Annotated in this window: 56 protein-coding genes (2 of these 56 only partly in view); 23 read left to right on the top strand and 33 right to left on the bottom strand. The window is 37.7% G+C overall.

Annotated features, from left to right (window positions below; all coding sequences use genetic code 11):
* From JMN32_RS26435 to JMN32_RS26405, 7 genes are all read left to right on the top strand, one after another.
* A protein-coding gene (locus tag JMN32_RS26435; RefSeq protein ID WP_202859421.1) for a PP2C family protein-serine/threonine phosphatase crosses the window boundary here: on the top strand, positions 1-1,089 show its 3' portion. It extends 975 nt beyond the left edge of the window; the window shows 1,089 of its 2,064 coding nt (coding positions 976-2,064); its start codon lies beyond the left edge, outside the window; its stop codon occupies positions 1,087-1,089.
* Positions 1,090-1,132: 43 nt separating this feature from the next.
* Complete coding sequence (locus JMN32_RS26430) at positions 1,133-1,471, top strand: STAS domain-containing protein (protein WP_202859420.1); 339 nt, start codon at positions 1,133-1,135, stop codon at positions 1,469-1,471.
* A complete protein-coding gene (locus JMN32_RS26425; RefSeq protein WP_202859419.1) occupies positions 1,468-1,887 on the top strand; it encodes an ATP-binding protein in 420 nt (139 codons plus the stop codon). The genes JMN32_RS26430 and JMN32_RS26425 overlap by 4 nt, the downstream gene beginning before the upstream one ends.
* Positions 1,888-1,973: 86 nt before the next feature.
* The gene (locus JMN32_RS26420) at positions 1,974-3,962 is read left to right on the top strand and encodes a peptidylprolyl isomerase (RefSeq protein WP_202859418.1); all 1,989 of its coding nucleotides are present in this window, start codon (positions 1,974-1,976) and stop codon (positions 3,960-3,962) included.
* Entirely contained in the window at positions 3,943-4,830 is an 888-nt protein-coding gene (locus JMN32_RS26415; RefSeq protein WP_202859417.1) for a peptidylprolyl isomerase, read from the top strand. The genes JMN32_RS26420 and JMN32_RS26415 overlap by 20 nt, the downstream gene beginning before the upstream one ends.
* Positions 4,814-6,157 (top strand): peptidylprolyl isomerase, encoded by a 1,344-nt coding sequence (locus JMN32_RS26410; RefSeq protein WP_202859416.1) that lies wholly within the window; start codon positions 4,814-4,816, stop codon positions 6,155-6,157. The genes JMN32_RS26415 and JMN32_RS26410 overlap by 17 nt, the downstream gene beginning before the upstream one ends.
* A 45-nt stretch (positions 6,158-6,202) precedes the next feature.
* The gene (locus JMN32_RS26405) at positions 6,203-7,177 is read left to right on the top strand and encodes an AAA family ATPase (RefSeq protein WP_202859415.1); all 975 of its coding nucleotides are present in this window, start codon (positions 6,203-6,205) and stop codon (positions 7,175-7,177) included.
* On the opposite strand, the gene JMN32_RS26400 is transcribed toward JMN32_RS26405, so the two are convergent.
* The 6 genes from JMN32_RS26400 to cysC all read right to left on the bottom strand — a co-directional run bounded on the left by JMN32_RS26400 (position 7,170) and on the right by cysC (position 12,344).
* Positions 7,170-7,604, bottom strand: a complete 435-nt coding sequence (locus tag JMN32_RS26400) for a Rieske (2Fe-2S) protein (RefSeq protein ID WP_202859414.1) — start codon at positions 7,602-7,604, stop codon at positions 7,170-7,172. The two genes, JMN32_RS26405 and JMN32_RS26400, sit on opposite strands and share 8 nt — an antisense overlap.
* The gene (locus JMN32_RS26395) at positions 7,597-8,457 is read right to left on the bottom strand and encodes a 3-hydroxyacyl-CoA dehydrogenase NAD-binding domain-containing protein (protein WP_202859413.1); all 861 of its coding nucleotides are present in this window, start codon (positions 8,455-8,457) and stop codon (positions 7,597-7,599) included. Before JMN32_RS26395 ends, JMN32_RS26400 begins: the two co-directional genes overlap by 8 nt.
* 1 nt (position 8,458) lies before the next feature.
* On the bottom strand, positions 8,459-9,484 hold the full coding sequence (pheS, locus tag JMN32_RS26390; RefSeq protein WP_202859412.1) for a phenylalanine--tRNA ligase subunit alpha: 1,026 nt from the start codon (positions 9,482-9,484) through the stop codon (positions 8,459-8,461).
* 7 nt (positions 9,485-9,491) lie between these two features.
* The gene (gene cysN / locus JMN32_RS26385; RefSeq protein WP_202859411.1) at positions 9,492-10,772 is read right to left on the bottom strand and encodes a sulfate adenylyltransferase subunit CysN; all 1,281 of its coding nucleotides are present in this window, start codon (positions 10,770-10,772) and stop codon (positions 9,492-9,494) included.
* Positions 10,773-10,836: 64 nt separating this feature from the next.
* Positions 10,837-11,742 carry a sulfate adenylyltransferase subunit CysD gene (gene cysD, locus JMN32_RS26380; RefSeq protein ID WP_202859410.1) on the bottom strand — a complete coding sequence of 302 codons (906 nt, stop codon included), beginning with the start codon at positions 11,740-11,742 and terminating at the stop codon, positions 10,837-10,839.
* Positions 11,742-12,344, bottom strand: a complete 603-nt coding sequence (cysC, locus tag JMN32_RS26375; protein WP_202859409.1) for an adenylyl-sulfate kinase — start codon at positions 12,342-12,344, stop codon at positions 11,742-11,744. The genes cysD and cysC overlap by 1 nt, the downstream gene beginning before the upstream one ends.
* Positions 12,345-12,425: 81 nt before the next feature.
* Here cysC and cysQ point away from each other — a divergent pair, with 81 nt between their 5' ends.
* Entirely contained in the window at positions 12,426-13,193 is a 768-nt protein-coding gene (cysQ, locus tag JMN32_RS26370) for a 3'(2'),5'-bisphosphate nucleotidase CysQ (protein ID WP_202859408.1), read from the top strand.
* Here cysQ and JMN32_RS26365 read toward each other — a convergent pair.
* The 20 genes from JMN32_RS26365 to JMN32_RS26270 all read right to left on the bottom strand — a co-directional run bounded on the left by JMN32_RS26365 (position 13,190) and on the right by JMN32_RS26270 (position 34,117).
* A complete protein-coding gene (locus JMN32_RS26365) occupies positions 13,190-14,245 on the bottom strand; it encodes an MraY family glycosyltransferase (protein ID WP_202859407.1) in 1,056 nt (351 codons plus the stop codon). The two genes, cysQ and JMN32_RS26365, sit on opposite strands and share 4 nt — an antisense overlap.
* A gap of 102 nt (positions 14,246-14,347) precedes the next feature.
* Positions 14,348-15,433, bottom strand: a complete 1,086-nt coding sequence (locus JMN32_RS26360; protein ID WP_202859406.1) for a DUF1972 domain-containing protein — start codon at positions 15,431-15,433, stop codon at positions 14,348-14,350.
* Positions 15,420-16,721, bottom strand: coding sequence for an O-antigen ligase family protein (locus JMN32_RS26355; RefSeq protein ID WP_202859405.1), 1,302 nt, complete (start codon positions 16,719-16,721; stop codon positions 15,420-15,422). The genes JMN32_RS26360 and JMN32_RS26355 overlap by 14 nt, the downstream gene beginning before the upstream one ends.
* A 100-nt stretch (positions 16,722-16,821) precedes the next feature.
* Positions 16,822-17,928, bottom strand: a complete 1,107-nt coding sequence (locus JMN32_RS26350) for a glycosyltransferase family 4 protein (protein ID WP_202859404.1) — start codon at positions 17,926-17,928, stop codon at positions 16,822-16,824.
* Positions 17,925-19,034 carry a hypothetical protein gene (locus JMN32_RS26345; RefSeq protein ID WP_202859403.1) on the bottom strand — a complete coding sequence of 370 codons (1,110 nt, stop codon included), beginning with the start codon at positions 19,032-19,034 and terminating at the stop codon, positions 17,925-17,927. Before JMN32_RS26345 ends, JMN32_RS26350 begins: the two co-directional genes overlap by 4 nt.
* Positions 19,024-20,241, bottom strand: a complete 1,218-nt coding sequence (locus JMN32_RS26340; RefSeq protein WP_202859402.1) for an MATE family efflux transporter — start codon at positions 20,239-20,241, stop codon at positions 19,024-19,026. The genes JMN32_RS26345 and JMN32_RS26340 overlap by 11 nt, the downstream gene beginning before the upstream one ends.
* Positions 20,231-21,679, bottom strand: coding sequence for a capsular polysaccharide export protein, LipB/KpsS family (locus tag JMN32_RS26335; protein ID WP_202859401.1), 1,449 nt, complete (start codon positions 21,677-21,679; stop codon positions 20,231-20,233). The genes JMN32_RS26340 and JMN32_RS26335 overlap by 11 nt, the downstream gene beginning before the upstream one ends.
* A gap of 9 nt (positions 21,680-21,688) precedes the next feature.
* Entirely contained in the window at positions 21,689-22,495 is an 807-nt protein-coding gene (locus tag JMN32_RS26330; RefSeq protein WP_202859400.1) for a phytanoyl-CoA dioxygenase family protein, read from the bottom strand.
* An 88-nt stretch (positions 22,496-22,583) separates the two neighbouring features.
* Positions 22,584-23,063 carry an acyltransferase gene (locus JMN32_RS26325; protein ID WP_202859399.1) on the bottom strand — a complete coding sequence of 160 codons (480 nt, stop codon included), beginning with the start codon at positions 23,061-23,063 and terminating at the stop codon, positions 22,584-22,586.
* A 32-nt stretch (positions 23,064-23,095) separates the two neighbouring features.
* Positions 23,096-24,139 carry a pseudaminic acid synthase gene (pseI, locus tag JMN32_RS26320; RefSeq protein WP_202859398.1) on the bottom strand — a complete coding sequence of 348 codons (1,044 nt, stop codon included), beginning with the start codon at positions 24,137-24,139 and terminating at the stop codon, positions 23,096-23,098.
* Entirely contained in the window at positions 24,139-24,996 is an 858-nt protein-coding gene (locus JMN32_RS26315; RefSeq protein WP_202859397.1) for a methionyl-tRNA formyltransferase, read from the bottom strand. Before JMN32_RS26315 ends, pseI begins: the two co-directional genes overlap by 1 nt.
* The gene (pseG, locus tag JMN32_RS26310) at positions 24,993-25,973 is read right to left on the bottom strand and encodes a UDP-2,4-diacetamido-2,4,6-trideoxy-beta-L-altropyranose hydrolase (RefSeq protein ID WP_202859396.1); all 981 of its coding nucleotides are present in this window, start codon (positions 25,971-25,973) and stop codon (positions 24,993-24,995) included. Before pseG ends, JMN32_RS26315 begins: the two co-directional genes overlap by 4 nt.
* A complete protein-coding gene (pseF, locus tag JMN32_RS26305) occupies positions 25,966-26,655 on the bottom strand; it encodes a pseudaminic acid cytidylyltransferase (RefSeq protein ID WP_202859395.1) in 690 nt (229 codons plus the stop codon). The genes pseG and pseF overlap by 8 nt, the downstream gene beginning before the upstream one ends.
* A complete protein-coding gene (pseC, locus tag JMN32_RS26300; protein ID WP_202859484.1) occupies positions 26,648-27,841 on the bottom strand; it encodes a UDP-4-amino-4,6-dideoxy-N-acetyl-beta-L-altrosamine transaminase in 1,194 nt (397 codons plus the stop codon). Before pseC ends, pseF begins: the two co-directional genes overlap by 8 nt.
* The gene (gene pseB, locus JMN32_RS26295) at positions 27,841-28,854 is read right to left on the bottom strand and encodes a UDP-N-acetylglucosamine 4,6-dehydratase (inverting) (RefSeq protein ID WP_202859394.1); all 1,014 of its coding nucleotides are present in this window, start codon (positions 28,852-28,854) and stop codon (positions 27,841-27,843) included. The genes pseC and pseB overlap by 1 nt, the downstream gene beginning before the upstream one ends.
* A 53-nt stretch (positions 28,855-28,907) precedes the next feature.
* The gene (rfbB, locus tag JMN32_RS26290) at positions 28,908-29,927 is read right to left on the bottom strand and encodes a dTDP-glucose 4,6-dehydratase (protein ID WP_202859393.1); all 1,020 of its coding nucleotides are present in this window, start codon (positions 29,925-29,927) and stop codon (positions 28,908-28,910) included.
* Positions 29,924-30,796, bottom strand: a complete 873-nt coding sequence (rfbA, locus tag JMN32_RS26285) for a glucose-1-phosphate thymidylyltransferase RfbA (RefSeq protein WP_202859392.1) — start codon at positions 30,794-30,796, stop codon at positions 29,924-29,926. The genes rfbB and rfbA overlap by 4 nt, the downstream gene beginning before the upstream one ends.
* A 12-nt stretch (positions 30,797-30,808) precedes the next feature.
* Positions 30,809-31,846, bottom strand: a complete 1,038-nt coding sequence (gene galE, locus JMN32_RS26280) for a UDP-glucose 4-epimerase GalE (RefSeq protein WP_202859391.1) — start codon at positions 31,844-31,846, stop codon at positions 30,809-30,811.
* Positions 31,846-33,093, bottom strand: a complete 1,248-nt coding sequence (locus JMN32_RS26275; RefSeq protein WP_202859390.1) for a nucleotide sugar dehydrogenase — start codon at positions 33,091-33,093, stop codon at positions 31,846-31,848. Before JMN32_RS26275 ends, galE begins: the two co-directional genes overlap by 1 nt.
* A 4-nt stretch (positions 33,094-33,097) precedes the next feature.
* The gene (locus JMN32_RS26270) at positions 33,098-34,117 is read right to left on the bottom strand and encodes an NAD-dependent epimerase (RefSeq protein ID WP_202859389.1); all 1,020 of its coding nucleotides are present in this window, start codon (positions 34,115-34,117) and stop codon (positions 33,098-33,100) included.
* A gap of 142 nt (positions 34,118-34,259) precedes the next feature.
* Between JMN32_RS26270 and JMN32_RS26265 the strand changes: the two genes are divergently transcribed.
* Genes JMN32_RS26265 through JMN32_RS26235 form a run of 7 tightly spaced genes read left to right on the top strand, consistent with a single transcriptional unit; the run spans position 34,260 to position 40,518 of the window.
* Positions 34,260-35,102 carry a Wzz/FepE/Etk N-terminal domain-containing protein gene (locus JMN32_RS26265; protein WP_202859388.1) on the top strand — a complete coding sequence of 281 codons (843 nt, stop codon included), beginning with the start codon at positions 34,260-34,262 and terminating at the stop codon, positions 35,100-35,102.
* On the top strand, positions 35,099-35,761 hold the full coding sequence (locus JMN32_RS26260; protein ID WP_238354631.1) for a heme exporter protein CcmB: 663 nt from the start codon (positions 35,099-35,101) through the stop codon (positions 35,759-35,761). The genes JMN32_RS26265 and JMN32_RS26260 overlap by 4 nt, the downstream gene beginning before the upstream one ends.
* 13 nt (positions 35,762-35,774) lie before the next feature.
* Complete coding sequence (gene ccsA, locus JMN32_RS26255; RefSeq protein WP_202859387.1) at positions 35,775-36,431, top strand: cytochrome c biogenesis protein; 657 nt, start codon at positions 35,775-35,777, stop codon at positions 36,429-36,431.
* Positions 36,431-36,685, top strand: a complete 255-nt coding sequence (locus tag JMN32_RS26250; protein ID WP_202859386.1) for a CcmD family protein — start codon at positions 36,431-36,433, stop codon at positions 36,683-36,685. Before ccsA ends, JMN32_RS26250 begins: the two co-directional genes overlap by 1 nt.
* A gap of 51 nt (positions 36,686-36,736) precedes the next feature.
* A complete protein-coding gene (locus tag JMN32_RS26245) occupies positions 36,737-37,144 on the top strand; it encodes a cytochrome c maturation protein CcmE domain-containing protein (protein WP_202859385.1) in 408 nt (135 codons plus the stop codon).
* Positions 37,145-37,166: 22 nt separating this feature from the next.
* Positions 37,167-39,704, top strand: a complete 2,538-nt coding sequence (locus JMN32_RS26240) for a heme lyase CcmF/NrfE family subunit (protein WP_202859384.1) — start codon at positions 37,167-37,169, stop codon at positions 39,702-39,704.
* Positions 39,705-39,726: 22 nt separating this feature from the next.
* Positions 39,727-40,518, top strand: a complete 792-nt coding sequence (locus tag JMN32_RS26235; RefSeq protein ID WP_202859383.1) for a Rossmann-like and DUF2520 domain-containing protein — start codon at positions 39,727-39,729, stop codon at positions 40,516-40,518.
* Here JMN32_RS26235 and JMN32_RS26230 read toward each other — a convergent pair.
* Positions 40,515-42,809 (bottom strand): TonB-dependent receptor, encoded by a 2,295-nt coding sequence (locus JMN32_RS26230; RefSeq protein WP_202859382.1) that lies wholly within the window; start codon positions 42,807-42,809, stop codon positions 40,515-40,517. The two genes, JMN32_RS26235 and JMN32_RS26230, sit on opposite strands and share 4 nt — an antisense overlap.
* A 112-nt stretch (positions 42,810-42,921) precedes the next feature.
* Here JMN32_RS26230 and JMN32_RS26225 point away from each other — a divergent pair, with 112 nt between their 5' ends.
* On the top strand, positions 42,922-43,530 hold the full coding sequence (locus tag JMN32_RS26225; protein ID WP_202859381.1) for a hypothetical protein: 609 nt from the start codon (positions 42,922-42,924) through the stop codon (positions 43,528-43,530).
* On the opposite strand, the gene prmC is transcribed toward JMN32_RS26225, so the two are convergent.
* Positions 43,510-44,388 (bottom strand): peptide chain release factor N(5)-glutamine methyltransferase, encoded by an 879-nt coding sequence (gene prmC, locus JMN32_RS26220; protein ID WP_202859380.1) that lies wholly within the window; start codon positions 44,386-44,388, stop codon positions 43,510-43,512. The two genes, JMN32_RS26225 and prmC, sit on opposite strands and share 21 nt — an antisense overlap.
* Positions 44,389-44,533: 145 nt before the next feature.
* On the opposite strand from prmC, the gene ribD reads away from it, so the two are divergent.
* Together ribD and JMN32_RS26210 are read left to right on the top strand one after the other, a co-directional pair.
* On the top strand, positions 44,534-45,562 hold the full coding sequence (gene ribD / locus JMN32_RS26215; RefSeq protein WP_202859379.1) for a bifunctional diaminohydroxyphosphoribosylaminopyrimidine deaminase/5-amino-6-(5-phosphoribosylamino)uracil reductase RibD: 1,029 nt from the start codon (positions 44,534-44,536) through the stop codon (positions 45,560-45,562).
* Positions 45,555-46,037 carry a GAF domain-containing protein gene (locus JMN32_RS26210; RefSeq protein WP_202859378.1) on the top strand — a complete coding sequence of 161 codons (483 nt, stop codon included), beginning with the start codon at positions 45,555-45,557 and terminating at the stop codon, positions 46,035-46,037. The genes ribD and JMN32_RS26210 overlap by 8 nt, the downstream gene beginning before the upstream one ends.
* Here JMN32_RS26210 and JMN32_RS26205 read toward each other — a convergent pair.
* The 5 genes from JMN32_RS26205 to JMN32_RS26185 all read right to left on the bottom strand — a co-directional run bounded on the left by JMN32_RS26205 (position 46,034) and on the right by JMN32_RS26185 (position 50,013).
* Positions 46,034-46,693, bottom strand: a complete 660-nt coding sequence (locus tag JMN32_RS26205; protein WP_202859377.1) for a phosphatidylserine decarboxylase family protein — start codon at positions 46,691-46,693, stop codon at positions 46,034-46,036. The two genes, JMN32_RS26210 and JMN32_RS26205, sit on opposite strands and share 4 nt — an antisense overlap.
* 21 nt (positions 46,694-46,714) lie before the next feature.
* Complete coding sequence (locus tag JMN32_RS26200) at positions 46,715-47,989, bottom strand: Glu/Leu/Phe/Val family dehydrogenase (protein ID WP_202859376.1); 1,275 nt, start codon at positions 47,987-47,989, stop codon at positions 46,715-46,717.
* A 70-nt stretch (positions 47,990-48,059) separates the two neighbouring features.
* Entirely contained in the window at positions 48,060-48,890 is an 831-nt protein-coding gene (locus JMN32_RS26195; protein WP_202859375.1) for a phosphatidate cytidylyltransferase, read from the bottom strand.
* Positions 48,871-49,080, bottom strand: coding sequence for a putative signal transducing protein (locus tag JMN32_RS26190; protein ID WP_202859374.1), 210 nt, complete (start codon positions 49,078-49,080; stop codon positions 48,871-48,873). The genes JMN32_RS26195 and JMN32_RS26190 overlap by 20 nt, the downstream gene beginning before the upstream one ends.
* Positions 49,081-50,013, bottom strand: coding sequence for a CPBP family intramembrane glutamic endopeptidase (locus tag JMN32_RS26185; protein WP_202859373.1), 933 nt, complete (start codon positions 50,011-50,013; stop codon positions 49,081-49,083).
* 123 nt (positions 50,014-50,136) lie between these two features.
* Here JMN32_RS26185 and dusB point away from each other — a divergent pair, with 123 nt between their 5' ends.
* From dusB to JMN32_RS26160, 5 genes are all read left to right on the top strand, one after another.
* Positions 50,137-51,126: a tRNA dihydrouridine synthase DusB gene (gene dusB / locus JMN32_RS26180; protein WP_202859372.1), complete on the top strand. Its 990-nt coding sequence runs from the start codon at positions 50,137-50,139 to the stop codon at positions 51,124-51,126.
* A gap of 97 nt (positions 51,127-51,223) precedes the next feature.
* Complete coding sequence (locus JMN32_RS26175; RefSeq protein WP_202859371.1) at positions 51,224-52,132, top strand: DMT family transporter; 909 nt, start codon at positions 51,224-51,226, stop codon at positions 52,130-52,132.
* A 257-nt stretch (positions 52,133-52,389) separates the two neighbouring features.
* Positions 52,390-55,602, top strand: coding sequence for a SusC/RagA family TonB-linked outer membrane protein (locus JMN32_RS26170; RefSeq protein WP_202859370.1), 3,213 nt, complete (start codon positions 52,390-52,392; stop codon positions 55,600-55,602).
* A gap of 12 nt (positions 55,603-55,614) precedes the next feature.
* Positions 55,615-56,985, top strand: a complete 1,371-nt coding sequence (locus JMN32_RS26165) for a SusD/RagB family nutrient-binding outer membrane lipoprotein (RefSeq protein ID WP_202859369.1) — start codon at positions 55,615-55,617, stop codon at positions 56,983-56,985.
* 47 nt (positions 56,986-57,032) lie between these two features.
* Positions 57,033-57,671, top strand: partial view of a hypothetical protein gene (locus tag JMN32_RS26160; protein ID WP_202859368.1) — the beginning only. Its footprint extends 792 nt past the window's final position; the window shows 639 of its 1,431 coding nt (coding positions 1-639); its start codon is at positions 57,033-57,035; its stop codon lies off the right edge, out of view.

Below are 57,671 nucleotides of genomic sequence, written 5' to 3'. Positions count from 1 at the left end.
AGGCCTGGAGAGAGTAACCAATTTTATACACAGGGGATATCAGTAAAAGAGATACAGAATATAAAGCAACATATCAGCGATAATAATGTAAGAGGGATACTCGATCAGAGTAGTGATAAAACTATCAATCTGAATAAGTACCTTTCAACACTCAAGGGATCAAGGTTCAGATCTATCCTTGCTTTCCCTATTTATGTTAAGAATCAGCAATTGGGAACCTTAGCCCTTCTTAAAGATGTAACTGATGGGTTTAACAAGGAGATGACAAAGATCATTGATACTTTTACTAATCAGGCTGGTATATCAATAGAGAACTTCAGGCTGTTGTCAGAGGCTCTTGAGAACGAACGTTATAAAGAGGAGCTTAAAATTGCTAAGAGGGTGCAAAGTAGCCTTCTGCCGAAGGAGTTGGATCATGATGGGGATTATGATATGGTAGCTTTTTCTGAAGCCGCAGATGAAGTAGGAGGTGACTACTATGATACCTACCGAGTAAGCAGGAATAAAATAGCATTAATTATAAGCGATGTGTCTGGTAAGGGAACATCAGCTGCCTTTCATATGTCACAAATGAAAGGAATCTTCCATAGCTTCGCTCAACTTGATCTTTCACCTAAGGAGTTTTTGGAAAAGGCCAATCAGGCACTAAGTCAGTGCCTTGATAAAGCATCCTTTATCACAACGTCATATTTTGTGATTAACAGTACTACTAAAACAGTAGAATTCGCCAGGGCTGGCCATTGCCCTACATTATTTTATGATGCTCAGCTGAAGAAAGGCACCTACTTCCAAAATAAGGGGCTCGGACTAGGAATTTTAAGAAACGGTGAATTTGGAAATTATATCCAAACCAATGCATTTCAGTATAAAAGAGATGATATCGTAGTGCTTTATACCGATGGAGTTACGGAGGCGAAGAATGTTCAGGGAGATGAATTCGGATATGAACGCCTGCAAAAATTCATTGAAAAGGTAAGCGCTTTAAGCGTACAGGAAATACAGCAGAAATTAATAAATGAACTTTATGAGTTTACAGGTACAAAATCAATAGATGATGACTACACAACACTGATCATTAAATTTAATTGATTTGTACTGATGAACATAAGTCTAATAAATACGTAAAACAATTATGGTTGACATAAAACGGTTACAGGAAGAGGACCACGACGTTATAGTTATCATTGGAGAGGTTGATGCCAGTTCCTCCATTGAACTAGATAATGCTATTAGCGAGGCGGTAAAAAGTGGAAAGAAAAAGTTCCTGGTGGATTGTACTTCTCTTGATTATATATCCTCTGCTGGCTTAGGTGTATTTATGTCTTATATTGAAGAGTTCAAACGAAATGATATTAACCTCGTGATTTTTGGTTTGAATGATAAGGTTGCTAATGTTTTCGAAATTTTAGGTCTTGACCAATTGTTGAAAATAGAGGGAACAAAGGAAGAAGCAAAAGCTCTGCTAGGATGAAGTACTGTTATAAAGTGCCGTGTAAGAAGGAAATGCTCAAGGAGATCAGATGCTTTGTAAAGGAGGTGTTGGAAAAGCATGGACTTTCTGAAGTCGATGTAAGCACATTGGTGTTAGCAATTGACGAAGTTTGCGCAAATCTCATTATACATTCGCATTGTTGTAACCCAAAGGAATCTATAGAGGTTGAGATCAATGTGGATAAAGACAAAGGTTTGATTTTCAATATCATTGATAAAGCTGAGATTTTTAACATCAATGAATATCAGGAACCGACTCTGGAAGATATCATCAAGAAGCAGCGGAAAGGAGGGATTGGCCTAATACTGGTCAAGAAAATTATGGATGATATTCAAATTTATTCTGACAAAAAGAAACACATTTGCAGACTTGTTAAAAAGATTCCCATCAATTAGGTCCTCCTTCTTTACTTATTCCAACATATCCCCATTTTTTCCTATTAATTTATTAAAATTGCAAGGTTCCAAAATTATTCTACAAGATGAAGTTTCACGTTTGGTTTATCCTTATATTAATAGTTAGTTGTAAAGTATCATCCGATGTTTCAAGTGTAAAACAGGACGATAGCCCGGTTAAATCCACGAAACTATTTGATGTAGGTGGTGAATCGGTTTACACAGATGAGTTTGCCTACGTCTATAAAAAGAATAATGTAAACAATGATAGCGCCTTTACCCATGGCGATATTAAAGATTATCTCGATCTCTATATAAAGTTTAAGCTAAAGATCGCAGAAGCAAAAAGCCGTGGGATGGATACCACAGATGCTTTCATCCGTGAGTTTGATACTTATAAAGAACAACTTAAAAAACCTTACCTGTCTGAGAATCAAGTTACAGAGAAGTTGGTCGCAGAAGCTTATCAGAGGTATAAAGAGGAGGTAAATGCTTCACATATTCTTATTCAGGTAGATGCTCAGGCTGCACCCGAGGATACTTTGAAGGCATATAGCAAAATTTCGGAGATTCGAGAGAAGGCAATGAATGGTACCGATTTTGGAAAGTTGGCCAAAGAGTACTCAGATGACCCATCAGCTAAAATGAATAAGGGAAACCTAGGTTACTTCACATCTTTTCAAATGGTTTATCCCTTTGAGTCCGCTGCATATAATACAGAAGAAGGAAAAGTCTCCAAACCAATACGGACTAAATTTGGGTATCACATAGTTAAAGTCCTTGACAGGCGACCAAGCCAGGGTAGTGTAGAGGTTTCACACATTATGATCAGGATTAAGCCTAATAAAGCAGATTCCCTTGAGTCAAGAAATAAAATTTTTGAAATATACGATCAGGCTGTAGGGGGGGTAAGCTGGGAAGATCTTGCCAAGCAGTTTTCTGAGGATATAAATACTAAAAATTCTGGAGGGCTTTTAAAGCCGTTTAAAGTTGGGCAAATGCCTTATGCTTTTCAGGAATCGGCCTTTGCATTGGCTCAGCCTGGAGATATTTCAGATCCGGTAATGACCCCATACGGTTGGCATATTATAAGGCTGGAGAAAAAATATCCACTTGAAAGTTTCAAGGAGCTGGAGCCGTCTATAAAATCAAGAATCAACCGTGATTCAAGAGCTGAGTTGAATAAAAAAGTACTAATTGAGAGGCTTAGAAAAGAAAATGGTTTCGAAGAAGCAGATGCCGTGCAGAAAATATGGAGCCATGCGGATAGTACGTTGATCAAGGGGAGGTGGAGCTACCCTAAAGAGCATGAGATACTTGATGATGTGTTGTTTAAAATAGCTGATGAAAAATATACAGTTGAAGATTTCTTTAAGTATTTGGGACGAGAGCAAAGGCCTAACTCTCATTCTCCTGAAGTTTATATGAGGTTGCAGTACAATAATTTTACTGATGATCGCATTATATTTTATGAAGAGAATCATCTTGAGGAAAAGTATATCGATTACAGAATGCTGGTAAATGAGTATCGCGAAGGGATTCTGCTTTTTGAACTTATGGAACAGGAGGTGTGGAATAAAGCCGTAGAAGATACAACAGGTCTTAAGACATATTATAACGAGCATAAAAGTGAATATCAGTGGGGACAAAGAGTTGATGCCGTTATTTATAATTCTGACAAGAAGGATGTGCTTTCAGAAATTAAAGAGCTAATAAACAGCAATGATTCACTGGCGTTGGTTAAAAGCACGTTAGAGAAGCACTATAACAATAAAACTGCATTAACTTTGCAGGTTACAGAGGGTGCTTTTGAAAAAGGGGATAATGATACTGTTGATCAGGTAGAGTGGGTGCCGGGTGTTTATAATTTGGATGTATCTGGAAGGTCTAATCTGGTTTGGGTTAAGGAAGTTTTGGAGCCTGCTCCCAAAAAACTTGACGAGATTAAGGGACTTGTGATATCCGATTATCAAAACTATCTGGAAAAGCTTTGGGTGAAAGAGTTAAAAGAAAGATACCCTGTAAACATCAATGATAGCGGACTAAATTATATTTATGAGAAGTTGGAGAAATAATTATATCTCGTTTGCACTCATTTTTACTGGTATTGTTTCTGGGTGTGACTTAATTAAAATGAAGGACGGGGTGCAGGAATCCGGTATGACCAGTGATCCTGTGGCAAGAGTAGGAGAGCAATATCTTTACCCGGAAGACCTTGAAGGTATAGCCCCAGGAGGTATGAGTAAAGAAGACAGTACAGAACGTGCGCAAAGGTTCGTTAATAACTGGATTAGAAAACAACTTCTTATCCAAGAGGCTGCTACTAAAATAGAGTTTGATGAAGCAGAAATTGAAAGGAAAATGTTGGATTACCGGTATAGCCTTATGGGATACGAGTACCAGTCATACTACGTAAATCAAAACCTGAATGCAGAGGTGACAGATGAAGAGATTGAAAAGTACTACCAAGAGAATATCGATAACTTTATCCTTAAGCAGAACATTATTCGTGGTAAATTCATAAAGCTACCCAAGGGAGCCCCTAAAACCAAAAAGATAAAATCATTATTACTTTCAAACTTAGATGAGGATAAGGAGGAGCTGAACTCATATAGTCTAAGTTATGCGACGCAATATCAGCTTGATGATTCGGTATGGATGGTATTTGACGAAGTGATAAAAAATTCACCACTTGCGGAGATTCCTAATAAAGTACAGTTTTTAAAAAATCAGAAGTACATCGAGCAGTCGGATGATCAATACCTGTATTTCCTGAAAATTGTAGAATACAGGATTTCAGATAATGTGTCTCCGTTGGAGTTTGTTAAAGAAGGGATAAAGAATATCATTATAAATAAGAGAAAGGTAGAGCTGGCTAGGCAGCTTGAAGAGGATGTTTATGAAAGAGCAACTAAAAACCAGGAATTTGAAATCTATAATTAAATCAGTGTTATTATCAATAGGGTTGGTACTGTTCATGCCCTTGTTGTTGAGAGCCCAGAGTAGTGGAGTAGTCGTTGATAAAATTATTACAAAGGTTGATAACTACATTGTGTTGAAATCTGACTTGGAGACTACATACCTTAACTATCTAGCTAGTGGAAACCCTGCTACTCCTGATGCAAAATGTAGAATTCTAGCTCAGCTTATAAGTCAAAAGCTGATGGTGGCAAAAGCGGAAATAGACTCTGTAATTGTAACTGACCTGGAGGTTGACAATAACCTTGACCGGAGAATGCAGATGATCCTTTCCCAGTATGGAGGTTCAGCCGAGCAACTTGAAGAATATTATGGTAAAACCGTAGAAGAGTTTCAGGCTGATATTCGTGATCAAATTAAGGAACAGTTGGTAGTACAAAGAATGCAGGAAACCATAACATCAGGCATCAAAGTTACTCCTTCTGAGGTTAAGAAATTCTTCAACAGCATACCTCAAGATAGCCTTCCTTATTTTTCAACGGAGGTTGAAGTGGCACAAATTGTGAAAATACCTACTGTTGGAAAGGAGCAAATAGGCGCTGCCAAAAAGAAGCTCAACGATATTAGAGCTAGAGTAATAGCAGGTGAGAGCTTTGAAGCACTTGCAAAGGAATATTCTCAGGACCCAGGTAGTGCCAAGTACGGAGGAAATCTTGGTTTTGCAAGAAGAGGTATAATGGCCCCAGAGTTCGAGGCTGCCGCGTTAAAACTGAAGCCAAATGAAATTTCCAGTCCTTTTGAAACACAATTTGGTGTGCACATTGTGCAGCTGCTGGAGAGAAGAGGGAATGAATATAACAGTAGGCATATCTTATTGATGGCTGAGCCTTCTTCTGATGATATGCTGGATGCAGAAAACTTTCTGGATAGTTTGAAGACGAAAGTACAGGCCGATAGCATTACTTTTGAAAAGGCTGCAAAGGAATATTCAGATGATTCATATACTGCGGGTAACGGAGGCTTTTTTATGGATGATTTAGGAGGAACCAGGGTTTCTGTTGAGGATCTTGACCCTGTTGTTTTCTTTACTCTTGATAGCATGCAGGTAGGACAAATAAGTAAACCTATTAAGTTTAGAACTGATGGAGGAAAAGAGGCAGTTCGTATTTTATACTATAAATCTAAGATCAAGCCTCATCAGGCAAACCTGAATGATGACTGGCAGAAGATACAGGCTGCTGCATTGAATCAAAAGAAATCAAAAGCACTGAATGAGTGGTTTAACAAAGCTCGAGAAGATGTGTTTATAAGCATTGATGAGGCGTACGACTATTGCGGAATTATGAATTGACAAAATTTAATTACATAGTTCCGTAAAACAACCAAAAATGCATATATGAAAGAGTTTAGTACAGAAGTGGAAGCTGCCGATGCATTGCATCAGGCATATAAAAAGTTAACTGCAGAGATCGGAAAAGTGGTTATCGGGCAGGATGAAGTTGTTAGATTGCTGCTGACCTCTATATTTTGTCAGGGACACTGCTTATTAGTAGGTGTGCCTGGGTTGGCTAAAACTCTTTTGATACAAACTATTTCATCAGCTCTTGATCTTAAATTTAGCAGAATACAGTTTACTCCAGACTTAATGCCTTCTGATATTTTAGGGGCAGAAACCTTAGATAAAGATCGTAATTTTAAATTTATCAAAGGACCGGTTTTTGCAAACATCGTTCTTGCGGATGAGATTAACAGAACTCCTCCTAAAACTCAGGCAGCATTGCTTGAGTCTATGCAGGAATATGCGGTTACTATAGCAGGGCAAAAGTATGACTTGGAAAGGCCGTTTTTTGTACTAGCTACACAAAACCCTATTGAGCAGGAGGGTACTTATCCGCTTCCTGAAGCTCAGTTAGACAGGTTTATGTTTAATGTACTTCTAGACTACCCTGCTTATGAGAAGGAAGTTGATATAGTGAAGAGCACAACATCAGATGTAAAGGCAAAAGTCGAGCATGTGCTTACGGGTGATGAGATCGTTTATTTTCAGCATTTGGTTCGTAAGGTGCCTATTGCAGACAATGTGATAGAATATGCAGTGAAGCTTGTTCACAAGACCCGTCCTAATACTGATAAAGCAGCTCAGGTGGCCAATGATTATCTGGAGTGGGGAGCCGGTCCCAGAGCCTCTCAATACCTGGTAGTTGGAGCTAAATGTAATGCATTGTTAAACGGCAAGTACTCTCCCGATATTGAAGATGTTATGGCTGTGGCTAAGCCTACTCTTCGACATAGGATTGTTAGAAACTTTAAAGCCGAGGCGGAGGGCGTATCTATAGATGATATTATAGATAATCTGATAAAAATTAATTAATTGGCTCATCAGTGATAGTGAGTGTTCTTCGATTTAAGCTCACCTGGTATTCTCTTAAAGGAAACTGAGCCGGACCACCTGTTGGATAGCCATTGGTAAAGCTAAATGAAGACTTACATGAGGGGTCGGTCATATAAAGTTCAGAGGAGTGAACATTTACAGTAGAGCCAGCCTCGTATGGTCTGTAAGAACAATTTCTTTCATATGCATGGTATGTTGAGGTGTTTTCCCTGTATAGAATAATCCCTCTTACTCCTTCACTTAATAAAATATATCCGCCATCTACAGCTAGGTCATTATATTCAGGAAGGTCCAATTGAATATACACATCAGGGAATGAGGCAAATGGAATCTCTTCTCTATAGGGGGAATCATTGCATGCGGATATTAAAAGCAGAGCACTTAAAAAAAAAGTAAACTTATTCATAGTTATAGAAGCCTTTCCCTGATTTGCGGCCATGATGCCCTGCATCTACTTTTTGCTGTTGAATTCTGCTAGGTCTGAATTTAGCATCCTGATAAAAGGAGTTGTACATTGATGTAGTAACACTAAAATTGGTATCTACACCAATAAGGTCCATTAATTGAAATGGTCCCATTTTAAATCCAGATGATTGAATCAATTTATCAATTGTCTCCACGTCAGCTACTCCTTCTTCCAATACCTTTAACCCTTCTACATAAAAGTGTCTTGCCACTCTGTTAACAATGAAACCGGGAGAATCTTTTGCCATTACAGCCACTTTTCCAAGTTTTCCAGCAAACTCTTTAGTAAGCAACGCTACCTTATCATCTGTTGCCGCTCCTGAGATCACTTCTACTAACTTCATGATATGGGCTGGGTTGAAAAAATGCATGCCTATAAAGCGTTCAGGGTGCTTTAAACCAGCTCCAATTTGAGTAATTGGTATGGAAGAAGTGTTAGTGGCCAGAATGGTATTCTCAGAATTAATGCTTTCCAATTTTGAAAATACCTTTTGCTTAACTTCCAGCTTTTCAATAATGGCTTCAATAACGAAGTCAGCTTTAACTTCATTAAGTTCTACCACTGTTGAAATATTTTGTAGGGTGGTTGTTTTTTGTTCGTTAGTAACCTTCCCCTTTTCAATTCCTTTTTCAAGGTTTTTTTCTATTGACTGTAATGCTTTATCAAGCGCTGAATTTTCAATGTCAAAAAGTATGGTTTTGTATCCGACCATAGCGGCTATTTGAGCTATACCCTGGCCCATAGTGCCTGCACCAATAACGCCTACACTCTTGATATTGTCAATAGAGTTCATATTAATGAAGTGTTGAAAATTGCTTCAGGAATCGTACATCGTTCTCCGTATATAACCTGAGGTCATTTACTCTGAACTTTAACTGCGAAATACGTTCTATACCCATACCAAAGGCGAACCCGGTATACTCTTCATTATCAATTCCGCAATTGGCTAACACGTTGGGGTCTACCATGCCGGAACCGGCAATCTCAACCCATCCGGTGTATTTGCATAGTTGACAACCATCACCTTTGCAAATTTGGCATGAAATATCAATTTCAGCGCTGGGTTCTGTGAATGGGAAGTAAGATGGGCGGAACCTGACCTTTGTGTCTTTACCAAACATTTCTTTAGCAAAGTGATAGAGGGTTTGCTTAAGGTCTACGAAACTAACATTTTTATCTATATATAAACCCTCAACCTGATGGAATACACAATGAGCTCGAGCTGATATTGCCTCATTTCGATATACACGCCCGGGCATTATTGAGCGTATGGGAGGCTTTTGCTTTTGCATGAGCCTTACCTGAACGTTAGAAGTATGTGTTCGCAGCAAAATATCAGGATTCTTCTCTATAAAGAATGTGTCCTGCATTTCCCTGGCTGGATGATTTTCAGGAAAATTTAATGCCGTGAAGTTATGAAAGTCATCTTCTATCTCAGGGCCATCGGCAACATTAAAGCCAATCCTTTCAAAAATCTCGATGATTTGACTCCTGATATAATTAAGAGGATGCATGCTGCCTAAAGTATGCCCTGCCGATGGCAAAGTCAGATCCTCATGATCAGATGCTCCCCCTTGAATGGAAGTTTCTAAATTATCAATTAATGCTTTAAATTTTGCCTGTGCGGCTTGCTTTACCTCATTGACCTTCATGCCAAATGCCTTCTTTTGGTCATTAGGCACATTCTTTAATTCTGCAAAGAGGTCACCCACTACACTTTTCTTGCTTATAAACTTAAGCCTGAATTGTTCCAGTTCTTCTTGGGTATTGGCTTTAGCTTCTTCGACCTCTTTTAATATGACATCAACTTTTTCCTGCATATTTCTATTAAATGATCATTCCTGCTGCCACGGTTTCATTGGTGGCTTCATCTATAAGTATCACACTTCCTGTAATTCTATTTCTGCTGTATCTATCATAGAATAGAGGTTTTGTAGTGCGAAGAGTAACACGAGCAATATCATTCATGCCAATGTTTTTGTCATCCTCTAACCTATGTAGGCTATTGATATCCATTTTGTAGTGAATGTTTTTCACCATGCATCTAGCATCACTTGTGGTATGTTTGATGGCATATTTTCCATTCATGATCAATGGCTTAGCATTCATCCAGCATATCATGATATCTATATCCTGACTTACATTAGGCTTATTATTTTCTCTAACAATCATATCGCCACGGCTGATGTCAATATCATCTTCTAGCTGCATGGTGACAGACATCGGAGGAAATGCCTCTTCTAGCTTTTCATTAAATACTTCTATACTCTTTATTTTAGAAGAAAAACCCGAAGGTAAAACTGTTATAGAGTCACCTGGCTTAAAAATTCCTCCTGCAATTCTTCCTGCATAACCACGATAGTCATGGTACTGGTCAGAGTGAGGACGAATGACATGTTGTACAGGAAAGCGGCTGTCTATATGGTTGTGGTCGCTTCCTATATGAATGTTTTCCAACAAATAAAGAAGAGTTCCTCCTTTATACCAAGGTGTGTTTTCAGACTCATTTACCACGTTGTCACCTTTTAACGCACTAATAGGTATGAACCTGATATCTTTTACGTCAAGTTTTGAAGAAAACGACTCAATTTGGTCTTTTATATCATTATAAATTTTTTCATCATAATCAACAAGGTCCATTTTGTTTATACAGAACACGACGTGGGGTATTCCCAGAAGTGCTGCAATAAATGTATGACGATGGGTCTGCTCTACAACTCCATTTCGGGCATCTACCAAAATCAGGGCAAGGTTAGCCGTTGAAGCTCCTGTAACCATGTTTCTGGTGTACTGGATATGCCCCGGAGTGTCCGCAATAATAAACTTTCTTTTTGGAGTGGCAAAGTATCTGTAGGCCACATCAATAGTAATGCCTTGTTCTCTTTCGGCCCTGAGTCCGTCAGTAAGAAGAGCCAGGTTTACATTGGTATCCCCTTTTCGCTTACTGGATTCTTCAATGGCTTCGTATTGGTCTTCAAATATAGATTTGGAATCATATAGAAGTCTTCCTATCAATGTACTTTTACCATCGTCTACACTTCCAGCGGTTGTGAAGCGCAGCAATTCCATATCAAGGTATCCGTTTGAGTCTCCGTTATTCACACTCATTTGATTATTAATGTTTTTAGGTTGATAGCAATATTTGGTTAAGTCTGGGGGTATTAACCCTGAATTAGAAGTATCCTTGTTTTTTACGGTCTTCCATTGCTGCTTCTGATCTCTTGTCATCTGATCGGGTACCCCTTTCGGTTTGTCTTGTTGCTGCGACTTCAGTGATGATCGTTTCGAGTGTAGAAGCTTCAGATTCTACAGCTCCTGTACAAGTCATATCACCAATAGTTCTGAACCTGACAACTTTTCTGAAGGGTTTTTCTGTGTCTTTCTTTTGAATGAAGTCGCAGTCGGCCATAATGACATTGTCACGTACAAAAACTTCACGCTCATGGGCAAAGTACAATGAAGGTAATTCAATATTTTCTAATAGAATGTATTGCCATACGTCCATTTCAGTCCAGTTACTGATAGGAAATACTCTGAAATTTTCTCCAAAATGTTTTCTGCCGTTGAAGATGTTCCAAAGTTCAGGTCTTTGGTTTTTAGGGTCCCACTGGCCAAATTCGTCACGATGTGAGAAGAACCTTTCTTTTGCTCTAGCTTTTTCCTCATCACGTCTTGCCCCACCAATGCAAGCGTCAAACTTATATTTTTCGATGGTGTCAAGAAGGGTGACCGTTTGAAGCCCGTTTCTGCTGGCATTATATCCTTTTTCTTCTACAGCTTTGCCTTCATCTATAGATTGTTGAACAGAGCCTACTATTAACTCTACTCCAAGTTTTTCGACATACTTATCTCTGAACTCAATAGTTTCAGGGAAGTTATGCCCTGTGTCGATATGAACTAAAGGGAATGGAACTTTGGCAGGGAAAAAAGCCTTTCGGGCAAGGTGAGCCACGGTTATTGAGTCTTTTCCACCAGAAAAAAGGATGGCAGGATTTTCGAATTGAGCTGCTACCTCGCGAATAACATAAATTGCTTCCGCTTCCAGTTCTTTTAAGTGTGTTAGATTGTAAGCCCTCATTATGATTTGCTGTATTTTACTTTTGGAAGAATATATTTTAAAAGTTCGTTTAGGTTTTCTTCAGCCGAATTTTCTGCTGTATTTAATTCCACATTTGGGTTTCCCGGGTGCTCAAATGGAGAGTCGATTCCGGTAAAACTTTTTATTTCTCCCCTCCTGGCTTTTGCATATAACCCTTTTACGTCTCTCTGTTCACAGACCTCTAATGGACAGTTAATAAAAACCTCACAATACTTATCTCCTATTATTTCTTTTGCCATTGCCCTGATCTGCGCCGTAGGACTAATCAAAGAGCAAATCGTTATCACGCCATTGTTGGCCAGAAGCTTTGAGGCTTCGGCGGCTCTACGAATATTCTCTGTACGGTCTTCCTCGCTGAACCCCAGATTGTTATTAATCCCAGTTCTTAGATTATCCCCATCAAGCAGGGCAGTGAGGTAGCCTTCGCTATGCAAGCGGTTTTCAAGTGCACGTGCAATTGTGCTTTTACCTGATCCGGAAAGACCAACCATCCATATCACAAGGCCGTGCTGTTTAAGCAGCCCTTCTTTTTTGCTGGTACTCAGTATAGAATCAAATATCGGGTGTATGTTTTCAGCCATTTTCACGAAAATTTGAGTGACAAAAATACAATTAATTACTATAATTTATAAATGAGCCACACATTTGTGTAGTTTTGTTTTATGGAAATTAACATAAAGCAAGAAGAACTCATTAACCTTTCCCGTAAAGCGGGAAGTGCCATAATAAAGATATACAATGATCTTGAGTTGGCTGGCGATGTTGACTATAAAGATGATAACTCGCCTCTAACCTTGGCAGATAAAGCTTCTCACGAAGTGATCATGGAAGGGCTTAAAGAGCTTTACCCTGATATTCCAATCATCTCTGAAGAAGGTGATCAGCTAAGGTATGAAGACAGAAAAGATTTTGAGTATTTCTGGCTGGTGGATCCTTTGGATGGAACGAAGGAGTTTATTAACAGAAATGGACAGTTTACTGTAAATATTGCTTTGATGAATCACAATTCTCCCGTTGCAGGCTTCATTTATACGCCAGTGCATGATAGCTTGTACGTAGGTATCAAGGGGGAGTGTGCTTACAAGGTTGAAAAGGGAGAGAAAGCTGATCTGAAGGTTAATAATTCCACAGGTAATAGAATTGCTGTAAGAAGTAAATCGCATGCATCTCCTGAGGAGGAAGGAGTACTTGAGAAATATGATGTGGTTAATGATATCTCCGTAGGTAGCTCGTTGAAGTTTTGTATGGTGGCAGAAGGAAAAGCGGATATATATTATCGTCACGGACCTACAATGGAATGGGATACAGCAGCAGGTCAAGCAGTACTTGAGAGTGCAGGAGGCAAAGTGTTGAAAGGAACAGGACCTGAAGTTTTTAGCTACAACAAAGAAAACCTCCTTAACGGTAGCTTTCTGTGTCTGGGTTTTTAGGATCTATTCAGTTTCCTGATAATCAGAAAATCTAAGGTTAGGCTTAGGATTATCGAAAATACAAGAATGAGAGGCAGGAAGATTGCATCATCAAGCTTGTAGCAAACTATAGCCAAAACAATATAGCTTATATTAAGTGCTCCCAGTGCAATTGCAGTCTGGGAGTGCGTAAGACCCAACCTCATCAAAGCATGATGCATATGATTTTTATCCGGAGTAAAAGGCGATTGCTTTTTGGATAATCTAAGGATAAAAATTCGTAGAGTATCGAATAGAGGTATAATAATAATACAAATCGCTGTTGTGATTGACGCCTCAAATTTGTACGGACTTGTATCTGGAAGCTGGTAATTGAAATCTATAAAGTTAATAGCCAATACGGAAAACAAAAAACCAATTACCAGTGCACCTGTATCCCCCATGAAGATTTTTGAGGGTTCCCAGTTAAATGTTAAGAAGGCCACAACGGCTCCCACCATGCTAAGTGCCAATAGAGCTGTTAATGTTTCTCCAACTAAAAAGAACCAGATGCCGAATGTGGATAAGGCGATGGTAGCAATTGTGCCGGCTAATCCATCAAGTCCGTCGATGAGGTTAAAAGAGTTGGTGACAACAATAATGGTAAAAATGGTGAGTAGGTAACTCACAAGTTCAGGTAACTCATATACCCCAAAAAGTCCATAAAAAGAGTTTAAACCAATACTGGTTAGTATGATTACCATAGAGGCAGCTATAAGCTGACCTAGCAGTTTATAAATAGGTTTGAGAGGTACAATGTCATCTCTCATACCTACGACAAATATAATAGAGACTCCTGCCAGGATGAATTTAAAATCTTGAAAACCATCGATAGGCATCCAAATTATCAAGGATATGAAAAACCCCATAAAAATGGCGATTCCTCCCAGTGATGGAGTTGTTTTTTTATGTATTTTCCTTCTGCCCGGCGTATCCATCATCTTCTTTTTCTTTTTTGAAAACTTGATGATCACTGGGATCACTAAAAAAGTAATGATGAATGATGTAGCTATTGCTAATGTAATCGAAGTCATCTAGGGTTTATTAGATGCGCAAAGGTAAGGAAATCTTGCTATGTTAAAAACAATAAGAGCAGGATACAAAATTTAAAAGGTTAGGTTATTTGTAAATATGGGTTAGGGGTGGAAAAGCTTTCCATAGGCTTTTGAGATATTATTCCAGTCATAATTTTGATGAGCGATGTTTTGAAGAGTCTTGCCCATTTTATTAAGTTCAGGGGGTGAAGGTAAATTTTCAAGAATTTCAATTAGATCGTCTGAAAAATTGAAAAAGAGAGCCTTATTACCGGTTGTATACCTATTATAATTTACATTGAAGGCAATAATTGGTAAGCCAAGCCACATGGCTTCTACTAGTGAAGGGTTTGTTCCTCCTGCACTATGTCCATGAATGTAAATACCACAATTGCTTCTTAACTCATTCAGCTTTACCTGGTCATAAATTGGGTCTAACAAGGAGATGTTGCTGAAGGTCTTGTACTTACATTTCAGTTCAATACCATATTTGCTTGCGTCCCAATTACCTACAATAAGAAGTTTGAAGTGTGTCTTTGAAAACGCTTCCAAGATTACATGAATGTTGTTTTCTGGCTCGATTCTACAAACGGCGAAAGCATAGCTGCGGCGTGATATTTGATATTTCTGTATGCTTGCATTTGATAATGTGCTACTGATGGCATGGCTTCCCCCATAAGCAATTAAGGTGCTGCATTTATCATAACTCTTCTGTACATGCTCTTTAATCCCGATGTTGTCTGAAATTACATGGTGTGAATACTTTACTGCTAGTTTTTCCTGCCATTTTAAATAAAACTTGGCCCATTTTCCCCATTTTTCCCTTTTCCATTCCATTCCATCTATATTAGTTATAATAATTTTAGATGTCATTAATTTGACAAAGGGAAGCATAAAAGCACCACTTACACCTAAGACTAATAAAACTTTGGAATTAAAGAGAGCGTGAAGGATGGATAATGAATCATATAGAATACTCCACTTGCCATTTGCATTTATTGGTAAATAAACTAATTCAGCACCTAGATATTTTTTGGACTTGTTTGCATAATGCTTTGAGCTGCAGTATACTTTAAAAGAATATTTGTCACCAAGATTAATGATCAGTTGTTCAACTAACGTTTCAAACCCTCCATATTTGGCAGGCAGGCCTACTGTACCAATAACTGCTATCTTATTGTTTTTCAACTTTTTCTTTTAAATTTTCTAATTTGGCGATAAATATAAATAGAACGGTGGTAAATAACCAGATGCCCTTCTGCCTTTCAAGAATAGACTCTGTTAGTGCTAAACTTGCCAACAAATAAACAACTATCAATCCTAAATATGAATTAGTATTATAACTAGTTTTTAGAGCAACAAAATAAATAGCCAATAATAGCAGTAATCCCACTATGCCATTATCTATTAATGTTTCTAAATATTGGTTATGAGCATTATAGTGCTCTTTTGCCGCAATACTCAGACCGTGTTTTAAATACGCTCTATCGAATTGTGTTTGGTCCCCACCTGAGCCGATACCGAATATCCAATTATCTTTGATAATTTCTTGATATAGTGCATTGAAAGAAGCTAAACGAAATGATGATCCTCCAAAGGATTTTTCAGTTGGGTTTTTATTTATGGAAAGTAGGTCAACGATCCTCTGCTTATTCACATGATTTATTGATAGTTCGAATGCAGAGATGCCCGTTATCGCAAGAATAAAGTACAGGGAATATCTGTATTTTTTTGTGTTTATAATGTATTTTATTACTAATATGAAAATGCTTACTGTAGAAAATAATAAAACATTACGCGAAGATAGCATTAACATAAACATGAACATTAATATGGCAACCGCACTAGCTATGGCTTTGCTTTTAAATAACTTTACTTTTGATGCTGATAGGTTCAGTATTTGCAATACGCAGATGTGAAGTACAATTGAAACGGCAAATGAAAATAGTGTAGGGTGAAAATTAATGGGTTTAGTAAGTAGTAAATTTGAGAAATACCAAGCATTGAAATGGAAAAAACCCCTGTTCACCTGTAGACCCTCTTTGAAATTAACATATACGGCATTTGATAGACAAATAATAATTGCTAAAAAAACACCGCCAACAAAAGAATATAATATCAATTTGTGATGTTTTCTTATTGCTTTAATGTTTAAGAGGATTGGTAATAAAATTAGAGCAATTTTTTTTCCGTATTCTACTAAAGCATTGTTATAAAAATAGGTTTCACTTGAGAAGTCAAAGCCTCTTAATATAAAATATACATAAAATAGACATATTGCTATAAAAATTCTTTTAAAGGATCTGTCCTTGATGTAACTTAAGAATTCTGTTCCTTTGAAATTTATAGCCCATCCTAATACTAGGGCGATAAGACCTATATTATTGTATCTGACTTCAAATGGAAGTAGAAATAAAAATAGGCATAAACTATATATATATATATACTCTTTCTTTACATTATCATTTAACCACATCTTTTGTCGGGTATTAGTTATAAGAGATATTATTTCTTAATGGACAGACAAACTGAAGAATTTCAGCAGGATAACGCCTAAGTTAGGGTTGAAAAGTATATTATAGGTTATGCACTTCTTTAAAAACTTGAGTTAGCTGTTTTTGATATTCATATAAACTAAATTTTTGGGCTTTTACCTTAGCGCTTAAACTGAATTCTTTATAGATATCTAGTTTATCATATAATAACATAATCTTCTCTTTTATTTCATTTATATCACGAGTGTTTACATGAAAGCCATTTTTGTTATTATCTACAATCTCTGTTGGTCCACCAATATCAGGGACTATTGCTGGAATGCCATAAAAAAATCCTTCCAAGATAGTTAAACCAAAAGTTTCAATCCAATCTTCTGAAATAGATAAGTTTAATAGTAAGTTAGAATTAGCATACAAATCATTGATATTATATGAACTGTCTAATATCAATAAGTTGGTAATGTCTTTGCAGCTATTTTTCAATTCTTCAATAGCTTTTTTTTCTCCATTTAGCATCATAGTGAATTGAATATTATGGAATGATTGCATCTCTTCAGCCAGTTTAATCATGGTATGGGTACCTTTGAAGATTTTGTTTGAAGCTATTAGAATTACATTGAATACTAAACGGTTGGAATCACTTACTTTTTTATGTTCTTGAGCGCTTAGAAAAGTCGAAGATACAGTGTTATAGATAACTGTTGATTTGGTTTTAAGTCGAGGAGCTACTTGCGACCTCAGGTATTGCGATACATAAATAATATAGTCACTGCAAATGGAAGCAATTTTAAAAGTTAGTTTATCCATAAGCCAATTTCTTAGCCTAACTTCATGAACATAATAGATTACTTTCTTTTTAAGTATTTTACCTGCAATTGATGCTGAAAAAGGATATACTGTATTAACAAGTACAATGCAATTATCATTGTAGTGATTAACAATTATTTTAAAGAACAGCTGGGTCTGTGCAATGAGCAGTGCGACAATTGTAAAGAGAGGAAATTTGTAAAACCTGTAATTTATATATCTATATTTTACATTTAAATTAGATAAGAATCCCTCGCCTTTGTTAGTATAGAGTTCAATTTCATAATTTTCACCCAGTATATCTATGGCATTCCTCAGCACATTAGGAGAACCACTAAAATCATTCAGTAAATGAACACAAATTATTTTTTTTTTATTCATATTTTTTCGGGAAGATGAATCTGTTTTTTAGGGATAAGGAGATAGTTAAAATATAGAATAGATATTAAAGAAGTAGAATATAGGATTTGTTCTATAAGAGCTATTAGAATAAGAGAAATAATAAACATTGATCCACGTGCAGATATAGAGTTAACCTTAATTACAGCATTAAAGGACAGTAACAGAAAATAGATAAGTCCGATGATACCTATTGCGGACCAAAGGTTGACAAAAAAGTTATCTTCTTTACTAGGTACTCCACCCAACCAAAAACCACATTCTTTTATCTCTAATAGTTGATGAGCATTATTGTGGACTCGTGACATAAGGTTATTTCCATATTCCCATGCCGCCATATTTTCCCAATTCGTTGGTAACAGCCATGTTGGATTGAATACCAAAATGCTTATTAAGGTAGACATAATGATAAGTATTAATGCTGTAGCTAATTTATTGAGAAGACGTAGCTTAGTCAATGGTATGGTAAGTACTAGTGTAGTGCTTATTAATAATACTGATATTGTTTTGGTAAAAGGGTATGTTAGACAAATGAAAATAAAAGCCAGAAGTAACTTTATAGAATTCTTACTGATATAGGCTAATAAAAAACCAAAGAGAAGTGTAAAAGAAAAGTAGTTTGGGTTATTAAACCCAAACTTGTATAATAAAGACCCATCATTGTAGAAATTGTTTTCTAGGACTTTGACTTGAATTAAAAACAGGATGAATATTGGGAAAAAGATAAAATAGGAACATAATGTTTTTATAATATACCTTTTGTTGTCATCGCTTAAATTGTGATAAATAATTGTAAGTGAGATTAGTATTAATGTATCAATTGCAAACTTTGTTATTCCTGATACAGCGATAACTACAATGATTAAAATGAAAAAAAATAGCGCTGCTCGTGGTATTTTAATTTTCCTTTTAGCGACAAAAAAAAGTACTATAATTAATGTAAGTACAGCCATTCTGAGAAGAAATATGCCGTCTTTGAGGGATTCATTATTATTGAAATTTTCTAATAATGAAACAGGAAAAAGCATCATTAAAAATACATACAATAAGATCAATATACCTTTCGGTTTTTTTACTTTAAATCCCATTGTTAAAAATAGCTTTGTTTTTCAGCAAAGTTAAAAATAAGAAAATACCCATGACTAAGAGATAAGAAAAAGTATATGATATCTTAAGGTATACAAGAGTGATTATTTGACTGTTATTAGATAATGCAATATATAGTAATGTAAAGTATAAAATAGATGCAATTACATTTGATAAAAGAATTTGCTTATGTCTATCAAAAGCAAATAATAAACAATATATAGGGCCTAAAAAAATATAAGGAATTAATGCAATTAATGTGATTTGCATTGGTTCCACTAGGTAGCTGTACTTTTCAAAAATCAGAGGAACAACGTATGGTAAAAGTACATATGCAAGGCATATAAATGGTAGAATTAAGAGCAAGTTCATCTTAATATGCTTTTTCACATTAGCCATAATAGCTTTTTTGTTCCTTTTATCTTTAATATATTGAGGGAAAAACATTTCTACCACTGACCCGGGAACAATAATCGACAGTGAAAAGACCAAAATAATAATGCCATATTCTCCTACAGTGGCTAATCCAGAGAATGCTTCAATGAAAAATCTATCAAAATTATTAGCTAGAAATTGGAAGAAATTAGTTAGGTAAATAATACTTCCAACTTTAAAAAATATAAGACTATATTGTTTTTGTAACCAGACTTCCTTTATGGGTTTTAGTTTTATTTTTTGTAGATAAAAAATAAAGACCATTAAAGAAACAATAAAAAAGGAGACTGCAAGCCCAGTTAATCCAAAAAGTATTAATCCCAATATGGGAAATGCAATTGGTATTATTCCTCCATAAAATGATGAGCTAATAAAATAATTTAATTTGTCCGTTCCTCTGAAATAAACCCTTATTAAAGTAAATCCGGAAATAAATGCTCCCCCAGACCCATAAATAATGTAAAACCAATTAAAACCATATCGTAGTGTTATGAATAGTAGAATCAGACAGGAAACACCTGTATTAATATAAATACATATGCTTAGTCTTAAGCTATTTAATTCATCATTTGTAGATTCAGGAAGCCTGCGATCTAAACCATAGCGGTATCCTAAATTAGCATATTGAAAGGTTCCGGCTATCGATTTTCCAATATTATATCGTCCTAATTCTGTTAGTGATAGCCATTTAATAACAGCAAAGGAAAGTAATAAATTGAAGGCTTGTATTACCGCAGATGTAGATAAGAATTTAAATATAATTCTAAGATTCAAAACGCTTTATAATTTGACTGCTAACCTGTTCAACAAATTTTTGATTGACTTCTTTTTTATATACAGCACTTCCTGGGTAAGTTATTTGATAATATGCTTGAATATATTTTATGGGGTCAACTACCTCTATATCTTCGATTTCATTTTTAATTTTCTTAAAAAGTTCGTTAAAATTGTTTATGACTACACAGTTAGGGTGAGTTTCGTAAAAGCACCTGCCTAAAGCAAAGGTTTTTTTATTCATGATAAGTGCTTCATAGCCCATTGTATTTGTAGCTGTTATTACTCCTTTGGACAGGCTTATTAATGATTTTGCTCTAATATTATGATTGACTAATTTGACATTTGGCAATGCTTTAATTTTCCTATAAAAATCGACCTTGTTAAATCCAACGGCACTTGGATGTTCCTTAACAAGAAGAGTATAATTGAAGGGTAACTGAATGGAAATGTTTAAAATATTGTAGTATTCATTTATATAAATAGGGGACCTTACCGAGGTAGAAGCTTCAGGATGAAATTGAATAGGATAAATAAGGTAATTAGAATCTGTATCTAATTGCTCTATGTTTTGAATGTCATACAATTTATTTATACGGGGTAGCCTAAACTTCCTCCTTACATTCCTTTTAAAATATGCCCAATTAATGAGTAAGGCAGGGTTCTGAAAATTAAAGAAATTTTCCTGCAGGCCATATTTTTTGAAAAATCTCAAAATAAATGTTATTTGAAATAATTTACTTTTATCCAGATATTTTGATGCTAGATTTTTCTCTAAAAGTTTACGTTGGCCAGACATATAATCTGGCTCAATAGCCATGAAGTTAGCATAATAATCTTCAGCCCAGTTTCTGCTTTCAATGTCGGCTTCGGAGGTGGCCTTAATTATATCTCTATAGTTATTCATAATGGCTTGACTTTCAAAAAAAGGATGCTCCTCAATTGAAAATCTATTTGGAAGGGCTGTTGCTGCTAAGCCAAGGTAGATGGCATTATTCTCTTTGCCAACAAGGTAGGCAGCGTAAGCAAAAGAGTTACTTACATTTTCATAAAGAATAGCATCGATATCTCCGGAAGAGAATATTTCGGTAAAAAAATTTAATAGGTTCGCTATTACGGATTTAAAATAAAATGAATCTTTCTTTTTGTGAAGCCCATAGGCCGTTATTCTCTCGTAGTCTGAAAAAAACATTGTCCATAAATCTTCATCATAAAATTTCTTTGTACTTATTTTGGTATTTCTGTAATTTTTCTTGAAAAAATCTGAAAAAATAATAACCTCGTCATCACTTGAAAAGTAAGATTCATATTCAAAAAACGTGAAAGTACTATCTAATGCATATATGACTTTGTGTCCTTTTTTTATTAAAGCACGTCCAATTTCTATATAAGTATAACCATAATGAGGAGCCTGGTTAATTAAAATGAGAGTTTTCATACGTATTTCTTATTTTATTACCAGTCTATTTATATACTTGGAGTAATTGGTATAGCCATTTACTGTGACTGGCTTATACTTAATATATCCTATAGGTGATAATGAGTATTCGATTTGCAAGAGCAATCTATTTTCCGACCGTGGGAGCTGTCCTTTATGAATGCCATATGTGTCTTCAAGGAATGCATGACCTTTTGGGAAGATGAGAGTTTGAATTAAATCTTGATTAAATGAAGCTTTTACTTCCTCATCACTTAACCGTTTGATTTTTCTTAAATTTTGCGAGCCAGAGCTTTTTTCTACATAGATATGAGGTCCTGATTCTTCAGTAACATCTGTTAAATAAATGAAAAACTTGCAAAATTTAATATCATCGTTATCTCTATGAAAGTTTTGTGCTTCTTGTGCAGATTTTCTTCCTGCAAAGGACCACCAAGCATTAATGTTACTTATCGTTGGGGTAGCTTTAAGATAGTCTTTGACAATTTCAAGTATTGATGAATTATTGGCGATTTCAAAAATTATCTTTTCTTTGATTAAGTCCTCTCTTTTATAGCTTGCTGTGTGGGTTGTATCATCCACCTTATCGATTGTAAACTCTCCTAAGTTTTGTTGCCAGGGATCAAAACAATTTAATTTATTAATATATTTTGTTAGTTTATCAATTACGTCATCATTAATAATTTTCCCTAAATAGGTCAGGCCTTTTTCTTCCAATTCTTCTTTGTGTTTATCAAGATTTGTAAGTTCAAAATGAATACTGTTACCTTTTAATTCTCTTTCAATTATAAAACTTGCGGCAACTTTTTGAAACAAAGCTCGAAGTTTTGGGCTTGTGCTTATCTTTGAATAAAAAAGTCCCTTAATCCTGTTTATATAATATATCATTTTGATTATAATAGTTTTATCTTGTAATCTTTTTGTCAAGGAGCCTCATTGACTGTCCTACTACCACGCTATTAGGAGCTACATTTTTTGTCACCACTACGCCAGCACCGATGATTGAGTTTTCCCCAATGGTTACACCTCCTAAAACTATAACATTGGTGGCAAGCCATACTCCATCTTCGATGGTAATAGGTTTGGATTGATGTTTATAAGGGGGAGGCGCATTTAAATTCAATCCTGCCGTTTCTAAAATGACTCCTTTTGATATTCTTACAAAGTTGCCAATAACTATTGGGCTCATGGCTCCAAGTGTTGAGTAGGGCCCAATTGTTGTATGTGCACCAATTTTTATATTTTGTCCATATTTAATTTCCACTGTCCAGTTACCACTGGTATTCTCTCCAACTTCTCTAATCAGGGTCTTTAATTTTAGATAACTTAATTTTCGATATATAAAATCATGAACTCGTAATATAAACCCAAATAGTTTTTTCATTTGTTCTATAATGTACTTCTTGTTAATAGAAATTAAGTCCAATTAATATGGTCAGTACTTAGAGGGCTACCTGCCTTAAGATTCTGCGTGAAGGTTTTCCCAATTATTTCATGCAAATATTTTGGATGTAAGCCGTAGCCCGGTCGAATTGATCTAATATTTTTAAGAGTCACTTCTTCCCCGGCTTTAACATCATCGATAATAAACAGGGATCGTGCAAATTTTCGATTTGCCTTTACCTTCTCTGAAATTTCATATGTTACTTTTCCTAATGCCAATTCAGCTTCACGTACACTCTGTACCATTTGGCTAAATTCCTCAATATTAAGTGAAAAGTCGGCATCCGGGCCACCCAATGCTTTATCTAAAATAAAATGCTTTTCTATAACCTTAGCACCTAGAGCTACAGAGGTTACAGGTACAATGATACCATAAGTGTGATCTGATAATCCCACTTCGGTTTGAAATCGATCCCTCATGTCTGGTATTGTCCTAAGGTTGGCAAGCTCAACAGGTGCAGGGTATGATGATGTACATTTAAGAAGAACTATATCCGTATTTCCTTCATCTCTACAGGTTTTGACAGCCAAGGCAATGTCTTCTTCTTCTGCAATACCCGTTGAAATTATAATAGGCTTCTTTTTGGACGCAGTATATTTAATCAATGGAATATCCTGAATTTCGAAAGATGCAATTTTATATGCCGGAACATTCAGGTTTTCCAGAAAATCAACAGCTGTGTTATCAAATGGAGAAGAGAAAAACTCTAATCCCTCATTGGTAGCAACTTGTTGTAATTTTTCATGCCATTCCCATGGTGTGTATGCCTGCTCATAGAGCTTGTATAGTGTCATCCCATCCCATAATGACCCTTGATTAATTTGGAAGTACTCATTATCGCAATTAATCGTTAGGGTGTCTGCTGTATACGTTTGTAATTTTATGGCATCAGCCCCAGCCTTTTTTGCAGCCTGAATAGTTTTTACGGCAATTTCAAAATCGTGATTATGGTTGGCCGATAATTCTGCAATTATAAACGTATGCCCTTCGTTTAAATCAAAGTTTCCTATTTTCATTATTCCAAAGTTTTTCCTGGGATTAAATTTAAATCTGAATTTCTTAAAGACTTAAGTTCAATAGCTCCATTTGCGGTTTTGACTATAACTGGATTTTTTTTCAAAATCAGACCATTTGGATCAGTTTGACTATAACCTTTGCTACTGTATTCAATCTTATCAATTATTATTTTGTCACCATTATAATAGGTGAAAGCTCCAGGGTATGGATAAGCTTGAGCTCTCACCCAATTATAAATGCGTTCTTTTTGCCAGTTCCAATCAATTCTGCCATCTTCCGGTGTCCTCTTTCCGAAACAGGTGGCTTCTGAATCCATTTGCTTTTTCCTTTTTAAGGTTTTATGTTCTAGAGCCGAGAGAACATCTTCAACTATAGTAGGATATAAATATTCAAATTCTTTTAATAAATCCGCTCCAGTAGCTTTTCTCGATATTTTGATTTGTTTTTGAAATACAACATCACCCGTGTCGCACCCCTCGTCAATATAATGAGCAGTGACACCTGTTATCTTCTCATTATTAATAATAGCCCACACGTGTGGGGTACGTCCCCGATACTTTGGCAATAAGCTCCCATGCAAATTTAAAGCATGGTTAACGGAGTTGATAACATCGGATTCTAATAGAAACAAATAATTAATGGAGAACAAAACATCAATATTAGTTTCTTTCATGAATTTCAATAATCGGCCGTTCCTCGGATTCCCGATAAATAGCTTAATCTGATATTGCGAAGCCAAGTGAATGATGTCCTTAGAGTTGGAGTCAGTACCAATGAAAGCGGGGCTATATTTTTTAAGTAAGTTACTAATTGTTTTGAAACCCAAATTTCCTGAAGCTAAAAAAGCGATATTCATAAGTTTAAAAAGCTAGTTTTTATTCTTTCCCCACTTAAGCCATCTATTAATCGTATATCTGAATTTTTATTTTGAAGTAGTGATTTTTCAGCATTTACAAATGCAGTGGTCAATTGTCTTTTTTTAAATTGCATAGCATCAAAAAAAGCATTGATTTTTTTAAAGCCTTCATAAATAGACTTCTGATTATCAATATAATACCCTGATACTGTTTGAAGTCCTACTGCGAGCACTTCAAACAGTATTCCACTAGCGGGAACAATTGCAATTTGAGACTGTTTCATCAGGTTAACCATTTGCTCTTGTGATAGCCCAACTTGTATATTTAAAGAGGAATGTTCTTGTTGAATAGTTTTTAATTGCGCTAAATGCGGATTTATGGCACTTACTACAACGTTAATTTTTAATTGAGTTGATTGATTTAGTATACAATTAATTACTGTTTCAGTTAGGTTTGAATAGTCACTACCACCAAAACATATAAAAATCTCTTTCAAAGGTTTTTGTTGAATATTTTCTTTTGCCGCTTTTAAAAAAGCAGGTCTTAATAACGCATAATCTTGACCGAGAAGATATTTTGTATAAGGTTGGGCTTGATAACATCCTTTATTTATTCCCGGAGCATGGTTAATTATAACATCAGCTAAAAATTTTTGATTACAGAGGTCATCTATGTATACCAATTTAGAATGACGTGACTTTATTGTTTCTTGGTACTTCACGTCAAAATTATATCCATCTAAGACCGTTATAGAACCAGGTCTTATATTATCAAAAAATTCCTCCTCAGTTGAAATTTTCTTAATACCAAATCCATGTGAATTTGCTTCTTCTTCAATTTCAGGGGGGATGTTTTTTGTATAAAAAATAATTTGAAAAGCGTCCTTTATCATATGGGCGAGTGACATACATCTTACCAAATGCCCATAGCCCATGGTTTTATCACCATCAGCACGTATCAAAACGTTCTTACTCATCAGAAATTCTTGCTTTAAGCTCTGCAATCTGCCAGTCTGAAAATGTATCAATATCTTGAGCCTCCAGATCAGCGATTTCAATAGTACCACTGTTAACTCCAAAAAGTTCAGGCTTTTCAAAAAAACTACTGGTATCAAGCCAATAAAATTGGCCTGCATCATGCCAAGCGGGTGATAGATCTTGTGAGCGCTTGGACTTATTCTCAGGCCAGATCATTGACGCTTTACCGGTTGGGGCCACATTAAGTGCTCTCCATATTGGGTAGCTAAATTTGACAGTTGGAAATACAGTGTCAAAATTTCTAGAAACTAATAGATTATAAGCATCTTTTAAAGTGGTAGTTTTTAAAAGTGGTGCTGTTGGGTAAATACAACATGCGTGACTAAACAGATTATTATTGTTTTTGTAGTTATTCAAAACTTCTAGTATAACTTCGGCGGTTGTAGCAAAATCATCAGAGTTATCTTTGCTACGTTTGAATGGTACACTTGCACCATAATCTAATGCTATTTGGGCAATTTCGTCATCATCTGTTGAAACCATCACCTCACTAAAAAGACCACTTTCAAAGGCGGTCTGGATCGAGTATGAAATTATAGGCTTGTTAAGAAAATTTCTAATATTTTTTCTGGGGATTCTTTTGCTACCTCCCCTAGCCGGTATTATGGCCAGATTATTCATAAGATGAGAAAAATGATTTTATTACTTCTATAATGTAATTTTGTTGTTCATCCGTAAGGGTTGGATACATCGGTAAGCTTAAACATTTTTTGTAATAATTTTCGGCATGGATTAAATCACCTTCTTTCCATCCCATTTTTTTATAATAGGGCATAAGGTGTGTTGGTATATAATGAATTTGTGCGTATATATCTTTTGTACGAAGATAATTATACAGTTCCAGTCGGTTTTCAGTTTCAATTATATATAAATGATATGCATGCCCATCAATTATACCCGATTGTCCTATTATGTTAGGGTCATCTTTGAAGGCATGGTGATATACTCTTGCTATTTCACGTCTCCTTTTTAGCCCTTCATCAGCTCTTTTTAATTGACTTATTCCCAATGCAGCCTGAATATCCGTTAATCTGTAATTAAAGCCCAGCTCTTGCATTTCCATATACCAGCCTGGGTAGTTGTCAGAAGATGTGCCTGTGGCAAAATTACTAGTATTTGCAAATGATGACTTATCTCGCGTAATACCATGACTTCTCAACATAAGAAGTTGTTGGTACAAAGCTTCATCATTGGTTGTTATCATGCCACCTTCACCACATGCAATATGTTTAACAGGGTGAAACGAGAAAATTGCCAAATCTGCATATTTTCCGTTTCCACAGAACTCTTTTTCTCCATTTAAGTTTAAGAAATAACCACCTGGGGCATGACAAGCATCTTCAATTAGCCAAAGGCCAAACTCATCGGCAAGCTCCTTGAATGCTTCAAGATTAACCGCCCTGCCTGCAAAGTCAACAGGAATTATTCCCTTATAGTGGCCCGATGGAGAGGATTCTAACAAGCTTCTGACCTTATTTATATCAAGAAGATAGGTTTCTGGATCAATGTCCGAAAATATTACTTCCCCCCCACAATAGCGAACACAGTTCGCTGAAGCCGCAAAAGTAATAGGTGTTGTAATAACTTTATCGTCAGGCTGAACCCCAAGCGCTAATGTGCAAAGATGTAATGCGGCAGTCCCATTGGCCACAGCAACAGCATATTGAGAGCCTATATACTTTGCAAAAGCCTGTTCAAATTCTAATATCTTTGGTCCCTGAGTTAGATAATCAGAACGTAATGTGTTAATAACTTCATTGATATCCTCCTCAGTGATATTTTGTCTGCCGTATGGTATAGGGTTCATCATGAGAGATCGAAAGTTGGGTCAACGTGTTTTTTTATTAGCTCACGCAGTTCGGAAACTCCAACCCACTCTTCGTTTTCACCTGAATTATATTTGAATCCAGGAGCAACTTTTTTAGCATTAAAGTTTTTTATAAACTCATCAAGCTTCCAGTTATGTGTGGCAGGAATGATAGCATAATACTTGCCGAGGTCATAGGTATAATAAGAATCTGAAGATGTAATCATCTCTTCATGCATCTTTTCTCCTGGGCGTATACCAACAATCTTATGCTCGCATTCGGGGGCTATGGCTTCCGCCACATCGGTAATTTTGTAAGAGGGAATTTTAGGTACAAATATTTCACCACCCCATGCATGTTCCAGCGCATGCAACACCATTTCCACACCACCTGTAAGTGAAATGTTAAATCGTGTCATTTCTGGCTCTGTTATTGGTAGTACACCATCTTTCTTTTTATTTAAGAAGAAAGGAATGACTGACCCATTAGATCCCATGACGTTTCCATATCGGACAACGGAAAATTTAATAGGATTCCAGCCTTTAATGTTATTTGCTGCTACAAATAATTTGTCTGAGGCTAATTTGGTTGCACCGTAGAGATTAATTGGTGCTGCAGCTTTATCGGTTGATAGTGCAACTACTTTTTCAACTTCAGTTTCAAGGCAGGCATTGATAATATTTTCAGCTCCTAATATGTTTGTTTTTACACACTCCATTGGATTGTATTCCGCAATTGGAACGTGTTTCATGGCTGCTGCGTGTATTACATAATCCACTCCTTTTAGAGCCCGTTTTACACGGTCATAATCTCTAACATCTCCAATAAAGAACCTCAGTTGTGGATACTTCTCATGAGGGTATTCCTGAGCCATTTGAAATTGCTTTTGCTCATCACGAGAGAAGATGATAAGTTTCTTAACTTTTGGCCACTGATCCAGGATATAAGCTGTTAATGCTTTACCTAATGAACCGGTGCCGCCTGTGATTAATATTGATTTATTCTCCAGCATTATAAATTAATTAAAAAGTATAATATTTGAAATTTGCCTTAATAAATTTGGATTTAGACACTTACATATTTTTTTAAATACCAATCTATTGTCAGGGTTATTCCTGTAGCAAAATTTTCATTGGCTTTCCAGCCTAAATCATTCTCGATCTTGGAGGCATCTATAGCATACCGTTTGTCATGGCCCGCACGATCTTTTACGTAGGAGACCTGAGATTTATAGGATGTCCCATCTTTTTTAGGGCTCTTTCTATCTAAAATTTCGCAAATTGTTTTTACTACTTCATTATTATTTCTCTCATTCCTTCCGCCAATGTTGTAGGTTTCTCCAGGTATACCTTTATGAAAAACAAGGTCAATCCCTATACAGTGGTCTAGTACATATAACCAGTCCCGTATATTTTTTCCATCACCGTATATAGGGATATTCTCTCCGTTTAATGCTTTTCTAATAATTACAGGAATTAACTTTTCATCATGTTGTTTTGGCCCATAGTTGTTTGAACAGTTTGTAGTAATAACATTAAGTCCGTATGTATGAAAATAACTCCTTACCAACATGTCACTTGAAGCTTTGGAAGCAGAATAAGGACTATTTGGAGCATAAGGAGTAGTTTCTTTGAATAGCCCTGTTTCACCAAGGGTGCCATAAACTTCATCGGTTGAAATATGATGAAAGCGTGCTTCTTTGAATTCCGCTTTTTTCTCAAAAGGTTTGTCCATCCAATGTTTACGAGCAACATCTATCAGCGTAAAAGTACCGTTGATGTTAGTATTTATGAATGCTTCGGGACCTTCTATAGAGTTGTCGACATGGGATTCAGCGGCAAAATGAATAACACCCTGAAAGTTATATTGATTAAAGAGATGTTCGATTAAATCTCTATCGCATATATCACCCTGAACGAAAGTATATCTCTCGTTTGACTCAACCTCTTCTAAGTTTGAAAGGTCTCCAGCATAAGTTAATTTGTCTAAGTTAACTAAATTATACTCTGAGTATTTTTTTAAAAAGTATGGGACGAAGTTTGAACCAATAAATCCAGCTCCGCCAGTGATAAGAATATTTTTCATATTTTTTCTTCAGCTATTTTAATCAAATACTGTCCATATTGGTTTTTAAGAAGAGGTTGGGCAAGCTCCACTAACTGGTTTTTGCTGATGTACCCTTTTCTAAATGCAATTTCTTCGAGACACGCTATTTTAAGACCCTGCCTCTCTTCTATGGATTCAACAAAGTTAGAGGCTTGAAGCAAACTTTGGTGTGTTCCTGTATCAAGCCAGGCCATACCTCTTCCCAGTAACTCAACGTGCAGTTTACCTTCTAGGAGGTACATGTTGTTTAGATCGGTTATTTCTAACTCCCCTCGAGGTGATGGTTTAATTTGTTTTGCTTTTTCAGAGACAGTATTATCGTAGAAATATAATCCGGTTACTGCATAGTTTGATTTTGGGTTTTGTGGTTTTTCAACGAGAGATACCACTTGGTTATCTTCTGTAAATTCTACTACTCCATATCTTTCAGGGTCCTTAACATAATATCCGAAAACGGTAGCACCGTCTTGTATTTGAGCTGCTTGAATTAAGGTCTTTGAGAAATTGTAGCCATAAAATATATTATCGCCCAGTATCAGGCAGCATGAGTCATCTCCTATAAACTCTTCACCAATGATAAAAGCCTGTGCTAGACCATCTGGCGAAGGTTGTACAGCATACTGTATATCAAGCCCTAGCTGAGACCCATCGGAAAGAAGACTTTTAAAAGCCTCGGAGTCTTCAGGAGTTGTGATGATTAATATTTCCTTTATGTTGGCCAGCATTAGGACTGATAAAGGGTGATAAATCATAGGTTTATCATAAATAGGTAAAAGCTGTTTGGAAATGGTTTTGGTAAGGGGATATAGCCTTGTACCAGAACCTCCTGCAAGAATGATTCCTTTCACAATGTTATGTGTTTAATTATTTACTATATTCGATATATTCTGTTGCCAATTCCAGGCATCTGTTAGTGATTGTTCTAAGGAACGTTCAGTTTTCCAGTTTAATTCATGCTGAGCTTTTGTGACATCAGCAAAAACCTTCTCAACATCACCACTTCTTCTATTTCCTATAGTATAATTTAGCTTTTGGTTAGTTGCTTTTTCAAACGTTGTTACAACTTCCATAACGGAATACCCTTTTCCGGTACCAATATTATAAATTTCCTTTTGGATGAGATTGTTACTCATAACCATTTTATTCAGGGCAGCAATGTGTGCTTTACTTAAATCAACAACGTGGATATAGTCTCTAATGCAGGTGCCGTCAGGAGTATTATAATCGTCTCCAAAAATAGTCAGCTGTTCGCGGAGGCCAGCTGCTGTTTGGGTAATGTATGGAACAAGATTGTTGGGAGTGCCCAAAGGTAATTCTCCAATTAAGCCCGAAGGATGTGCTCCAATAGGGTTAAAGTACCTTAGAGAAATAAACCTGAAGTTGTTCGATGCTCTTACAAAATCAGAGAGGATATCTTCGCAAATCTGCTTTGTCCTTCCGTATGGTGACTCGGCTGGCTTTATTGGAGATTCCTCCGTTACAGGTAAAACGTCAGGTTGCCCGTAGACAGTGCAGGATGAAGAAAATACAAGGTTTCTAATATTCTCTTCATCCATTATTTTCAGTAAATTAACTGTGGATAATAAGTTGTTCTCATAATACTTAAGCGGGTTTGATGAAGACTCTCCCACTGCTTTGAATGCAGCGAAATGTATAACACCCTGAATTTCAGTGTTATTATTGAAAGCAAACCTTAAGAAATCAATGTCATTACAGTCCCCCTCTTCTAAAATAATCTTGGAGTTAGTGAGGGTTTCTAGTTTGTCAATTACAAACTTTTCTGAGTTCGAGAAGTTGTCAATAATTACAGGGGTATATCCAGCATTAATCAGCTCAACGCAGGTGTGAGAGCCTATATACCCTGCTCCTCCGGTAACAACGATTTTTCCTTTTCCCATTACAGTCTTGCGGTTACAATATTTTTGTCCAGAAACCCCTTAATATCATAAATAGCAGTAGATTCATTAGATATACTTTTAATATCCAATGCTTTAAATGATTTATGCCCGACCGCAAGTACAATTGCATTATAAACCATGTCAGGTTTTGGAATTAGAGTAATTCCGTATTCATGGTTTACTTCATCCACGTCAGCCTGAGGGTCGTAGACGTGTAAATTGGCCCCAAAACCTTTAAGTTCATTAATTACATCAATTACCCTGCTATTTCGAATATCTGGGCAATCTTCTTTAAAAGTAACACCTAAAACCAGTATGTTACTGTTGTTTATGGGATTGTTCTTTTTGGTCATTAGTTTAATGACTTTGCTAGCAACGTATATACCCATGTTGTCATTAATTCTTCGGCCAGAAAGAATTACTTGGGGATGATATCCAATGCTTTCTGCTTTATAGGTCAGGTAATAGGGGTCAACCCCAATGCAGTGACCTCCAACTAGCCCCGGCTTAAATGGGAGAAAATTCCATTTTGTTCCTGCTGCTTTCAGTACCTCGTGTGTATCAATTTTCATCTTATCAAAAATCATCGCCAATTCGTTTACAAAAGCGATGTTAAGATCTCTTTGAGAGTTCTCGATAACTTTTGCTGCTTCAGCTACCTTGATAGATGAAGCCATATGGGTACCTGCAGTGATTATTTTACCATATAACTGATCTACTCTTTCTGCAATTTCAGGAGTGCTTCCGCTGGTCACCTTTTTAATTGTACTCAATCTGTGTTCTTTATCTCCAGGGTTTATTCTTTCCGGACTATAGCCACAGTAAAAATCTGAGTTGTACTTTAGTCCACTTACCGCTTCCAAAATAGGGACACAAACCTCCTCTGTACAACCAGGAAATACAGTTGATTCATATATAACGATGTTGCCTTTTGAAAGTACTTTGCCTACACTTTCACTAGCTTTTTTTAGAGGTGTTAGATCAGGGGTTTTATATTGATCAATTGGTGTAGGTACCGTTATTATGTATATATCAACTGATTTAAGATCTCCAACATCAGATGTGTAGCTCAGTCGTTTTGCTTGTGATAATTCTTCCTTATCAACTTCTAGTGTTCTGTCTTTTCCATTCTGCAGCTCGCGAATCCTTTTCTCGTTGATGTCAAACCCTATTACATCAAGTACTTTCCCAAATTCTACAGCCAAAGGAAGGCCAACATATCCAAGTCCAATAATCCCTAATTTCATTTATTTAGATATTTTCAATCTTATAATAGTCTAAATACCAATCTATAAATCTCTGAATTCCAGTTTTAATGGAAGTGTTTGGTTTGAAATCAACACTTTCCTTTAGTGCCGTAACATCTGCATAAGTAGCGGGTACGTCACCAGGCTGTAAAGGCATCATGTTTTTGATAGCGGTTTTTCCTAATGCTTCTTCAATAGCATTAATAAATTCCATTAATTTTACAGGCTGGTTATTGCCAATATTATAAATTTTGTATGGGGCAAAGCTATCCGAAGGGTTTGGGGCATTGCCATCCCAGTCAGGGTTCCCTGAAGGTATGGTTGGTATAAGTCTTACGATTCCTTCAATGATATCATCAACATATGTAAAATCTCTTAGCATCTTACCATGGTTATAGACATCGATAGGCTTACCTTCAATAATCGCTTTCGTAAATAAGAAAAGTGCCATGTCAGGTCTTCCATAAGGGCCATATACAGTAAAGAACCGCAAGCCGGTAGTTGGCAAACCGTACAGATGTGAATAGGTGTGTGCCATCAATTCATTCGATTTCTTAGTGGCAGCATATAATGATACCGGGTGATCTACATTGTGCTCAACAGAGAATGGCATTTTTGTATTAGCCCCATAAACTGAGCTTGATGACGCATATATTAGGTGCTTGACGTTGTTGTGTCTACATCCTTCAAGAATATTAACAAATCCATCTATATTACTTTTTATATATGCTCTGGGATTAGTTAAGGAGTAGCGTACCCCTGCTTGAGCAGCAAGGTTCACAACATAACTGAAGTTGCCTGCTTCAAACAGTTTCTCAATGCTCCCCTGGTCCTCAAGGTCTAGCTTTTTAAAACTGAAATTATCTTCTTTCTCCAGAATAGAAAGTCTTGATTTTTTAAGATTTACATCGTAATAGTCATTGAGGTTATCTATACCCGTAACTTTATACCCTTTATTGCTCAAAACCTTACAAAGGTGAAAGCCTATAAAGCCTGCTGCTCCTGTAACTAAAATTGAATGCATATATTAAATTATATTACTTGATAACCTGAAATATGCCTTAACCTAACTTGAAGGTGGCAATTTTGACACAAATGTAATAATTATATATAGCATTAGAACTCTTAAATATATTTTAATAAACTTGCACTAGAATTTTACCCAAATGGAAATGGCGGAAAAAGAGAATGATGAGATTGATTTGACGGAGTTGCTGGTCAGGATCAAAAATGTTCTGTTTAAAAATAAAATCACTATAACCCTATTAACCCTTGTCGGTCTACTTCTCGGGTTTGGGTATTACAGCCTTAAGCCTCCTGTATATGAGAGTGAGGTTGTCGTTAGAGCCGCCATTCTAAATCAAGCTTTAATTGAAGTTATAAATGATAACTTAACACAGTTAATTAAAGAGAATAATCATAAGGCACTTGCCGATCGGTTTAATATCTCTGTCGAGTTTTCGGGAGAAATAAAAAGTGTTGAGATCAGGCCCGCAGACAAACTTGCAGATAAAAGGCTCGACTATGCATTTTACGTTGTAAAGGTTGAATCTGGGTCTAATGATCATTGGTCTGAGCTAGAGCAGGGAGTGTTTTATTACTTATCAAATAACCCTTATGTTAAAAGGCGTATCGAATTGAAGGCTAAGCAATACAAGGATTTTATTGATAAACTTGATTTTGAGATTAGCCAGATTGACACGCTGAAGAAAAACCTGTATAAATCTCAGAGCTTGGGGAAAGATAACGTTATCATGATGAATCCCGGTGAGGTATACACTGCATTACTAGAACTTATTCAACAAAAGCAAAGACTGGAGGAAGATTTGGCCTTCAATCAGGCGATTGAAGTGGTTGAAGACTTTGATACTTATAAAAGGCCAGTGAGTCCGAAACTGGGTATTTCTATAGCAGTTGGTGGCTTATTAGGCTTGTTTGCAGGTCTGTTGATTGCTTTTGGTCGACAACTGGTTGTGTATATCAAGCAATACGAAAGGACTCATTCTTGAGTGGGGTAATTAATTTTATAAAGAAGGAAGTACTTTTAGAGTGGCGTCAACGCTATGCCATCAATGGTATACTTTTATACTTAGTTAGTACTATCTTTATTTGTTACCTAAGTTTTAATGTTAAGGCCAATCAGCTTAACCCTGTAACGTGGAATGCGTTATTCTGGATCATCTTGTTATTCACAGCTATTAATGCTGTAGCAAAGAGCTTTATACAAGAGAAAGAGGGGAAGTTTTTATACTATTACTGGCTTATCAAACCACAAACCCTAATTGTAGCTAGAATCCTCTATAATGCTTTGTTGATGTTGATTCTTGCCGTTCTGGGTTTTGTTATGTATTCCCTTGTTTTGGGTAACCCCATTCATGATCCATTGTTGTTTGTGATTAACCTTCTTATGGCAGCAATTTCTTTTTCGTCGGCGTTGACCATGATATCTGCAATAGCTTCAAAAGCTAACAATAACCAGACACTTATGGCTATATTAGGCTTCCCTGTAATTTTGCCGATGCTACTCATGATCATAAAAATATCAAAAAATGCTCTGGATGGGATTGAAAGAAGTGCTAGTTATGATGAAATGCTCACTTTGCTGGCAATTAATCTAATAGTCGGGGCGGTTTCTTATCTCTTATTCCCGTATCTTTGGAGGAGCTAATTTTGAAGGGCTTATGCGTAAACCGTGGTGGAAAATATTAACAGTTCTACTACTCCTCTATGTTGTTGTAGGTGGACTTTTGATGGAAGTGCCGAGACTGGTTATTCTTAATGAAACCATAAGGGCGTTATATTTTCATGTTCCAATGTGGTTTGGAATGATATTAATGCTTGTGGTTTCTGTAGTTTACTCCATTCGCTATCTTTTGCGTTCGGATACGGTAAATGATGACTTTGCTATTGAGTTTGCTAATGTAGGTGTCATTTTTGGTGTCCTGGGAATTCTTACCGGAATGCTATGGGCGCAGTTTACCTGGGGAGACTGGTGGAGTGGAGATCCGAAACAAAATGGTGCTGCCATAGGCCTGCTCATTTATTTTGCCTACTTTATACTTAGAGGATCGTTAGACAATGATGAGCAAAGAGCCAGAATAAGTGCAGTATATAATATTTTTGCATTCTTCGCTTTAATCCCTCTTTTATTTATACTTCCCAGGCTTACAGATTCACTTCACCCTGGTAATGGCGGAAATCCGGGATTTAATGCATATGACCTTGACAGTAGGTTGAGAATGGTTTTTTATCCGGCCGTTATCGGATGGACTTTGTTGGGAGTATGGATAGCTACGTTGAGAATTAGAATTAGAAAACTTGAACAAACTATAGAATAATGAAAAAAATTGGCTTACTGCTGGTTTTCTGCTTGACCTCATTTTTCCTGTTGGCACAGGATAAGATAGAAATTACTGAAAGTGACTATGCAAATCAAGAAGTTGAGATGGCTGACAGGTTCAGGGAAGAAGGGAAGATATATATACTCACCGGGGTGATATGTATTATTCTAGGAGGCATGGTTACCTATCTGGTTGTAATTGATAAAAAAGTCAGCAGAATAGAGAAACAGTTGCTAAATAATGACATTTAGAAACCATTTTGAGCCTAACTTTGTAGAGTATTTGATTAATAATTGAAGCTTATGAAAACTTCTCACATTATCGGTATTATTATAATAGCCGCTGCTATTGGAATCATTATAACAACTGCGGGCGATGCAAGTTCCTATGTGACTTTTGATACAGCCCAGGAGATGGCTCTCAATGGCAATGAAAACAGTATCCATGTAGTTGGTGAGCTTAAGAAAAAAAATGGCGAAATCGTGGGGATTCGACCTTCGGTAGATAAACTGTCATTTTCATTTGTCATGGTAGATGATAATAAGAAAGAGCAAAAGGTTTTTTATAACGAGCCAATGCCAGCTGATTTTCAAAGATCTGAAAAGGTTGTAGTTATCGGTTCATATAAGGATGATCTTTTTGTAGCGGAAAAAATTCTTATGAAATGTCCTTCGAAATATCAGGAGAATACTGTAAAAGCAGAGATGTGAGAGGGGAAAAAGCTAAATATTTATGATACATGAATTTATTGGTGGCCTTGGTCACCTTTTTGTTGTTGTAGCTTTTATAAGCGCATTATATTCCGCGTTTTGTTTTTTTAGGGCCGCTCAGGCCAAAGAGTTATCAGAGGAAAGATCCTGGAAAGTAAATGGAAGAGTTGCATTCTACCTTCACACAATCGCAGTTGTTGGTATTGTTTTTAGTCTCTTTTATATTATTTATAATCATTATTTCGAATATCACTATGCATGGAGCCACTCCTCAAGGAGACTGCCTGCTCACTATATGATTTCCTGCTTCTGGGAAGGACAAGAAGGTAGCTTTTTACTATGGTTATTTTGGCATGCATTGCTTGGGGTGATTGTTATTTTAACGAACAAATACTGGGAGGCTCCGGTGATGACGGTGTTTTCATTAGTACAGGTTTTTTTAGCTTCAATGATTTTGGGTGTGGTTATACCGGGTTTGAATATAAAACTAGGTAGCTCCCCCTTTATATTGCTGAGGGATGCTATAGACGCTCCTATTTTTAAAGAGCAACCTGACTTTGTGCCAAAAGATGGAACCGGACTTAATCCGTTGCTTCAAAACTATTGGATGGTAATACACCCTCCGACTTTGTTTTTGGGGTTTGCGACAACGGTTATTCCATTTGCTTTTTGCATAGCCGGACTTTGGAAAAGAAGGTATCGCGAATGGGTAAGGCCGGCATTGCCTTGGGCATTGTTTTCTGGTGCTATACTGGGGTTAGGAATTTTGATGGGTGGATACTGGGCCTATGAAACCCTTAACTTTGGAGGCTATTGGAATTGGGACCCTGTAGAAAACGCAGTTTACGTGCCGTGGCTATTTCTCATAGCCGCTATTCATACCATGATCACGTTCAAAAACAGTGATACAGCACTTAAGGCTAGCGTGGTATTGGTGATTACGACCTTCGTATTGATTCTCTACTCTACTTTCTTAACCAGAAGTGGAATTCTCGGAAACTCCTCTGTGCATTCGTTTACAGATCTTGGACTTTCCGGGCAGCTATTGATTTATCTATTATTCTTTACTATCGGATCAGTTGTATTGGCGGTTATCAGGTGGAAAGAAATGCCGACCTCAGAGAAGGAAGCCTCTACATACTCAAGAGAGTTTTGGATATTTATCGGAGCTTTAGTTTTATGCCTTATGGGCTTTCAGGTATTAATACCTACGTCAATACCCGTATGGAATAGTATAGTTGAACTTTTCGGTGGTGTATCAAACCTTGCTCCACCAGCAGATCAAATTCTGTTCTATTCAAAATTTCAACTTTGGTTTGCTGTCGGTGTAGCACTTCTATCAGGGACGGGACAGTTCTTTTGGTGGAAGAATATGAAGAAAGAAGAATTGTGGAGCAGCCTTACGGTACCAGTCATAATCACTTTGGTTTTAACAACTATTATTGTTGTGGTAAAGAATGTGGCTGATCCTTCATATATAATATTATTATTGGGAGGTGTTTATACAGTGGTGGCAAATACAAAGATCCTTATCAATGTATTAAAGAAGAACCCGAAGCTGTCCGGTGGTGCAGTTACACATATTGGTATTGGGCTGATGTTGATAGGAGTTATGTTTTCTGCGGGTTATTCAAAGGTAGTGTCTCTAAATACCACGGGTATGCTTATATCCAAGGAGTCGTCAACAGAGTTCAATAATGAGAACTTGTTGCTATTCATCAATGAACCTAAAGAAATGGCAGACTATAGCCTGAAATATAAAGGGGAGCGGCTGGAGCCGATTAATGCCTCTGATTATATTAGCCGAAATGATATCAGGAAGACAAGTGAGCCTCATATGGTGATAGCCAAACGGGATATTGAAGCTGAAGGTGAAGTCATCTTTCAAAAGAATGATACCATTGAGATTGCTCCGGAAAATACGTATTATGAAATCGAATATACTGATAATCGGGGAAAGAAATTTACCCTTTATCCGAGAGCACAAGTAAACGAATCGATGGGGGGTTTACTGGCGTCACCAGATATCAAAAGAGGACTGGCCAAAGATTTATATACACACGTTTCCTCAATCAGAGATCCTAATAATGATGTGGAATGGAGCGATATGGAGGAGTTTGAAATATCTCCAAAAGAAACCTTCTTCGTGAATGACTACGTTGCCAAGGTGGATAAGCTGGAAAGGATACCTGAAGTTGAAGGGGTTGAGCTGGAGAAAGAAGATGTTGCAGTTAAAGCTACTATAATTGTTCAGGGGGAAGAGTCAGAATATATAGCCCAGCCAATCTTTTTAATTAAGAATGGCATGGTAGGGCGTATTGCAGATGAAATTAGTGACCTGGGACTCAAACTTACCCTATTAAATATTTACCCGGAGAAAAACAGCTTCGCTATAGGTGCTAACACAAGACAAAAGGACTGGGTTGTACTCAAAGCAATGGAAAAACCATTTATCAATGTGTTATGGTTTGGAACCTTGCTCTTAATGGTAGGGTTTGGAATTGCTATTAAAAGGCGATATAGCGAGTTTAGAAAGATGAGAGAAAAGGGAATGGAGTAAAATTTCAGCTAATCTTAGCAGGATGTCGAACAACAATTATGTTTCTTTTATAGGCGCAGGTAATTTAGCCTGGCATCTGGCTCCTTCACTGGATAATGCAGGGTATGCCGTTAAGGAGGTTTGTAGCACATCATTAAAAAGCTCCAAAGCTTTAGTTAACAGATTGTACCAGGCTGAGGAGAAAGAAGGGTATGATTTTTCTGATAGTCCATCTCAATATTTTATTATAGCGGTTCCTGATGATATCATTTCCGAAATAGCTCGTGAAATAATTTTGCCAGAGAACGCTATTTTACTGCATACGTCAGGAGCAAAGTCCATCGACCTGCTTTCTTATGCGGCAAGCGAGCATATTGGCGTTTTTTATCCTTTGCAGACCTTTAGTAAACAAAAAAAGGTTGACCTTAGTCATGTGCCCATATGTATTGAAGCTGAAGATACCAATACGGAAAAATTGCTTTATGTTATGGGTAAGGCAATCAGTAAAAAGGTATTACATGTTAATTCCAACGACCGGAAAGCTCTTCATGTCGCAGCCGTTTTTGCTTGCAATTTTGTTAATCATTTCATGAAAATATCGGAAGATATTTTGTCTGACTGCAAATTAGATTTTGATATGCTTCATCCCCTGATTGCAGAAACCATTAATAAAAGCTTTGAACTAGGACCAGGCCAGTCTCAGACTGGCCCGGCTAAGAGGCATGATTTCGAAACCCTTGATAAGCATATGGAGTTCTTGAGCGGAAATGAAACCATTGCAGAAATATATAGAGTAGTCTCTCAGCACATCATCGATAGCTACCCTAAGAATTAATTGCTTTTTGATAAGTTCCACTTAACTCCCACATAAAATTCACGTCCATGTATGGGAGCATATGCATAGGCTGTGTCAAAGTATGGGCTAAAGCCTGTTGATGCATTTGGATCATTAAAGCCTGTAAGCGGAGATATTGGTTGTATATAATCAAATAAGTTTTGTACTCCTCCATAAACAGACCAGGTATTGGAGATCTCCTTTGATAGCTGGATATTATGAAATACATATGGCTCAGATTTCGTAGGTCTGGGGCTAGAGAGGGGTGTTCCGTCCGGACTTACGTCGTAAACCACTGGTAGTGCCATAGGCCCGGTGAGTCTAAGCGTGTATGCGATATTAATCTGAGGCTGTGCCCATGTATAATTAGCGGTTATTACACCACTCCATTCAGGGGCAAACTCTATTGATGTGGTTTCAAACTCACCCTCGGCATTAGGCTCTGTTTGGGTAGCTTCTTGCATATTAAATCCAAGGTTTACGGCCAGAGGAAAGAAGAAATCGTGAGTTATGTTTATCCCTACACCCTTGGTAATAGCATGCCCATCCGTATTAGCGTAAATAATTTTACTGGGGTCATCGTAATTAGGAATGATCTTGTTGAAAAAATAGGTATAGTACATATCAAAGTCGATGGTTCCCTGACTTTTCCCAATAGAGTAAACATGATTGAAGTTAAGGTTTCCATTAAATGATTTTTCAGGCTTTAACTCTTCAGTTATCTCTACATTTCTTTGTCCGGTAATAAATGCATGATCTTCAGTGAATAAGTTTACAATTCTAAATCCAGTCCCAAAGTTTGCCCTAAGGGTTGTCCATTTTCCTGGCTTGTATTTGGCATTGAACCTGGGAGAAAAGATTGTACCGTGTGATGTATAGCTGTCCAGTCTACCTCCTGTTAGTAGCGTAACTTTATCTGATACTGTCCATTCATCCTGAAGGAAAATTCCTGGTATAAATTGATTATCCGGATTGTTTTTAGTGGATGTGGAGTCAGAAGTTGCCACGGTGTTATCATCATAATGCTGATACCTGGAAGTAATTCCTGCAAGAATGGAGTGTTTGTTTAATTGCTTGTCCCAGATGAAGTTGGCAAATGCTATCCCTTGCTCGGCTTCATAATAGTCGGAGCCATAATAGCTATCCTGTAAATGCTGACTCAATGAATAGTCAATTCTTAAATTGGCATTTGTAGGAAGCTCATAAGTGCCGAAAAGCTCAGCTCTGTGAGTATAAATACTTTCGCCATATATTTCATCACTACCTCTCAACTCCCGATAATTACGGTCCTGAAGGAATTCTTCAACACCATTTCTTCTATCCTCATAATAGTATTTTGCTGCTATTGAAAATTTTTTATTTCTAGGTCGGTAAATGTTCCATTTTGTGAAAAAGGAATATCTGTCCAAGTTGGCCATGTCTCCGAAGCCGTCATAATTTCTATCATCGAAATCATTAATGTAAGCATAGTTAATACCAACAAAGCCATTTGATTTACCAATAGAAGGAGCTACTGATAGATTGCCAAATGATTCAAAATGAGAAGTACCCATGAGGTCTATGGAAAGGAGGGGTTGGCCTTCTGGATCTTTGGTTATAATGTTGATTACACCTGCTACAGCTTCTGAGCCATAAAGTGTTGAACTTGGTCCTTTAATTACCTCAAACCTATCTATAATCATACTTGGAATACCATTTAACCCATAAACTGAAGCAAGATTTCCATATATTGGAGTTCCGTCCATGAGTACTGCGGTATAGGGACCGGGCAAGCCGTTAATGCTTATGCTGTTAGTAAAGCATACTCCGCAGGCTACGACTTCCTGAACACCGTTGACCAATTTAATGCCTTCTATTACAGACGACGCAGCCGCCGGGGTAAAAGTATTGAAGTACTCCGAGGTGACAACGCTAACCTTCACAGGGGATGATTTTACAAATGTAGGCTTCATCGTTCCTGTGACTACTACTTCCTCTAATCCAAGGCTGTTTTCTTCCAGTAAAACATTGAATTTAAGATTTTGTCCCGCAGATACATTTACGGTTTTTGTTAGTGGTTTATAACCTATTGACCTAAACTCCAAGTCGTAATTTCCAGGTTTTAGATCTGTAAGGCGAAACTGACCTTGTGCATTCGCCACATCTCCAGTTTGGGTAGATGGTATTTGGACGGTAGCACCTGGAATTCCACCTGCCTGACCTTTTATTATGCCATATATTGTAGCTGGTTGTTGGCCTAGACAAACCACATTGTAGGATATGATTACTACAAGCAGAATGGCTCTTTTCATAGATCAAAATATTTCATACTACAAACTTAATAAATTAATTATATATACAAAAAAGAATAATTAGGCTTGTCTAAAAATATACAGTGATAACTCTTTTTATTAGATTTGAAGTATGTCATCACATCATTTTGTAAGAGAAGACCAGGAGCCGGCAGTGTTTGTTTTAGAGCAAGTAAACCAGGGTATTTTATTTCAACTTCTAGAGTGGAGCCCCAGGCTTATAGTTGCTCAGAAAGCTGTGGAGCTAATTACAAGTTTGGGTGTGAAAATTGACGTAGTACTTTGTGATGAAGATTTGTGTGATAATTTTCGGGATATGTTGGCTTTTCAGATGCCAGTCCGGTTCGTTGTGATGGAGCAAAACGAAACTTGTTATGCTCAGGGGATATCTTTTCTTGTGCGTCAAGGCTGTAAAGCAGTACATATACTTGGGGAAATACCTTACGAGGAAATGAAGCAGCTATCGGTTGCGTTTCCCTTAGACATTGCTGTTTGGAATAACGATTACAAATGGAATTGTTGTCGTTCAGGTCAATTCCGTAAATGGGTGACAGCAGGAAGTTCTTTTATAATAAATGCTAGAGAGCAGATAAAATTTCAGGTAGATACGACATTCAAGCGACGCTTGGTGCATGACGACCTAATTGTTGATTTGTTAGAAGATGGAATGATATCCTTTCAATGTATGGGCCCTTTTTGGCTAGGAGAGTACATTAACTGAATTTGAAGCTCTTACAATTCTATCTTTGCCATGTAGGTCTTTGACTATTTGTACATTCGAGTAATCCATAACCTCCAGCAAGGCCTGTACTTCCTTGCCGAATCGCTCATTGATTTCGAAATATAATACTCCATGTTCCTTCAAAGTACTCTTGGCTAGTTCAGCAATTCGTCGGTAATATAGCAGTGGGTCGGAGTCTTCAACAAACAGTGCCATTGCAGGTTCATACTTTAGTACGTTAGGTTTCATCTGTAGCCTGTCATTTTCGGTCACATATGGAGGGTTGCTTACTATAACATCCAAAGTTTGAACTGGTATAGGTTCATTTAAAATATCAATAAGCATAAATTCAACTTGAATACTATGGAGTTGTGCATTTTTACGGGAAACCTTTATAGCACGGGGGTCATAGTCAATAGCAAAAGCCCTGGAGCCTTTCAGCTCTTTCAGTAAGGTGATAGGTATACAGCCTGTTCCAGTGCCAATATCCAGAAATTTGATTTTCTTTCCATGGTTCTCCTTAATGATTAGTTGAACCAGCTCTTCTGTTTCTCCACGAGGTATCAGAACTCCTCGGTCTACCTTAAACTCGCGACCATAAAACTCTGTTTTTCCGATGATATACTGTATAGGCTCATGGGTATTTATTCTTTTAATGAACTCTTTGAGTTCTTTTTCCTTTGAGTTGCTCACGTTGATGGATCTGTCTAGTATAATCTCGGCTCTGTCCATACCGAAAACGTGCTCCATTACCAGGTAAGCAATGCTCTGAATTTCTTCTACGCTCTCTTCCAGATGAATTCCATCAATGATATATTTAAAAAGTTTCTTAGGTGAGTCTGGAATATTGCTGGACATGATGGTTTATAATGAGTTGTGAGTTTGTTAACATTGTAAGGTTAACACAATTCTAGATAATTCGCCATAAAAATATTGATGATGGATTTGTATTGAGATATCAAATGATGTAAATACGAAGCCTGAAGTAACCCCAAGCAGCAACATGCATAATGATGAACTATACATACGGCGAGCCTTTGACTTAGCTTTGTTAGGACTTGGCAATGTCAGCCCTAATCCATTGGTTGGGTGTGTAATTGTCCATAACAATAAAGTAATTGGTGAGGGCTGGCATAAGAAATATGGCGGAGCACATGCTGAGGTTAATGCCATTGATAGTGTAGTTGATAAAGGCCTATTGCCAGAAAGTACTGTATATGTAAGCCTTGAGCCTTGTGCACACTTCGGAAAGACACCACCATGCTCTGACCTTCTTGTCCGGAGTGGAGTAAAAAGAGTAGTGATATCGAACATTGATACTAACCCCTTAGTAGGAGGGAAAGGAGTAGAAAAGCTTGAAGATGCCGGAATAGAAGTGGTTACTGGTATATTGGAACGTGAAGGTTTAGAGATCAATCGGCGCTTTTTTACAGGGCTGAAAAAAGGACGACCTTATATTATTCTTAAATGGGCAGAAACTTCCGATGGTTTTGTGGCAAGAAAGAATTATGATTCAAAGTGGATCAGTAATGAGACCAGTCGGAAACTGGTTCATAAATGGAGGGCTGAAGAAGACGGTATCATGGTTGGTCCCAATACAGCCTATTATGATGACCCCTCCTTAAGTGTGCGTGATTGGACCGGAAGAAACCCGGTAAGAGTTGTTATAGATAGAAAATTAAGATTACCTCAAAGTCTGAAATTATTTGATGGTTCACAACCAACCATTTGTTATAATTTGAGTTCGAATCAAGAAAGTGAGGGGGTGAAATATGTTAAACTGCCAGACAGCAATTTTCTTGATGAGTTGTTTCTTAATCTTTTCGAACAAAATTTACGTTCGGTGATAGTTGAGGGAGGAGCGCAGTTGCTGAACTTATTGCTAGAGAAAGGAATGTGGGATGAGGCCAGAGTGTTTGTCTCTCCGGCTAAATTCATAGAGGGCATAGAAGCTCCGCGAATATCAGGGCTTGTTGCCGAAGAGATAATTGACACAGATAAATTATTAATATATAAAAACCAAAATGGCTGAAGAATTAATAGTAAATGCTAGCGCAGATAAAAAGGAGAAATATGAGATGCTGTTGCCGCAAATAGAAGGGTTAATTTCGGTAGAAAGTGATTTGATTGCGAACCTTTCTAACATTGCAGCTGCACTGAGGTTCGGAATGAGCTTTTTTTGGGTAGGTTTTTATATAGTAAAGGATGATGAGTTGGTCTTGGGTCCATTTCAGGGACCAATAGCTTGTACACGAATAAGAAAGGGAAAAGGGGTATGTGGAGTTTCCTGGGAGAAAGCAGAGACTCTACTTGTTCCTAATGTCGATGAATTTCCAGGGCATATTGCCTGCAGTTCTGATTCTAAATCAGAGATTGTTTTACCGGCACTTAAAGATGGGGAGGTAGTACTTATCCTTGATGTGGATAGTGATGAGCTTGATAATTTTGATGAAACGGATAAGATATATCTGGAAAGATTAATGAAGTTAATTGAGGCCAAGCTTTAATCCAGCTCGGCCAAAACTGTCATCCCCCCTTTTGTTTTTTGGCCTATGTTAACTTTGACCTTTGCGGTAAGGGGTAAGAATACGTCTACGCGAGATCCAAATTTGATAAAGCCAAATTCCTGACCTTGTTCAAAGTTTTCTCCTTCTTTAACATACCACTTGATGCGTCTTGCCAATGCACCGGCTATTTGCCTCATTAGAACAGACACACCCTTTGGTGTTTTTATTACTACAGTTGTTCTTTCGTTTTCAGTGCTTGACTTAGGGTGCCAGGCTACCAGGTATTTTCCCGCATGGTATTTGAAAAATTCAACTACCCCTTTTACTGGCATTCTATTGACATGTACGTTTACTGGTGACATGAATATTGAAATTTGAATCCTTTTGTCTTTTAGGTATTCTGCTTCAGTTGTTTCTTCAATCACCACAACCTTACCATCAGCTGGTGCTACTACATGACGGTCATTAACAGAGGTAATAACCTTCGGGTTTCTGAAAAATTGAAGGACGAGCAGAAATAGTACAATAGTTATTCCTAAGGTTAACCTGAATATCATAGGTTGATCAGGGAAACCCAAATAGACCATTATGTTAATCACCGAAAGTATGATTAACAGTACTACCAATAAAACTCGTCCTTCTTTATGTATGCTCAATATTAAATACTTTAATTACAATTAATAACCACCACGATACTTGTAAGTCTTTGCTACTTTATCGATGGCAACTATGTAAGCAGCGATTCTCATAGATACATTATACTCTTTTGAAGTGTTGTATACATTATCGAAAGCGTCTTTCATAATCCTGTCCGAACGTCTGTTTACACGTTCACCAGTCCACTTGTAGCCCAGACGGTTCTGTACCCATTCGAAATATGATACGGTAACACCGCCAGCATTAGCAAGAATGTCAGGGGCAACCATAATACCTTTATCGTTGATCACATTGTCTGCTTTTGCTGATGTAGGGCCATTTGCACCTTCAACAATCAATTTTGCTTTAATGCTCTCCACGTTTTGTGAAGTGATCACGTCTTCTGTTGCGGCAGGTACAAGTACATCTACTTCGAGGCTTAGGATTTCATCTCCGCCAATCATTTCCGCTCCAGGGAAACCAGTAAGTGTACCGTTATTACTATTCCTGTATTCAATAGCAGCCTGAATATCAATTCCATTGGCATTGTGGTATGCACCTGAAAGGTCACTGATAGCTACTACTTTTACTCCACGTTCGGCCAGTAAAAGAGCTGCAAATGAACCAACGTTTCCAAAACCTTGAACAGCACAAGTAGCTTTGTAAGGGTTAATTTTAAGTTTTTCCATGGCTGCTAGTGCAGACACCATAACCCCTCTACCTGTAGCTTCAGTTCTTCCTAATGATCCTCCAAGCACCAAAGGTTTTCCGGTTACTACAGAGTTGATGGTCATGCCTTGAGTTCTTGAGTATTCGTCCATTAACCAAGCCATTTCTTTAGGGCCAGTTCCCATATCAGGAGCAGGTATATCTCTGTCAGGGCCGAAGATTTCTACCATTGATAAAGTGTATGCTCTCATCAAACGCTCAATCTCCCCTGATGACATCTCTCTTGGATTACACTGAATACCACCTTTGGCTCCTCCATAAGGAATATCCACTACAGCACATTTCCAGGTCATCCAGGCTGCCAAAGCCTTTACTTCATCAATATTTACTCCCGGGTCAAAGCGAATACCACCTTTTGAAGGTCCAAGAATATTTGAATGTATAACTCGATATCCATCAAATACCCGGATGGAACCATCATCCATGGTTATAGGTAGTGAAACAATAACTTGTTTGGCAGGAGATTTTAGAACATTGTAGACCTCGTCGTCAATTCCTAGTATTTGAGAAGCAATGTGAAACCTTGACATCATTGCTTCAAAAGGATTCTTTTCATCCTTTAGGGGTGCAGGCTCTATATAACCCATATGTTTTGTTTTTTGGTTATTAAAACGATTGCAAATTTAAAGAAATATATATCATTCAAAGCGGCAAACCTTAAAAGATTTTCAAGAAAGTAGTTAGGAAAGGTGCAGAAAGCAAGAGGCCGTCAAAGCGGTCAAGGAATCCTCCATGTCCGGGTATCAATCTGCCTGAGTCTTTGATTTCTATACTTCTTTTGAACAGGGATTCTACCAAGTCTCCATAAGTACCGCCGATAACAATGATGATACCTACACACAGCCATTGCCAGGGCATCAATACATCGGTGGTGTAATGAAGCCCGTAAGCCATAGCCAGAGCCAGGAACAAGCCTCCGACACTACCCTCCCATGACTTCTTGGGAGAGACTCTTTCAAATAATTTTCGGCGCCCAAACCTTACACCAGCAAAATAAGCACCGGTATCATTGGCCCACAAGATTAGCAATGCCCCCAAGATTAACTCGAAAGTGTATTCGCCGGGAAAAAAAGCAACCGTATTTAGAAGTGAAAAGGGTATGGCAACATATAGTATGCCCAAAAAGGTGAAAGCAATTCCTCTGAAAGGTTTTATCTCTTTTTTCTTGTACAGATAGATCAGGTAAATTAAAGTAGCTATTGGGAAAATAGCAAAATAGTATTTTTCATGAATTCGCCCACTTTCTATAAAGAACGATAAAGTGAAAATACAAAGACCACAGAAAGTCCCGAAAGTTTTTAAAGGAAGCATACCATCCAGTCCTACCAGTTTGTAGAACTCGAGTTGGGTGGCAGTGCAAATTGAAATGAAGATGATGAAATAGGTCCATTCGCTGTAACATATTCCGCTGATGATAATTAGCGCTCCAACCAGGGCAGCAATAATCCTTTGTGTTAAATTACTGTACTTATTTAAAATCGATGTCATTTTTTATTATTTGTAGCGCACGTAACACATCCTCAGACGCTACATGTACCTCGTATTGCCCAAAGTTATTTAAGGATGAGTCTCTTTTATTAATTAAGACAGGAGTGATGTTGACTTCTTCCAGAACATCCTTTACAATTTCTGCATGGTAGGATTGATCCGTTTCAAATACTTTTTGCCATCCTTTCATTTAAACTGTTCTTCTAAAAAAATAACTCCTGAAATAGTATAATAGTCCAACGGTAATAATAGCGAATATTAAGGCAGTAGACAAAGGTACAGACTCAGTATTTTCTATGTCGAAACTTACAATTCCCTGCTGGTGAAGGTAAAGAACGACTACTGTAAAACCATTATTAACAAAATGAGCAGTGATTGGAATCCATAGATTTCCTGCCCAATAATATAGGTATCCAAATAGGGCGCCTAAAAGCAGTCTGGGTATAAAACCGAAGAACTGCATATGTATAGTACTAAAAAGTATGGCCGATACCCAAATTGCTATGTGGATGTTTTTGGTCGCTGTATGTAATTCGTTCTGAATAAACCCTCTGAAAAGGAGTTCTTCACCTAGTGGCGCTAGTATGGCAATTACAAAGAACGCCATGGCAAAGTCAAGTGGGCGTTCAAACTTGGTGATAAACAAGGTTATCTCTGCTAATGTATCTTCTTTGGCACGAGCCCACTGTTCAAAACCTTTCATAAACTCAGGAAAGTGAATATTAGCATTCCACTCTATAAATATGGAGTTTACAATCATGAAAGTCATCACTACTCCAAAGGTCAGTGCTATGGGAAGCCAACCAATTGGTTTGCTGAAAAATATACTTAAATCCTTATTTTCTCTGACCCTTAAGTATAGAAATGGGATGACAATCATGCCTAAGAGTGTGCCAAAACCCTGACTTATATATAAGGGAATGCGTAATGAAGAATCTCCAGTAGGGTTGGCAAGTGCTTGCAACATCTCCATCATAGACCCAGGGTAGAAAGGGATAGCTAAAAAAATACCTATCTGTGAGCCAATAAGAGCACCAAGTAATGACAGGCCAAAAATAAAAATTACTGAGGCAGCGGAACTTCTGCCTTCAGATAGGTGTATATTATTATCAAATTTGCTCATAGTTAAGGTTAAATAAGTAATAACAAGCTCTGCATAACTTTTTGAGCTTGCTTTGTATTGCTCATTTGGCGTAAATTTACAGTTTATTTTAAAATCACTTCAGTAAAATTAAGCATTAGGTTAATGGTTAAGATAGGAAATGTAGAGATAGGTGAGTTCCCCTTATTACTGGCCCCAATGGAGGATGTTAGCGACCCACCTTTCCGGGCAGTCTGTAAAGAAAATGGTGCTGACCTAATGTTTACAGAATTTATTTCTTCGGAAGGACTCATCCGCAATGCAGAAAAGAGTGTCCAGAAGCTTGATATATATGACTATGAGCGCCCGATTGGCATACAAATCTTCGGTGACAAGATAGAATCTATGAGAGAGGCTGCAGCAATAGCAGAAGAAGCACAGCCCGAAATGATAGATATAAATTATGGGTGTCCCGTGAAAAAAGTGGCATGCAAAGGCGCCGGGGCGGGTATTCTGCTTGATATACCTAAAATGCAGAAGATGACTGAGGAGATCGTAAAGCAGGTATCTCTTCCTGTAACCGTAAAAACCAGATTGGGCTGGGATGATAGTACCATTAGGATCGTGGAGGTTGCCAAGAGACTACAGGATGTAGGAATTCAGGCCCTTACCATTCACGGTCGCACACGTAAGCAGATGTATAAGGGTGAGGCTGATTGGACTAAAATAGCCGAGGTGAAAAATCACTCAGATATTCATATACCTATATTTGGCAATGGGGATATAGACTCTCCGGAAAAAGCACTTGAATACAAGAATAAGTACGGTGTTGACGGGATTATGATCGGTAGGGCTGCCATTGGTTACCCATGGATCTTCAATGAAGTTAAACACTTTCTGAAAACCGGATCCAAATTACCAGTTCCGGCAATGGCAGACAGAGTAGCTGTAGCTAAGAAGCACCTCAACTTCTCCGTAGAATGGAAAGGAGAACTTACGGGAATTTTTGAAATGCGGCGCCATTATACTAACTACTTCCGAGGTATTCCTAATTTTAAACCTTTTAGAACAAGACTGGTAGAGTCTGAATCTCATTTAGAGCTCATTAATATATTGGACGAGATTAGCGAAACTTTTGAGGAGGTCTACGCATAATAGCAATTTTTGGGTTCTTCATCTGGGGTAATCATCATTATCTTTGCCAAGATACTGGTCGCAAGGATCAGGTTATTTTTTAAATCACCACTGTCTTATGACTAAAGAAAACAACCCTAATCTACTGGCTTGGGGGTTATTACTGATACTGGCTCTTATCTGGGGCAGTTCATTTATTTTGATCAAGCGAGGTTTGGATATCTTTTCGGCAGGTGAGGTTGGAGCTATTCGAATAGTTTCTGCTTCATTGTTTCTATTACCATTTGGCATAAGCCGGTTGAAGACTGTGCAAAAGAAGCACTGGATATTCTTGTTTTCTGTAGGCATGTTTGGAAGTTTCCTACCGGCATTTTTGTTTGCTAAAGCGCAAACACATATTCCCAGTTCCGTGGCAGGGATAATTAATGCGCTTACGCCACTTTTTACAATGATTTTGGGGGCTTTGTTTTTTACCCAAAAGATTACAGCTAAAACCGCTATTGGTCTCATTACCGGCTTTTTAGGTACGGCGGCACTTATTCTGGCTGGTTCAGGAGGTAATGTCTCGGAGTTTAATCTTTATGGGCTTTATGTAGTGCTTGCTACTATATTTTACGGGGCAAATCTTAACATCATCAAGTTTAAAATGCCCGATCTTACTGCAATGGCTATTACCAGTGTATCCTTGCTTATTGTTGGACCCGTTGCCATTACTTATTTATTTGTTTTTACAAATTTTGCTAATACCGTGCAAACGGTTGATGGAGCACTTTTCTCATTAGGAGCAGTAGTTGTATTAGGAGTAATGGGTACTGCCCTGGCGTTGATTTTATTCAATCAGCTCGTTAAAATCACCTCTCCTATTTTCGCCAGCTCCGTGACATATCTGATACCAATAATAGCAGTGCTTTGGGGACTATTGGATGGGGAAAGACTTTACATAGGACATTATTTGGGGCTTGTTTTAATCATCTTGGGAGTCTATTTAGCCAATAGAAACAAAAAACAGAAAATAAAAATAAGGTAGTATTACCCTATAAGTAGGTATGATTTATGGAGTTTTATTAACCCAAATTGGGGTATTATTCGTTGTGTAATCGCGTTTTTTTTGAAAACAGTTGTTTTTGTGCTGTTTTAAGCATTTATTAAAATAACTCACATGCATACCTTTTCCTCCATAATGAGTGATTTATGCTATCTTATCCCTTCTTACCTTGATCATACATAGTATCGGACTTAATCCGGTCTGTGGTTTACTTAAATTCTCAATTAAACCAATATTGTATGAAGAAGATTTTACTATTGTGTTTTGCTGTGGTATTATCCATACCTGTAGCATGGGCACAGGAGCGGGTAGTGTCTGGTAAAGTAACCTCTGAAGAGGACGGCAGTACATTACCCGGAGTAAATGTTCTGGTAAAAGGTACTACCACCGGAACAATTACAGATTTTGATGGTAATTACAAAATTACAGTTCCAGATGAAGCAGAGTTACTGTTTTCATTTATTGGATTTCTCACTGAGGAAGTTCCGGTATCAGGCAGGTCCGTTATAGATGTGTCCCTTACCACTGACATAACTCAGTTGAGTGAGGTGGTTGTTACAGCTGCCGGTATTGAAGCTAACAAACGAGAACTTGGCTACTCCATTCAAAATGTTAATGCTGATGAAGTTAAGAACTCAGGTGAAAATAACTTCGTAGCAGCTCTTAGTGGAAAAGTAGCAGGTGTTCAGGTTACAAGTTCGGGAGGAGCCCCTGGTGCTGCAGCACAAATTCGTATTAGAGGTAACAAGTCCGTTCAAGGAAGCAACGGCCCTCTGTTCGTAGTTGATGGTATTCCCATTGATAACTCGACATTCAACACTTTTGATTCCCCTGAAGATGACGTATCCAGCCTTGGATCGGGTGGTGTGACTAACTCTAACAGGGCGATTGATATTAACCCGGAAGACGTTGCCTCTCTAACTGTTTTGAAAGGACCAGCGGCTACTGTTCTGTATGGTATTCGGGCTGCTAATGGAGCAGTGGTGATCACTACAAAAAAGGGTTCGAGAAATTCTGCTGCCAAAGTGAAATATTCATTTGGCTATAGTATTGATAAGGTTAATAAACTTCCTGATCTGCAAACTGAATACGCACAGGGATCGGTGCAAGGAGGTGTCCCAACTTTTCAGGCTGCCATGACCGGATCAACCCAAAGCCAGAGTTGGGGGCCTTTAATCTCTAGTTTGAGATATGCCAATGAATCTTCTGTTTGGGACCCTAACGGACTGATTGTAACGGCAAGTGATCCAAGGGCTACCAACAGAGTTCCTAATTCTTATAATAATGCGGAAGACTTCTTTGAGAATGGTTCTAACATGACCCATGACTTAAGTGTTTCCGGCGGTACAGAAAAAACCAGTTACTTTTTCTCTGTAGGTCGACTAGACCAAACGGGTATCATGCCAAACAGCGATTTTGCCAGAACGAGTTTCAGGGCAACAACCAGCGCAGAGCTTTTCACAAACTTTACAGCTACTTTATCAGCGAATTACATTCAGTCAGGAGGAAAGCGTGTGCAGAATGGGTCTAACACCTCTGGGGTTATGCTCGGGCTTCTACGGACATCACCATCGTTTGATAATAGTGCCGGTTACATCTTTGAAGACGGTTCGCAAAGAGCCTATCGTGGAGGAAGTATTTATGATAACCCATACTTTACTGTAAATAAAAACTTCACTACAGATGAAGTAAACAGGATCATCGGTTATACCCAGTTGTCATATGATGCGGCTCCATGGCTTAATGTAACCTATCGATTGGGAGTAGATACTTACGGTGATGATAGGATATTTAGAAATGATGTTAATTCATCTAGTGTGCCAGTAGGGCAGGTGATCAATATGACTATTCGCAGCAAGGATATCAACTCAGATTTCTTAATGACTTTTAAGAGGCAATTTTCAGAGAAGTTTGATTTCAATGCTACTGTAGGTCATAATTATTACAAAAAGGATATCCATATTAATCGAATAGATGGGCAAGGGTTGGCTTCACCAGGCTTTTTCAATATTGCCAGTGCTACAGCAGTGAATGTTTCTGAGGGGGTTACAAGAAGAGAGCTTTATGGCTTGTTCGGAACGGTGACCTTAAACTACGATAACCAGTTCTTCCTGAACTTGAGCGGTAGAAATGACTGGTCCTCAACACTTCCTGAAGAAAATAACTCATTTTTCTACCCTGCAGCCAGTGTAGGTTGGGATTTTACCCAGACATTTGGAGTTAGTAGCAGTTTCTTCTCATATGGTAAACTTAGAGCCTCATGGGGACAGGTGGGAAATGATGCTCCATTTGCTGTTACCAATAATGGCTTCGTTCAATCAAGAGTTCGTGATGGGTGGACTACTCCTCAGGGTGTAATCTTCCCTGCGCTAGGTATTAATGCATTTAATCCTAACTCATTGTTGGGTAATAACGAGCTCAAGGCTGAAACTACAACTACCATAGAATTTGGAACGGACTTACAGTTTTTTGATGGAAGAATTGGTTTAGATCTTACCTATTTTAATGCAACCACTACTGATGCCATTCTTAATATAACGATCCCAAGTGCGAGTGGATGGCAGCAGAGAGCGGTAAACTCGGCTGAGCTAACCAATAAGGGGATCGAAGCGGCACTTACTGCAAGCATCATCGATAATAATGCCTTTACCTATGACGTAGCATTAAACTTCACTCGAATCAGAAATAAGGTTGAAAAATTGGCTGAGGGGATTCCATTTATAACTATTGACCCTTTTGGAACGCAGCGTATAGCAGAAGGTGAGCCCTTCGGAATATTCTTCGGAAGCCGATTCCTTCGAGATGAGAATGGTCAAATGGTGATAAACCCTGATGATGGAATGCCTTTTGAAGACTCTACACAGGGAATTGTTGGTGATCCGAATCCTGATTTCCAGATTGGCTTTAGAAATACCTTTAGCTATAAAGGTATTACACTTAGCTTCTTGCTGGATATTAGAGAGGGAGGTGATGTGTATAACGGTACTAAAGGGGTGTTAAATAATTTTGGAGTAGGTGAGGAAACTCTTGACAGAAATGAGAGAGTTATTTTCCCTGGTGTACTTGGAGAGGTTGGCACCGATGGTTCAATAACCCCTACAGCAACTCCGAATAACATTGAGGTTGTTAAGGGAGGAACAGACGGAGGTACAAACTACTATCAGAACTATGGGTTTGTAAACCTTACTGAGCTCACCATAGAAGATGGTTCATGGATAAGAATGAGGGACGTTTCTCTTAACTATAACCTGCCTTCAAGTGCATTGAGCAAGTTACCTTTCAGCGCTGTAAGTGTTGGCTTAACAGCCAGAAACCTCTTCCTGATTACGGATTATACAGGTATTGACCCAGAAACCAACCTGACAGGAGACTCAAGTAACGTTATTGGGTATGATTATTTCAATAACCCTAACACCAAGAGCTATGGCGTAAATGTTAATCTCACTTTTTAAAGAATGATAATTATGAAAAAGATATATAAACAATTATTCATCTTATGTTTTGCCTTTACAATGATGACTTCTTGCGAGTTTGGGGATACCAATGTGGATCCAGCAGTACCTACTGATGTAGCTATGTCAGCATTGTTGCCTTCAGGCGAGGCAGCACTTTCATGGGCTATTGGTGGGGAGATGGTAAGAATTAGTGGGCTGTTGACACAGCAATTCGAAGGAATAAATGCGCAGCAGCAGGATAACTACAAGTATCTTATAAGAGACGCAGATATGGACGGTATGTGGCAGAGAATGTATCACAATTCGTTGAATACCATTAATGTGATTATTGAAAAGTCGCAGGAGCAAAATGCACCTCATTATGAAGGTGTGGCCAAAGTTCTGATGGCTGCTGGCATTGGTGCATTGACAGATGCTTTTGGAGATGTTCCTTATACCGATGCTTTTGGAGGTGATGAAGGAAATTTCTCCCCTACTTACGACACTCAGGAGCAATTGTACACAAATATCATCCCTGGATTGCTGGATGATGCAATTGCAAAACTTAGTGCAGCAGAAAGTGCAGGGGGTAGCCCTGGTTCAGACGACCTTATCTTTGGTGGTAATTTAGATTTATGGATTGCAGCAGCGCATTCGTTGAAGATGAGGTATACTTTCCAAATGGCGAAGAGAGATGCAGGGGCATACGACAATGCATTGACTATGCTGCCTGACGTTATATCGTCTAATGGTGAGGACTTTGAGATGGAATTCGGTTCAGGAGCCAATGAAACCAACCCTCAATATCAGTTTAGTCAAAGTAGGGCTGGTAACATTAAAATGGGTGAATATTTCATCAATGCATTCACCACAGATGATACCCGTGAGGCTTTGTTTATCAATGACATTTTTGAACTTGGTGAAGGAGCGAATGGATACTATACAGTAAGTTCTGCCCCAGTAGTACTCATGAGCTACGTTGAAGTAAAATTCATCGAAGCAGAGTCACATCTGATGAAAGCTGCTCCGGATGAGGCTGCAGCAAAAGTTGCACTTGATGAAGCTGTAAATGCTTCTTTCAACAAGATTACTGGTTCAGTGACACCAGCGGCATATCAGGCTGATCTTGATGCACGTTGGACTGCAGCTGCGGATAAACTTGAGGTGCTTATTGATGAGAAGTATATTGCTACTTACTCTCAAAGCATAGTGGTTTGGAATGACTACAGAAGAACCGGATATCCGGCTTTAGATTTTGTTACTGGGGGTACTAATGCTTTTAACACCAATGGGGAAATACCCAGAAGACTACCTTATCCTCAGGAGGAACGACTACTTAACCTTGCGAACCTTCCTATTAAAACTCCCAATTTACAGACACCTGTATGGTGGGATGAGTAATTTGATCTAATAAAAGGGGTTGCTTATAGTAACCCCTTTTCATGCTTATGAAACGGCTTTTTTTTAAGCTATATCTTTTACTTTTTGCACTCACAATCATAACCTTTCTCGCTAGAGGTACGAGTCTTTATGCTCAGAAATACCCTAAAGGACAGGTTGTTGATACTGTTTGGTGTGCTGGAGATACCTCTCAAAGCTACGCTTTATATTTGCCCTCCAACTACAACCCTCAATATCAGTGGCCTGCAATGATCGTTTTTGAACCCGCTGCACGTGGAGGCCTTCCGGTGAATAAATTCATGTCTGGGGCCGAGGAATTAGGGTACATTTTGATAGGTTCAAACAATTCCCGCAATGGCTCCTGGGAAATAGCTTTTAATGCTGCTGATGCAATATTTTTAGACATATTTGATAGATTTTCAATTGACCCTGACAGGGTTTATACTTCAGGATTTTCAGGCGGTTCCAGAATCGCTACTTCAGTGGCTGTGATCACAGATAAAATTGCAGGGATTGTAGCTTGTGGTGCCGGTTACCCTAACGTGCCACAGTATCAGCCTACAGTCAATAGCAAATTTGTTTATTGTGCCCTGGTAGGTAATCAGGATATGAATTATCTGGAACATTTAAAAGTAGCTGAAGACCTGAAGGGAAAAGGCATATCCAACAATCTCATTATCTTTCCG

This window comes from Fulvivirga marina, assembly GCF_016775155.1.
Classification (GTDB): Bacteria; Bacteroidota; Bacteroidia; order Cytophagales; family Cyclobacteriaceae; genus Fulvivirga; species Fulvivirga marina.
Note: the sequence above shows the minus strand (reverse complement) of the source record. Positions and strands in the feature narration are given on the sequence as shown.

Bases quoted from the DNA above. Each gene is read 5' to 3' on its own strand.
- JMN32_RS26405 (WP_202859415.1), top strand. From the start codon at position 6,203: ATGAAAGAGTTTAGTACAGAAGTGGAAGCTGCCGATGCATTGCATCAG.
- JMN32_RS26250 (WP_202859386.1), top strand. From the start codon at position 36,431: ATGAAAAAAATTGGCTTACTGCTGGTTTTCTGCTTGACCTCATTTTTC.
- JMN32_RS26195 (WP_202859375.1), bottom strand. From the start codon at position 48,890: ATGACATCGATTTTAAATAAGTACAGTAATTTAACACAAAGGATTATT.
- ribD (WP_202859379.1), top strand. From the start codon at position 44,534: ATGCATAATGATGAACTATACATACGGCGAGCCTTTGACTTAGCTTTG.
- JMN32_RS26345 (WP_202859403.1), bottom strand. From the start codon at position 19,034: ATGGGATTTAAAGTAAAAAAACCGAAAGGTATATTGATCTTATTGTAT.
- cysQ (WP_202859408.1), top strand. From the start codon at position 12,426: ATGGAAATTAACATAAAGCAAGAAGAACTCATTAACCTTTCCCGTAAA.
- cysN (WP_202859411.1), bottom strand. From the start codon at position 10,772: ATGAGTGTGAATAACGGAGACTCAAACGGATACCTTGATATGGAATTG.
- JMN32_RS26395 (WP_202859413.1), bottom strand. From the start codon at position 8,457: ATGAACTCTATTGACAATATCAAGAGTGTAGGCGTTATTGGTGCAGGC.
- JMN32_RS26420 (WP_202859418.1), top strand. From the start codon at position 1,974: ATGAAGTTTCACGTTTGGTTTATCCTTATATTAATAGTTAGTTGTAAA.
- JMN32_RS26325 (WP_202859399.1), bottom strand. From the start codon at position 23,063: ATGAAAAAACTATTTGGGTTTATATTACGAGTTCATGATTTTATATAT.
- JMN32_RS26190 (WP_202859374.1), bottom strand. From the start codon at position 49,080: ATGAAAGGATGGCAAAAAGTATTTGAAACGGATCAATCCTACCATGCA.
- JMN32_RS26165 (WP_202859369.1), top strand. From the start codon at position 55,615: ATGAAAAAGATATATAAACAATTATTCATCTTATGTTTTGCCTTTACA.
- JMN32_RS26275 (WP_202859390.1), bottom strand. From the start codon at position 33,093: ATGAAATTAGGGATTATTGGACTTGGATATGTTGGCCTTCCTTTGGCT.
- JMN32_RS26270 (WP_202859389.1), bottom strand. From the start codon at position 34,117: ATGCATTCAATTTTAGTTACAGGAGCAGCAGGCTTTATAGGCTTTCAC.
- JMN32_RS26430 (WP_202859420.1), top strand. From the start codon at position 1,133: ATGGTTGACATAAAACGGTTACAGGAAGAGGACCACGACGTTATAGTT.
- pseF (WP_202859395.1), bottom strand. From the start codon at position 26,655: ATGAATAATCTGGCCATAATACCGGCTAGGGGAGGTAGCAAAAGAATC.
- JMN32_RS26400 (WP_202859414.1), bottom strand. From the start codon at position 7,604: ATGAATAAGTTTACTTTTTTTTTAAGTGCTCTGCTTTTAATATCCGCA.
- dusB (WP_202859372.1), top strand. From the start codon at position 50,137: ATGGTTAAGATAGGAAATGTAGAGATAGGTGAGTTCCCCTTATTACTG.
- JMN32_RS26225 (WP_202859381.1), top strand. From the start codon at position 42,922: ATGTCATCACATCATTTTGTAAGAGAAGACCAGGAGCCGGCAGTGTTT.
- galE (WP_202859391.1), bottom strand. From the start codon at position 31,846: ATGGGAAAAGGAAAAATCGTTGTTACCGGAGGAGCAGGGTATATAGGC.
- JMN32_RS26210 (WP_202859378.1), top strand. From the start codon at position 45,555: ATGGCTGAAGAATTAATAGTAAATGCTAGCGCAGATAAAAAGGAGAAA.
- cysC (WP_202859409.1), bottom strand. From the start codon at position 12,344: ATGGCTGAAAACATACACCCGATATTTGATTCTATACTGAGTACCAGC.
- JMN32_RS26315 (WP_202859397.1), bottom strand. From the start codon at position 24,996: ATGAATATCGCTTTTTTAGCTTCAGGAAATTTGGGTTTCAAAACAATT.
- JMN32_RS26365 (WP_202859407.1), bottom strand. From the start codon at position 14,245: ATGACTTCGATTACATTAGCAATAGCTACATCATTCATCATTACTTTT.
- pseB (WP_202859394.1), bottom strand. From the start codon at position 28,854: ATGCTGGAGAATAAATCAATATTAATCACAGGCGGCACCGGTTCATTA.
- JMN32_RS26175 (WP_202859371.1), top strand. From the start codon at position 51,224: ATGACTAAAGAAAACAACCCTAATCTACTGGCTTGGGGGTTATTACTG.
- JMN32_RS26265 (WP_202859388.1), top strand. From the start codon at position 34,260: ATGGAAATGGCGGAAAAAGAGAATGATGAGATTGATTTGACGGAGTTG.
- JMN32_RS26170 (WP_202859370.1), top strand. From the start codon at position 52,390: ATGAAGAAGATTTTACTATTGTGTTTTGCTGTGGTATTATCCATACCT.
- JMN32_RS26200 (WP_202859376.1), bottom strand. From the start codon at position 47,989: ATGGGTTATATAGAGCCTGCACCCCTAAAGGATGAAAAGAATCCTTTT.
- rfbB (WP_202859393.1), bottom strand. From the start codon at position 29,927: ATGAAAAATATTCTTATCACTGGCGGAGCTGGATTTATTGGTTCAAAC.
- JMN32_RS26240 (WP_202859384.1), top strand. From the start codon at position 37,167: ATGATACATGAATTTATTGGTGGCCTTGGTCACCTTTTTGTTGTTGTA.
- pseG (WP_202859396.1), bottom strand. From the start codon at position 25,973: ATGAGTAAGAACGTTTTGATACGTGCTGATGGTGATAAAACCATGGGC.
- JMN32_RS26335 (WP_202859401.1), bottom strand. From the start codon at position 21,679: ATGAAAACTCTCATTTTAATTAACCAGGCTCCTCATTATGGTTATACT.
- JMN32_RS26245 (WP_202859385.1), top strand. From the start codon at position 36,737: ATGAAAACTTCTCACATTATCGGTATTATTATAATAGCCGCTGCTATT.
- prmC (WP_202859380.1), bottom strand. From the start codon at position 44,388: ATGTCCAGCAATATTCCAGACTCACCTAAGAAACTTTTTAAATATATC.
- JMN32_RS26235 (WP_202859383.1), top strand. From the start codon at position 39,727: ATGTCGAACAACAATTATGTTTCTTTTATAGGCGCAGGTAATTTAGCC.
- JMN32_RS26425 (WP_202859419.1), top strand. From the start codon at position 1,468: ATGAAGTACTGTTATAAAGTGCCGTGTAAGAAGGAAATGCTCAAGGAG.
- pseI (WP_202859398.1), bottom strand. From the start codon at position 24,139: ATGAAAATAGGAAACTTTGATTTAAACGAAGGGCATACGTTTATAATT.
- JMN32_RS26415 (WP_202859417.1), top strand. From the start codon at position 3,943: ATGAGAAGTTGGAGAAATAATTATATCTCGTTTGCACTCATTTTTACT.
- pseC (WP_202859484.1), bottom strand. From the start codon at position 27,841: ATGAACCCTATACCATACGGCAGACAAAATATCACTGAGGAGGATATC.
- ccsA (WP_202859387.1), top strand. From the start codon at position 35,775: ATGCGTAAACCGTGGTGGAAAATATTAACAGTTCTACTACTCCTCTAT.
- JMN32_RS26355 (WP_202859405.1), bottom strand. From the start codon at position 16,721: ATGTGGTTAAATGATAATGTAAAGAAAGAGTATATATATATATATAGT.
- JMN32_RS26230 (WP_202859382.1), bottom strand. From the start codon at position 42,809: ATGAAAAGAGCCATTCTGCTTGTAGTAATCATATCCTACAATGTGGTT.
- pheS (WP_202859412.1), bottom strand. From the start codon at position 9,484: ATGCAGGAAAAAGTTGATGTCATATTAAAAGAGGTCGAAGAAGCTAAA.
- cysD (WP_202859410.1), bottom strand. From the start codon at position 11,742: ATGAGGGCTTACAATCTAACACACTTAAAAGAACTGGAAGCGGAAGCA.
- JMN32_RS26350 (WP_202859404.1), bottom strand. From the start codon at position 17,928: ATGAATAAAAAAAAAATAATTTGTGTTCATTTACTGAATGATTTTAGT.
- JMN32_RS26185 (WP_202859373.1), bottom strand. From the start codon at position 50,013: ATGAGCAAATTTGATAATAATATACACCTATCTGAAGGCAGAAGTTCC.